We start from the raw sequence: 57,671 nt of genomic DNA on the forward strand, positions 1-57,671 counted from the left end.
GGACGCTGGCGGGAACCTGGTGACCCAGATAACGCGGATGATGCAGGTTCTGTCCGGAACGCAGCATCTGCGCGACCAGGTCACGGAAGCGGCCGACGACGTCCGGTTGTTCGCCGAGGGTCCCTTCCGGCGGAGGCAGGAACGATTCCGCCCGTGCAATCAGTTCCGGTGGAGACGCCCAGTTCAATACCGGACCGGCGGCCCGTCTCGCAGAGTCCGCAGATGATCGGTCAGCAACTGCTGCCATGCCTGCGCCAGCGCGTGAAATGTGTCGGGGCTGAACGCCTGGCGGATGCGTTCCGCAGGCGAAACGCTGGATGCTGGTTCGGTCACTGCTGCACCGGATTGATTATTCTGAAGTCGGTTTCAGCAGTATTTGAACGGCAGCCTCCCGAGACTCAAACGGTGTCCAGAAAAAATCCGTCTTCGTGTTTTCCAGAAGCATCAGTGTCTTCAGCATCTCCCGCAGATTGTCATTCAGGTTGCAAAGCGCCGCTTCACCGCCGTTCAGCCGAACCTTTTTGGCCAGGCGAATCAGAATGCCGACAAACGTGGAGCCGAAATGATCCAGCTCGCTGAAGTCGATCAGCAGGTGATCGTAGTCGGAAGAATCGATCAGCCGGTAAGCGTCGTTGTACGCGTCTCTGATGTCCGAATCCCGAAACTGCATCAGTTCCCGCGACGGAACCACAATCAGGATTCGTTCATGACGTTCAAATTGGAAAGCACGGTTTGTTGTCAACACAGTAACTTCCATCACATCGGGCGCCGGGGTGAACTGCAGCAAAGTGAAGAATCCTGATTCGGAAAAATGCACAGCTCGACCAACCCGCGGTCGACAGACCACCTGATCTGTCAGTCACAGATTGAATGCCACGGCGTTCATTTTCTCCACGACAGTCACGCCTTGTTCCCTCGCCCGCACAGCGGGAGACGCAGGTTGTTCTGCGTTTGGCAGAAAAATCGGGGACAGGGCCTGGCGCGGAACTGATCTTTTCTCAGCCACTTTGCTTATCGAGACCGACGACGGAACCCCGCCAGCCGCAGCAAATGCAAGGCGATTTCAAATCGACCGAGATCGATCGGAGCTGGATGACACGGGCGCTTCGCAGCAGAGAAATCCGCCAGGATTCCGGACAGAACCGGCCGTGCCCCGCGATCAGCGTTTGCTTTTCTTAAGCTGTTCGCTGGCCTGAGTCAGGATCCTGCGTTCGCGGGACGTCAGGCTGGCTTCGCCTTCGCGACTGATCTTGTCCAGAATCTCATCGACACGGTCCGACAGATCCGGTTCGGGCTGAGTGACGGGATTGTAGACCTTCAGGCTGGACTTTGGGCGTTTCATCCCGGCGGCTCGGCCGGAGACATTATCCCACCAGCGAGTCAGCCGCATGTTCCAGCGGAAGTAGAGATAGCCGAACAGCAGTCCGCCAAGGTGAGCGGAATTGGCGGTCATCGCTTTTCCGTTCCGTGCCTGTTCGGCGGCGTTTCGGATGGCGGCTTCGCTTCCCTGCAGAATGGTGACAACAACCGGCAGCGCGTCGAACGCCACAAAAGCGGCCAGCAGCCAGCGGACTTCGATGCCCAATACGCCGAACAGAAACAGCTTCTGCCGGGGATAATGCATCGCAAACAGCAGAAACACGGCCATTACCGCACCGGATGCTCCGATGATTGTCGCCGGCAGTCCCATCAACTGATAGAAGCACACCGAGACAATTCCGGCGAAGATCGCCGACGCCAGGTAGAAGAACAGAAACTCCTTCTCCCCGGTCAGCCGGGAAACTTCACGGCCAAGCATCCAGAGAATGTACATGTTGAACAGGATGTGCAGCACGTCCTGCCGACTGTGACAGAACGCATACGTCAACAGCCGCCAGATCTGTCCGCGGAACAAGTCGTCCGGTGTCAGCGCCAGCCAGTTGGTGACCAGTGATTCGCCGTTTCGGGTCAGAAACACCTGCAGGACAAAGACCACAACCGTCGCGACAACGATTCTGACCACCATGCTCATTTGCGTGCGTGGTTCCGGCTGCCCGTAACCGTCGTCGTAGACGCTTTCGTCGCGCAGATAGTCGCGGTTATCCAGTCCCATCAGCAGCTTCACCCGTGAAGTCGAAATCCGTTCAGAAGCCGTCGTATGCGTGTCGGCGGTCAGCGGATTGGCTTCGAATTCGCTGAACGATGCCATTGTAGACGGCGGGTGTTCGGCCGTCGACAGGTGCCGAATTCCACCGTCGCCGCCGCAGCGACAGGTTCGAACCGCAACGTGCCGCGTGAGCAGAAAAACGCTCGGCCCGCGCTTCGAACCGGGGACCTTTCGGCTACTGGACGGTGACCGGCGGCAAGCGCGGCCAGAGGAGTCTGGTCGTAGGTTTCGCCGGGCAGGTCTTCCGTCAGCCGGTTGAGTTCCTGGATCAGTTGGTCACGTTCTTCGCTGAGCTGCCTGATGCCTCGCCGAAGGTTGTCCACGTCCCACTGAATGTTGTTGCGCAGGGTTTCCTGGTCGTCAATCGCCTTCAGCAGTCCATCGGTGAATTCCGGTCGCCCTTCGATGGGAGTGGCGTCGGGATTGCCCAGCAATTCGCGCTTGCGGATATCCAGTTGAGCCCGCGCGGCGTCCAGATTGACTCGCTGCTGTTCGATGTTCGCGACGGTTTCGCGATAGAAGTCAAACACACGCGTGATGCGGCGATGCAGTTCGTCCATCGAACTTCGCGGAGCCGTGGGAATCATGGTGCGAAACCGCCAGGCTCCCTGGCTTTGCATCCACGGCTGAGGTTCTCCGGGAGTCGGTGTTCGAGTCGCGAATAGTACGGCACTGTTGGGAGCGATCTGATTCGGGTCGGCAATGTATTCGCCGACGTAGGTGTAGCCGGTTTCCGCCAGCGCGCGAAACACATGCACCACGGGAGCCACATCCTTTGCCTGTCCCGACGGGTCATTGAGGCTGCGTTTCTTCAGCCCGTTGTCGCTTCCGATACCGTTCAGCACGATTCGTCCGCCGTTGTCCAGCACGTTCACGCCGACGTTATTTCCTTCCGCTCCGGTGATCTCCCAGATGCGGTCCCAGCCGAGCTGCAGCCGGCCGAGTTCCGCGGCGGCTTCCTGCAATTCGATGCTCGCCTTATTGTGAGCGTCGATGTCGTCCCGGTTCTTCTTTTCCGCTTCGCGCAGTTTGGTCGCCCACTGGTTGTGAATCACCAGCAGCGATGGGGCCCAGCCTCCGTACGGCGACGGAATCGGTGCTACCGTTATCAGCAGCAACAGCAGCGTGAGAACCAGGCAGATTTTTCCGATAGTACTCATTCAACGTCTCCGAAAACTGACCTTATCGGGCCAGTTGTTTTCGAGCGTAAACGTGCGCAGGCGAATGCCGTCGCTGCCCGTTCAGACCATCGACGTACATCGACAGAAAACTTCCGCGGAAGTACGGCTGGCGACGATCGACACCGCATTCCACGGATCGGCCGCAAACCGGGTTCTCCAGCTTAACCATTCCGATGACTCCCCGTCACCGGCTATGTCGGTGCAGACATCGTAAAGCCGCAAAAAAACGGCCGTCAAGAAGAAAGCCGGTGGAAGGGTCACTGCCATCGGTTTCATCCGCAGAACCGGCTTCTTCGGAATTCACGGCACAACTGATATCCCGAACGCCAACGCGACGCGCAGATTCTGCCGGTCGATCGATGTCGCAGGCGGTGAACGTTTGCTTCGGGGAGATTCCGACACCGTTTTTCAGGATGTTTTCCCTGAAGACGGGGTGATTGCCGATAGAAAAATTGTCACGTGCGCTGTGGAGAAAGTGAACTAAGCTTCAAGCCTGACACCAGAATTTTCGCGGGCTGACTTCGCGTCGACGGAAGCGGCGATCAGCCTTGAGTCACGCGTCCGCCGTCCGGACGCGCGGGAGAGTTCATCCATGCGGCGAATTAGCTTTCCGGTTGTTTTCCTGCTGCTGATGTTCGCGCTGATCATGTCAGTGGCGTGGATGTCCGCCAGCACGACATTTGAATTTCCGCCGGCGATTTCGTCGCTGCTGCTGATCGCGGCACTGACCACGTTGTGCATGGACCGCTTCGTCGGCCAGCGCGAACAGCGTCATCGACTGCTGCGGGCACTCGCACGGGAAATCTACGAAAACCTGTGCGTGCTGAAAGACGTCGAAACTCTGTCGGACAGAACCGACACGAAGGTGATGATGCTGCCCCGGTTTCGCAACGCCACGCTGGCATCCGTGATCGATTCGGGAGCCTTCGATACGCCGGGTGACGCAAAGCTGTGGAAACTGCTGCACAACTGGCTGCACCGCTGCAACGAAGGCAACTGCCGGATGGCTGTGACCGAAGCCTGCGTGATCCAGAACGGCGGTTCCGTCGCGACCATGCAGGACCGGATGTCATCCCGCTCCGGACTTCGCGACACCAAAAAGGCGTGCATCGAACTCGCCAAACACATGGTGGAAAAATACGCCCGCGAATCGCAGCTCGAAGGCGGCGAAGCCATGATCGCCTCGATGGGCAGCACCCCGGACAGCGGCGCCTGAGCGGTGCCAATCGCATACGCGGCAGCGTTTACCGGCGCCGCGACTTCGATTTTCGTCGGCCCTTTTTCGCGAAGCCGGCGGCTTTGCTGCCCGGGTCGTCCGGGACGGGCTGCCCCAGTTTTTGCTTCAACTGGTGAACTCGGTCTCGCAACTGAGCCGCTCGTTCGAAATCGAGTTGTTCGGCGGCCGCCAGCATTTCGGCTTCCAGTTCGCGTATGAATTCTTCCGTCACGAACTGTTCCTCGTTGGAAATCCCGGCCGATTCGCGTTCGACTCTGCGAGCAGCGATTTCTTCTTCGATCCCTTTGCGGATTGCTTTGCGAATTGTTTCCGGCGTGATTCCGTGAGCTTCGTTGTAGGCGATCTGAATTCTGCGGCGTCGTTCCGTTTCGTCGATCGCGCGCTGCATGCTGTCCGTGACACTGTCGGCGTACAAAATGACTTCGGCGTTGACGTTGCGCGCGGAACGGCCGATTGTCTGAATCAGACTGGTTTCGCTGCGCAGAAAGCCTTCCTTGTCGGCGTCCAGAATCGCCACCAGCGAAACTTCGGGCAGGTCCAGACCTTCCCGCAGCAGGTTGACTCCCACGACGGCGTCGTGAACGCCTTCGCGCAGTTCACGCAGAATTTCGACTCGTTCAATCGCATCCAGTTCGCTGTGCAGCCATTCGCAGCGGATGCCTTCTTCCTTCATATAGCCGACCAGATCTTCGGCAAGTCGTTTCGTCAGTGTCGTGACCAGAGTTCGCTCACCGATTTCGGCCCGCTGACGAATGGCGCCCAGCAGGTGAGGCACCTGGCCGCGAGCGGGTTCGATGCGAATTGCCGGATCGACCAGACCGGTCGGACGAATGACCTGTTCGACGACTTCGCCGTGCGTCTGTTCCAGTTCCCAGTCGGCCGGAGTCGCGGACACCAGAATCAGGTCCTTTTGTTTCGCGCGCCATTCGTCGAACGTCAGCGGCCGGTTGTCCTTCGCCATCGGAATCCGAAAACCGTGCTCGACCAGGGTTGTCTTGCGCGCGTGGTCGCCGGCGTGCATCGCCCGGATCTGAGGAATCGTGACGTGCGATTCGTCGACGAACATCAGGAAGTCGTCGGGAAAGAAATCGTACAGAGTGTAGGGCGGTTCTCCCGGTTTCCGGCCTGCCAGAGCACGGCTGTAGTTTTCAATGCCCGGACAGAAACCGGTTTCCTTCATGAGTTCCATGTCGTAGCGCGTGCGAGCCGCCAGTCGCTGAGCTTCCAGCAGTTTGCCTTCCTTCCGAAACTGTTCCAGCGACGTTTCCAGCTCTTCGCGGATTTCGTCCAGGGCGTTGTCGACGCGGCTTTGCGGCAGAACGAAGTGCTTGGCCGGGTAGATGTAGATTTCCTTCAGCGACGCCGATTCCCTGCCCGACACCGGATCGATCATGCTCAGCTTCTCCACTTCGTCGCCCCACAATTCGATGCGATAGGCAAACTCTTCGTACGCCGGCCAGCATTCAATCACGTCGCCTCTCACGCGAAACTTTGCCCGGCCGGGATCGAAGTCGTTGCGGTCGTATTGAATGTCGACCAGCCGCAGCAGCAGCGCGTCGCGATCGATCTGCTGGCCGACGTGCAGCGGGATCATCATGTCCAGGTAATCCTTCGGAGAACCCAGACCGTAAATGCAACTGACGGTCGCGACCACAATCACGTCGCGGCGGCTGACCAGAGCACTCGTCGCCAGCAGCCGCAGCCGGTCGATTTCTTCATTGATCGACGCGTCTTTCTCAATGTAGATGTCGCGCTGAGGAATGTAGGCTTCGGGCTGATAGTAGTCGTAGTAGCTGACGAAGTACGTGACGGCGTTGTTCGGGAAGAATTCGCGGAACTCGGAATACAACTGAGCCGCCAGCGTCTTGTTGTGTGACAGCACCAGCGTGGGCTTCTGCACCTGCTGAATTACGTTGGCCATCGTGAACGTCTTGCCGGAACCGGTGACGCCCAGCAGTACCTGAGTGTGCTTGCCCTCGCGAATGCCGCGCACCAGCGATTCGATGGCTTTGGGCTGGTCTCCCGCCGGAGCAAACTCGCTGGCGATTTCAAACTTCTGAGACATGTTCTGACGGAAACCTGATGGTACAACACGGCTCGGCCGCTGCGTTCGTCGATGAGCGGTGAGATAACACATTCCGCGTCCTTCCGCGAACTGGCGACTTCATGCGTCTGGGAATTCTCGGCGGCACTTTCGACCCCGTCCATTTTGGCCACCTGCTGCTGGCCGAAACGTGCCGCCAGGAACTGCATCTGGATCAGGTACGCCTGATTCCCGCCGGAATGCCGCCCCACAAAACCGGTGTTCGGATCACCGATGGACATGTGCGAGCTGACATGCTGAAGCTGGCGGTTTCCGGCTATCCGGAATTTGTCGTCGACCGGCGCGAGATCAGACGATCGGGCCGTTCGTTTACCGTCGATACGCTGAAGGAACTCCGCGACGAAGCACCGGACGCCGAGCTGTTCTTCCTGATGGGAGCGGACTCACTTCGCGACGTTCCGTCCTGGCGCGAACCGGAGCGAATTGCGGAACTGGCCACGATTGTTGCCGTGAACCGTCCCGGAACCGAATCGCCGTCCGCGCCGCAGGTCGTCGCGTGGGTTGGCGCAGAACTGGCGGAACGCGTGATCGTGCTGTCCATGCCGGGCACTGACATTTCCGCAACGGACCTGAGGCAGCGAGTGGCTTCCCGCCGCGGCCTGCGATTTCTGACTCCCCGCGCCGTTGAGGTCTTCATCGAACAACACGGACTGTATCTGCCGAACGAAATCTCGCCGGACCAAATCTCGCCGGACGAAAACGTGTGCGATTTGAATCGCCCCCGTGAATAGCCCGGTCGTCCGTCCGGTCACATCGGGTACCACATCTTCGCAGAAGTTGTGCGGCGCAGCCGTCGGAAAGCGTTCTGGGACGTCGTCCCGCCAACGAACGTTGCGGTCCGAAATAGCCGTCCACAGATTTCGCAGATTCACACAGATGGCAACCATCGGGAGGGCGAGGCTCCCGCCGAGCCGCTGCAGAATCGGACGTCCTCTGGCGCAGGAACGCGGCTCGGCACGAGCCTCGCCCTCCCGGTGCAAGAACCGGCCGATGAAAGCGTTGGCCAATGACAGCGCCGCCCGAATCGCGACCGATGACGGCAACAGTCCATTCCATTCAGGAACGCATACTCGACTGACGAGGCGCGAGCCTGGTGTCTGCCGGATTCACGCCGAATGATCCAGCACGCGGGCCAGCACCGCGACGTGAACCTGTTTGGCTCCGTGCTGCTTCAACACGCGAGTCGCTTCGCTGCATGTCGCTCCGGTGGTCAGGACATCATCGACGAGCAGCACGGTCGCTCCCCGCAAATGGTTGTCATTCTGCACTCGAAACGACCCGTGCTGATTCTCGAACCGCTGCAGCACGGGGACTCGCTTCTGAGGACGCGGGTTGCGTCTTCGTCGCAGGACGTGGCGATCCGCGGGGACCCGCAGTGTTCGTCCCAATTCGTCGGCGATTGAATGAGCCGGATTGAAATGGCGAAGCAGCCGGCCCTGCCAGCTTTGCGGAATCGGCAGAATGAGATCCATCTTCAGCGTCGAGAATTCGTCACGGCGCGCGTCGGCCAGAAGTCCGGCCAGAGTTCTGACGCCGACCGTGGAAAACGACCATTTCGCGTGAAGAATCGCCTTCCTGAGTGCCGCTTCGTACATGCCCAGACACGTCACCGATCGGAAACGCAGCGTCCGGCCGCGGCAGTGCCGGCAGCCGTCGTGAGTCTTCGCGAATGCTCCAACGGCGGCGCCGCAGCGCTGACACGACCACGGAATCTCCGGGGCCAGCAAGCATCGGCAGTTGTCGCAGACGTGAAGCAACCTGCCGCGCGCCCGCGCCGGCGTGTCGATCCGCGTCGCGCAGGCCAGACAGCGCTGAGGAAAGACGACGTCCATTCCGGCGCACAGCATCGATCTTCCGGAGTCAAGAGTTTGCTTCAGCATGGTTGAGTCCCGCGGCGGAGAGGCAAACTACTCGGGCGACGCGCCGGTTTCGCGAATCCGCGACGCCATTTCGCGAACGACGTCGCCGGGAGCATCCGAGGACAGCACAGCCGACGACACCGCGACGCGACTTGCTCCCGCCGCGATGATCTGATCCAGGTTGTTCAGTGTGATTCCGCCGATGGCAAAGCACGGCACGCTCACGGATGAAACGGCCGCACGCAGGTAGTCCAGGCCGGGGAAGTCCCGGAACGATTTTGTCGATGAAGGAAAAATCGGGCCGACACCCAGATAGTCTGCACCGTCCGCAGCGGCCGCTTCGGCTTCGTCGATCCGATGAGTCGAGACGCCCACCAGTTGCGGCGTATGCAGTATGCGGCGAGCGTCTTTGGGCGCGAGTTCTTCCTGTCCGACGTGGACTCCGTCCGCATCCGAAGCCGCGGCAATGTCGATTCGATCATTAACGATCAGCAGACAGCGGGTTTCGCGAGTCGCATCGCGCAGCCAGCGGGCACGGGCCAGCAGCTCACGATCGCACAGATGTTTTTCCCGCAGTTGAATGATATCGACGCCGGCTTCCAGAATTTCGTCAGCCACCGTTCGCCACGGTCGGCGACAAAACTGCTCAGTCAGCAGAACGCAGACCCGCGAAGTCTGCAGCCGCCGGTGACGGTCCCGGGCGGTGCTGTCACGGTCCGTGCCGCCATTCGGTGAATGCATGGCCAACGACGAAGACGCGCCGGTGGCCGCTGGTCTCAGCAGCCGCTCCGCTTCGTACGCATCGTAGCGCAGTTGTTTCATCGTTTCGGCGAACGACGGACTGATCGTCTTGCCGAATTCTTCCAGGCTGCGCAGCGCTTCCTGAACTCGACGAGCATTCGCGACGACCACATCGTCGGCGCCGGTGCGGTGCCGTTCGCCGGCCGTCATGATCTGAGTCCCGACATCCGCGGCGGTGTTTCGATGACGAATGATCTCCGGCTCGTCTGCCGCGGTGACCTGCGATCGCAGTTGTTTCTCCGCGTCGACCAGGCCGTGCCGCAGTTCCTTCAGCGTGCGAGTCGCGTTGCCGCTGTTCAGGACGAAGCGAGCGTAATCTTCCAGCACGCGAAGTCCTTCCCGAGCGCGGTTGAGATTCGCATCCAGCAGCCGGAAGACGGCGGATCGATCAACCCGCGAAGTGAGACTTCCGGAATCCGCGTCGAAGTCTGCTCCGGAATCCGCCGGAAAATTGAGCTGTTCCGACACGGCGATGACTTCGCGAACCGTGGTCGAAGCGACTCCGAAATGTTTCTCCACGGCACTCTTTGTCGCACCGAGTTCCGCGAGCTGACCTGCCACCGGGTCATCGCACTGAGTCACGGCCATCAGCAGATGTTCGCTGGAAATCCCTTCGGTGTCCGGGGATTTGCGAGCGATCGCGGCGGCCCGGTCAAGCAGCGTCGAAATCAGTGCCGGATCGTTGACGACGCTGTCCGTTTCGTCCGACGCGGCGGTCGACCATTTAGCGCTGTTGATTGCCGGAAGGACTACTGATTGCTCATCAACACGTCCGGAGGTCGCGGCCAGTCGCTGTCCCAGAATTCCGGTCTGGATCGTTTCTTGGTCGATGCCAAATCCGGCCAGACAGCCCGCCGCCAGCGATTCGTCCAGAACCAGGCACAGTACCAGGTTTTCCGCCCATTCACCGACGGGCCGACCGGCGGACAGCATGCGGCACCGTCGCAGAATTCGGTCCGCGGCCGGAGTCGTCGTTTGTGGAAAAGAAGAGGGCATCGGTGACGAATTGCAGTATGTTTCAGGCGGCCGGGAACAATGGAAATCGAAGTGCTTCGCAGCGCTGCAGGACCGAACGATCGCTTCCCCGCTGCCCGTTGAATCCTGCACCGTGCCGTTTGGGGGCAACCGACGACATTTGATCTTTCACAGCGACACCTGCGGAATCATGCGCGGGTCTTTCAGACAAGAACGAAATTCGCCGGTCCACTCTTTAGCTCACAAAAAACGTCGCTTTCCGGGAATCAGCGGTCCGGAATCTCCGGGTGTGACACGACAGACGCCGCGCGTGGCGCGAGTTTGCTCGCTGTCCGACTCAGCGGGCCTGTCTTGTCGATCTTTCGGACCAGACCTAGAATCCGGCATGTTATTCGCTTCACCACTGATTTCATCCTGATCCTGTCATTGTGGCGGGTGTTTCCGGCAGGGAATCGCTGGCACTAGATTCAAAGAGGAAATCGCATGTACGAACGTTTTACCGACCGGGCACGGAAGGTCATGCAACTGGCCAACCAGGAAGCTCAGCGATTTAACCACGAATATATTGGCACGGAACACATCCTGCTGGGCCTGGTCAAAGAAGGTTCCGGCGTCGCCGCTAATGTGCTGAAGAATCTTGACGTCGATCTTCGAAAGATTCGCATTGAGGTGGAAAAGATCGTTCAGACGGGGCCGGACATGGTCACGATGGGGAAACTCCCCCAGACTCCGCGAGCGAAAAAAGTCATCGAATACGCGATGGAAGAAGCGCGGAATCTGAACCACAACTACGTCGGCACCGAACACCTGCTGCTGGGTCTGCTGCGCGAACAGGAAGGCGTCGCGGCTCAGGTGCTGATGAACCTGGGGATGAAGCTGGAAGACGTCCGCGACGAAGTTCTGAATCTGCTGGGTCACGGCATGGAAGCGGCGGAAGGTGCCGCCAGCGAACGCAGCGAAGGCGGTTCGCAAAGCCGCGGTTCGCGCAGCAAGACTCCGGCACTCGACAGTTTCGGCCGCGACCTGACGGAACTCGCGCGGCAGAAGAAGCTGGATCCCGTCATCGGTCGTGAACGGGAAATCGAGCGCGTAATCCAGATTCTGTGCCGTCGCCAGAAGAACAATCCGGTGCTGCTGGGAGAAGCGGGTGTCGGCAAAACGGCCATCGTCGAAGGCTTCGCTCAGATGGTCGTCGACGGTTCGGTTCCTGATCTGCTGGCGGATCGCCGGATCATTGTGCTGGACCTGGCGATGATGGTGGCCGGAACCAAATACCGCGGCCAGTTCGAAGAACGCATCAAAGCCGTGATGAACGAAGTTCGCCGCGCGAAGAACACGATTCTGTTTATCGACGAACTGCACACTCTGGTGGGAGCGGGCGGTGCCGAAGGCGCCATCGACGCGTCCAACGTACTGAAGCCGGCGCTCAGCCGCGGTGAACTGCAGGTCGTCGGCGCTACGACGCTGGATGAATACCGCAAGTACATCGAAAAGGACGGTGCTCTGGAACGTCGCTTCCAGACCGTCGTTGTCGATCCTCCGTCTCCGTCACAGGCCGTCGAGATTCTGAAAGGACTGCGGGAACGCTATGAGGAACATCACCGCGTTCAGATCACCGACGACGCGCTGGAAACCGCCGTCGAAATGTCTTCCCGCTACATCACCGCTCGCTGTCTGCCCGACAAGGCGATCGACGTGATCGACGAGGCGGGTGCCCGCATTCGCCTGAAGTCGATGGTCCGGCCGCCGGACCTGAAGGAAATTGAAGACGAAATCCAGCGGCTGAACCAGGCCAAGGAAGACGCCGTCGCCGAACAGCAGTTCGAAAAGGCGGCGTCGCTGCGGGACCAGTCCGACAAACTTCGCAAGAAGAAGGACCAACTGACCGATGAGTGGCGTGAAAAATCCAAGCAGACGGACGGCGTCGTCGATGCCGAAGTCGTCGCGGAAGTCGTCGCCAGAATGACGGGAATCCCGCTGACTCGCCTGTCCAGCGAAGATGCGGTGCGCCTGCTGCAGATGGAAGACGAACTGCACAAGCGAGTCATCAGCCAGCACGAAGCGATTACTCAGGTGTGCAAAGCCGTTCGCCGAAGTCGCAGCGGTCTGAAGGATCCGAAACGTCCCACCGGAGCGTTCCTGTTTTCCGGACCCACCGGCGTCGGAAAAACGCTGCTGGCAAAAACGCTGGCGGAATTCATGTTCGGCGACGACGACGCTCTGATTCAGATCGATATGTCGGAATACATGGAAAAGCACAACGTCAGCCGGCTGATCGGTGCTCCTCCCGGCTACGTCGGCTACGAAGAAGGCGGGCAACTGACGGAAAAAATCCGTCGCCGTCCCTACGCCGTTGTGCTGCTGGACGAAATCGAAAAGGCGCATCCGGACGTCTTCAACATGCTGCTGCAGATCATGGAAGAAGGCCATCTGACGGACAGTTTCGGTCGCACCGTCGACTTCAAGAACGTTGTCCTGATCATGACCACCAACGCCGGAGCCAGCAAGATGGCTCACGGTGGCAGCATGGGCCTGCACACGCTGCGGGAATCCGATGACAAGCGTTCTTACGAGGAAATGAAGACTCACCTGATGCATGAGCTGCAGAAGCAGTTCAAGCCGGAGTTCCTGGGCCGTCTGGACGAGGTTGTTGTCTTCCAGAAACTGACTCGCGAAGAATTAATGCAGATCGTCGACATTGAACTGGCCAAGGTCTACGACCGGTTGCTGGAACGCGGCCTGAAGCTGGTGCTGTCCGACGAAGCTCGCGGATTCATCATCGACAAGGGCGAAGCTGACGATGGTCTGGATTATGGTGCTCGACCGCTGCGACGCAGTGTCGAACGATTCGTCGAAGATCCGCTGTCCGAAGAACTGCTGCGAGGCTCCTTCGAAGGCAAGAATCTGATCCGCGTTAAAGTCACGGAAGTCGGCGACCAGAAGCAACTGAAGTTCGAGAGTGAATTTGTGGAAGGTTCCGCAGCCGACAAACCGGCCGAAGGCGAACTTGCCGGCGTCGGCAGCGCGGAATCCGGCAAGGAATAGAAGCCGGCCTTTGCCGGAATCTCAAAACAGGAATGCCCCGCATGGACACATGCGGGGCATTTTTGTTTGAGTCAGCAATCCCGGCCGGTGACCGGCATTGCGTGACAATCGCACCGGCGCGGCAACCGAAAGCGCGGCCGCCGGGGAGGGCGAGGCTCCTGCCGAGCCACTGCCGCGTTTGGCATGCTTCGGCACACGCAGCTCGGCGGCCCGCCCGGTTGCATTCCCCGGTCGCTCATCAGCCTTCAGCGAACCGCGCCGAACAGGTCAGTCGTGAGCAAGCCCGCAAGCCGCACGGCGCTAGCCGCGGTTGTGTTCGCTGAGAACCGCTGCCAGCGCCCTGCGGGTAGATTCTCATCTGCGCACGCCTTACTTCGATTGCAGTGGTTTCGTCGCTTTGCCGGTGCATTTCTTCCGGCGATTTCGGCGGACGATCACAAGCCGGCAGGCCACAGCCAGCGCCATTGCACCAAGAATCCAGGGTGTTGCGTGAACCGGGTTGACAACGTAATGCAGGACGCCGTCCTGAGTCGCGGCGTAACCGTGTCCGGGATGCGCGACGGCGATTGTCGGTGACAGGAACAGCAGCAGGGCAAAGATGGCAGTGTTTCGCATCGCGCGAGTCAACCTTTCAGAATCCCGAAAACATGTTGCGAACAGCACAATGTATCAGCCGCGCGCCGGAAGCAAACGTCACGGCGAAGAAATTCAGGCCGACATCCCTTCCTGCGGCACGCGGCCGGGCCACTCCGCCGGTCCCGCCGGAATGCTGCGGTCGATCAGATAGTCGGGCGAATTTTCCGGCCGCAGCGACGGATCGTTTCCGAACAGCGATCCGACGATCTTCGAATAGATCCGGAATCGCGTGATGAAGCTGGCGTTTTTCCGGAAGTCGCCGCCGACAAACGTCACGAACTTTCGCGAAAAATACCCGCCCTGCAGAGTCGTAACCAGCTTCTGCACCGACGTGTTTCTGCTGGCGATGTAGAACGCGTCGACCATCCGGTGGACGGATTTTTCGTGAGCCCGCATTTCTCGCTGGTAGGCGTCAAATGCGCTCAGCGGAACGTCCACGTCGCGCGAACAGCCGGCGATCACGTCCGCCACCATTTCCGCGGAATTCATCGCCAGATGAACGCCGGATGAGTAGCACGGGTCGATGAAGTAGGCCGCGTCCCCCACCGTGACCCAGCCTTCTCCGGCAAGTTCATCCGACGTATTGCCCATGTGCCCGGTGACCATCACATCGGAAATTCGTCTGCGGTCCGCCGACATGCCGGTGTTCAGCAGCTCGTTGTTGTCGACCAGGTGTTCCAGCAGCTCCGCCGGAGACATGCCGGATCTGCGGAACCGGTCGATCGACAGCACGACACCGATGGAATATCGCCGTTCCGGCAGCCGCAGCAGCCACGTCCAGCCGTCGTAGAACATCTGTCCCAGAAACCAGCCTTCCCGGGAATCTTCACGTCCGGGATCGGCGGCGTACTGAGCATAGATGCCCATGCGATGCGGCGCCGTGCGATGCCGCAGCCGCAGCTTTGACGGGATCAGCGATCGCAGCCCGGTGGCGTCAATAATCTGCCGGGCGGCCACTTCCTTCTCGGCGCCCTGCGGATCACGGTAACGGACTCCCGTCAGTCGATCGCCGGTGGTGACGATGTCCGTCACTTCGCAGCCGAACTTCACGTCCGCGCCGCATTCGGCCGCGCGATCGCTCAGGATTTCATCGAAGACGGACCGCTCGACCAGGTAGGAATACGGGTTCTGGTGAAAGCCCGCTTTTCCGTCGGGACGGCTGAAGTCTCCGGCGACTTCCTTTGATCCATAAAGCCACTTGCCGCCGGGCTTGCGAATGCATGTGTCGCGAATCCGATCGTGAACTCCCAGCCGGTCGAAGATGCGGACCGTCGCGGGAAGCAGAGATTCGCCGATGTGAAACCGCGGGAAATGTTCCTTCTCCAGCACCACGACGTTCAGGCCCTGCTGAGCCAGAATTGTCGCGGCTGTGCTTCCCGCCGGCCCGCCGCCAAGAATTACAACGTCATGTTGCTGCGCCATCCGTCCTCACCCTCATGGTTTCATCCGGCAGTATCGCCGCGCGTCCGGACGGATTCTGAACGATGCGTCGGCAAATCGTCAACGGACAGTCGTCGGGAAGTGTTGCGAATCGACGGTTGCGGAACGAGCGGCCGCTCGCCGGCCTGCGGCACGGTTTCGCTGAAGATTCACGTCGCGACATCCGCGCGCTGAGTTCGCACCGGCCGGGGTTCCGGATGTCGGGAACGACTCGAAAGCACTGCCGTGTCCCGAACTGTGCCGAGGCCCGGCCGAATTGTGCCGGGGCCGGCCGATTCCGCGAATTTCGAACAGCAATTTGGCTGCCGCCGGATCTTGACTATCCTTTAGATCGTGGCCTGAAAAACTTCTCTTGCCCTCATTTTCCCGGCAGCTCGATGAACCAGTCCTTGCCGTTTGAATTCCGGACGATTTGCCGGCGGCTTGCCGTCAACGCGGTGCTGGCCGTCGCTTCGCTGACTGTTTTCGGTGTCTGCGATCGTGCTGACGCTCAGGATTCGGTCGCAGATCCGGCATGGCTGACGGCCGCGCCCCCCGCGCCGGACGCAGTCGACGAAGCCGATCCGCCCGCGCTGTGGGCTCGGCACGTTGTGGCCCTGAACCCGCCGCCGGAATCGGGCTGTGTGCTGAACATCGCAGCTGACGGCGTGACATCGGTCTATTTCAACGGTCAGCGGCTGTTGAAGAACGAACGTCTGGTGTTCAGTGACCTCTCCGGTCACGCGGTTTCGTTCGACGTGACGGCGCTGCTGCGTTCTGGAAACAACGGCATCGCCGTGTCTGTTGTTCCCGCCGAAGAAAACACTCCCGCGAAGGCAGCCGTCTGGCTCACGGCACCGAACGACCGAACTCTGACCGTCACCGGAAAGGACTGGAAGGTCAGCGACCAGGCGCCGCCGGTCGGCTGGCAGCAGACGGATTTCAACGACAACCCCAACACGCGAGGTCTGGCCAGTGAATGGCACGCGGCAGTTCCAGACAACCAACTGCGTGTCTCCGGCATTGCCGCGGATCGCATCAGAGTTCGTCACTGGCAGCGGCAATCCGCCGACAGACGGCTGTCGTCGCGTCCGTTTCAATTTCAGGACGGCGATCATGTTGTCCTGCTGGGGGCCACGTTCATCGAACGAGCCCAGAGTTTTGGCCATCTGGAAGCGGTGCTGACAGCGGCGGCCGGCGACCGTCACGTGACGTTCCGAAATCTCGGGTGGAGCGCCGACACGGTCTTTTCGGAATCTCGCGGAATTTTTGATTCCCCCGAACAGGGTTACCTGCGAATGATCGAACATGTTCGCGCGGAAGAACCCAGCCTGATCGTTCTGTGCTACGGACAGAACGAAGCCATGCAGTGGGGCGCGGGCCCGGACGCGCAAGCCCGCTTTGTTGCTCAGTTCGAAAGGCTGATCGAAGACCTGTCGACAACGGGGGCGGGTTTCGTGATCGTTTCGCCGCACGCGTTTCTTCCGGCCGCGGAGCCATTGCCGGATCCTCGCCACTGGAACGACGCCTTGCGGACGTGCGCCGGCTGGCTGAAGGAAATCGCTTCACGGCGGGACGCGAAATTTGTTGATCTGATCACCGACATGCAGGCGTCTCTGCTGCGGATCGACGCCGAATTGCTGCCCGGTCGCGCGACGCCGGCAATCAGCGTCGACGATCATCCGGAACTGATTGCCGGTCGGGTTTCGCAGTGGACCGACAACGGAATGCACTTCAACGAAGCCGGCTACGAACGCATGGCTGTGCTGCTGGCGGAACGACTTTTTGAAACGCCGCCACCAGCCGCCGGGATCGCCGTCCATCCCGCCGATACGAACGTGGAAACGACTTCGGGGCAACTGCAGGACATCGGCTGGCAGCCGGCCGACGATTCCACGGTGCTGGTGCAGTTTCAGTTCCGGCGCACTCAGTTGTCACCGTGGCCGACCGTGGTACGTCTGCCCGCCGTCGGTTCGGACGCGATCGTTTCGGAGACGATCGACGCAACATTCGACGATCAGACTCAAAGCCTGGAACTCGTCGAAGTCAGCGTTCCTCAGCCGACGGCCTCACAAAGCAGGACCGTAACCTACTTCGGGGCGGATCCTCAGTACCAGGCCCTGCGGTCTCTGATCGTGAAGAAGAACGAGCTGTATTTTCATCGCTGGCGGCCGGAAAACGTGACCTATCTGTTCGGATTCCGAAAACACGAACAGGGAAACAACGCCAGCGAAATCGCCCGGTTTGATCCGCTGATCGATGCTCTGGAACAGCAGATTTTCCAGGTGCAGCAGCCGCAATGGCAGACCTTCACCGTCCGGTCGGCACGAAAGCCATAGCCGCGCGGCGCGGGCGTTGCCGTGCCGTTAGCCAAGGGCCGCAACGGTTTGCGGACGGCTGCCGTCGGGAATCCAGAACGGCTTTTCGCCGATCGCGGCGATGATCCGGCGAACGACTTCTTCGTCGGTCGGATACGGCGACTTCAGAGCCGGTTTCAGAGGCAGCGGGATTTCGTCCATGCGGTACGCCGTGCCGGGGGCGGCAATTCCCTGAGGTGCCGTCGTGAAGTGGACGCGAGCCAGCTTGCTGGTGTGGGTCACATGCGGATCCAGCACAATGGTGGGAATGCGTTTCAGGTGCTCGATCGCCGGCTGAGGCATCGTGGCTCCCGGGTCCGCGCCGATGATAAATGCTGCGTCGCAGTCACCGCGCACCAGCACGTCGACCGTCGAAAATTCTCCCGGATTGTAGCGCGGGTAACCTCGATTGAACGTGATTCCAAACGGATAGCCGGTTTGCCAGCGCATGATCACGTCGGCTCCGGTTACGTTGCCGTGACCCCGCATCGGCATCGCCACAAACTTGGTGAATGCGTTCAGTTCGGCCGCCAGAGTCAGCAGGGCCGCACTGTTCATGTGCTTGCCGCGAGTCATCGACAGGCCCATGCCGAAGAACATGCATCCGAAGCGGCACGATTTCATCCGGTGAACCAGGTCGTCCAGAGTTTCACGGTTCAGACCGGTTTCGGCGATCTGTTCGTCAGTGACTTTCTGATCCTTGACGAGTGCCCGCAGGATGGTGATGAGTTCAAAGTCTTTGCCGGGCTTCACCTGCAGAAAGATGTCGGCCGCTTTGGCGCTCTTGGTTTCGCGTATGTCCACCAGCACACACGTGCGATCCCTGCGACCCCGCGGCAGAAATTTGCTTTTCTGCATCAGCGTGTATTTGGTGAAGTGCCGCGGATGACATTCCGCCGGATTGCCGCCCCAATAGACGATGAAGTCCGCTCGCTGCTTTACTTCACCGAGCGTACAGGTCACTTTGCCACCCAACTGGGCGGCGATTTCGGTGGGACCGTGTCACAACGACGTGTGACTGTCCAGCAGTCCTCCCAGTTGATCGGCCATGGCCACGCACAGTTTCTGAGCTTCACACGTCGTGTTGCTCATGCCGTACACCAGCGGCATGTCGGCTTCGTAAAGCAGCGTGGCGGCCGTTTCGACGGCTTCGTCCAGCGTCGCCGGCCGGCCGTCAATCAAAGCGGCGGGATATTTTTCCTCGGCCGTATGGTTCAGGAACCACGCTTTTCCCAGGACGCACGCTTTCTTCGCTTCGTGAATGCGAACTTCGTCGTGGTGCAACTGGATGTCGTCACAGACACATCCGCAGAACGTGCAGGTTGCGTTGTCAATTACCTGAAGAGTCATTTCGGTACTCGTCGTTGCAGTTGTTATCGTCCGAACCGGACGAAGGGACCGTAAATGTTCAGCCCAGAGCCCGGCCGTGGCAGCTTCCCCGCACTCGCCGCGGCATAAATCGCCCGGCTTCGACTTCCGTCCACGGAGCGATGTCCGAGTTCGAGTCGCCATCGGTACTGAAGTGCGGACTGTCCGCACTACTTAGAAATTCAGCCTGATTGTGATACATGGAAAATGCTCAGATTTGAGATTTCAGATTCTGAAACACGGATGTCACTCAGCACCCAGATCCTGAATGATCCGATCATTCGGATGAATTCGATGCTCGTCCAGACCAAGGCAGTCGGCCAGTACTTTTCTCACTCCAAACGCGATTTCCGGATCTTTGACCGAGCACGCCTGGAGAAACTCCTCGTCGGAAATGTACGCATCCATGTTGCGACGTCGATCATATGCGGATTCACTCGTCATCGCATTGAAGAGGCATGTGACAATGCCAACTGCAAATGCGAAGACCACAGCTGAGAATCCGATGACAACGAGCCAGTTCATGAGATTATGAGTCCGGATGTGATCACAGTCTTAGATCTTCTCGACAGTCACTTCCCAGCCCTTGGACATCGGCATTCCCGTGCCTTCGGTATCGCCGCCCATGAGTCGACAGGTGGGAGGCCCATACGGAACGACGATCATGCCTTCCGGCACTTTTCCCGATTCGCACTGAAATTCGGCCGAACCGAATTCCGTACTGACGCGGACGCTGTCGCCCGTGTTCAGGCCCAGTTCCGCCATGTCATCGGGATGCAGTGTCAGCGTGTTGACGATCGCCTGGTATTCGTCACCGTCTTTTCCGACATTGATCTGCACGCCCTGTTGAGACGTCCGGGCGGCGTTTAACAGAAAAGTCCGGGATGACATGTTGCGGCGAGGTGGCTGGAGTTGTTCTGGAAGGAAATGATCGAATCGGCCGACGAGTTTATCGGCACGCAGGTCACGCCGCAACGCAGGTTCACCGCCTTGCGCGCGTTGGTTGTGTCGCCAATTCGTGGCTCCGTCTCGCCCAGACGGCAGCACGTGTCATTCGGCATCTGAAACGGAAACACGCAATTTTTTCGGCACGCATGGCCGGAAAGTCTGCATTATCTCGGCGAGATTCGACTGCCGCCTCGTCAGCACGGAATTGATGAGTTGTGTGGCACTGGCTGTGCCAGTGGGTTCCACAAAGCAGCCGCACTGGCACAGCCAGGAGCCCGCATCAAAGCACGCTGGGAGGGCACTGCGATGTGTCGCGCCGAACCTGGCGACGTCCGGCGCAGTCGTGTCGGCGCAGGCGCGCAGGGGCGTCGTGCGAAGATTCGCCCGGCTATCCCAGATTTCTTACGGGTCATGGCGGGTCAAAGCCTCCGTCGTTCCACGGATGACATCGGCTGATGCGTCGAATTCCCTTCCAGGAACCGATCACGAGTCCGTACTTTCGCACGGCCTCAATGAAGTACTGGCTGCAGGTCGGGTGGAACCGGCAGTTGCGGCCGACCAGCGGACTGAGAAATGTCTGATAGCCGCGAATCAGCAGGATGACGATCAGTCCGGGGACGGCTGTGATCGACTGCATCAGATTCATTTCCGCGATTCTCCGCCATCGGTCGTTTTCGCAGCGGGCGGCGGTCGGCGAGCCACTTTTCTGACAAGACGCCGCAGTGACGACTGAAAATCAGCCAGCGTTGAATCCTGCCGCTGTCGCGGGATCAGGACGATGTCCAGTCCGGCCGGAAGTTCATGTTGCAGCAGCCGGTAGGCTTCCCGCAGCAGTCGCTTCTTCCGGTTGCGGACGACCGCGTTGCCGTGTTTCTTCGACACACTGAGTCCGACTCGCGTGAGCTGCAGGCCGTTTCTCAGGGCGAACACCAGCAGATGGTCGTCTCCCGCACGCTGACCGTCATCATAGCACCGCCGGAACTGTTCCGTGCTGCGCAAACGCTGCTGCTTTGTGAAGCGAAAATTTCGGTCAGCGGGATCCACTGGCGACTTTCGATGCGGAACGCCTGGCGCACGAGGCTGCAGATTCTGCGTTGTCCGGTTCCGCCCATGCAGCCGGACGACTATCCCGGAATCCAGGTGCGGCGGAATTCGGGTGACACTTCGGAATCCAGTGCCCGCTCCAGATCGGCAATGATGTCGTCGATGTGTTCGATGCCGATTGACAGACGAACCATTTCCGGCGGAATTCCTCCGGCGATCTGCTGTTCTTCCGTCATTTGCGAATGAGTCGTCGTGGCGGGGTGAATCGCAAGGCTCTTGGCGTCTCCGACGTTTGCCAGGTGGGAAAACAGCTTCAGCGATTCGATGAACCGGCTGCCCGCCGCCGCTCCTCCCTTGATTCCGAAAACGACCATCGAACCGCCGCGCCCGCCGAGGTATTTCTGAGCCTTCGCGAAATTCGAATCGCCTTTCATTCCCGGATAACGGACCCATTCGACGGCCGGGTGGTTCTGCAGGAATTCGGCAACCGCCAGCGAATTCACACAGTGACGTTCCATGCGAAGCGGCAGAGTTTCAATGCCCTGCAGAAACATCCATGCGTTGTCGGGAGAAATGCACGCACCCAGATTTCGCAGCGGGATGACTCGCATGCGAAGAGCGTACGCGATCGGGGACAAGTCGCCCAGATCGTGAGCCCAGCGGATGCCGTGGTAGCTGCTGTCCGGCTCATTCATCAGCGGGAAGTTGTTGTTCTTCCAGGCGAACTTTCCGCTGTCGACGACGACCCCGCCGATACCCGTTCCGTGGCCGCCCATCCATTTCGTCAGCGAATGCACAACGATGTCCGCACCGTGTTCAATGGGCCGAGTCAGTGCCGGCGTGCTGAACGTGGAATCAACAATCAGCGGAAGTCCGTGATCGTGAGCAATCTTCGCGATCGCTTCGATGTCGGAAATCTCCAGCCCCGGATTGCTGACCGTTTCGCAAAACACGGCTTTGGTGCGATCGTTGATGGCCCCGGCAAAATTGTTCGGGTCGACAGGATCGACAAACCGCGGCGTGATGCCAAACTGCGGCAGGATGTCGTTGAACTGAGTGAATGAGCCTCCGTACAGATTGTTGGCCGAAACGAATTCATCGCCGGCCTTCAGGATGTTGATCAGGCTGTAGAAAACGGCGCTGGTTCCGGATGCCAGAGCCACCGCGGCCGCGCCGCCTTCCAGTTGCGCGACTCGCTGTTCCAGCACGTCATGAGTCGGATTCATCAGCCGCGTATAGATGTTGCCCAGTTCCTTCAGGCCGAACAGATTCGCGGCATGTTCGGTGCTGTTGAAGACGTAGGAACTTGTGCGGTAAATGGGAACGCCGCGCGAATTCGTCGCGGGATCAGGCTTCTGTCCGGCATGTAGACAGGCGGTTTCAAGCTTCATGGAGATGACACTTTCAGGTTCCGAAAATTGCCGGCGAAGACTGCGTGGCCCGGTTGGAAGGGCGATCGTCCCGTTCCCATGCCGCACAGCAGGCGGCGTGCAGTTCAGCAACTATCGTGCGAACGTTCAACTGATCGCAGCCGCAGTGCCGCACCAAGTGCCATCACAACGAACGACAGTATCCAGGCGTAGTAGCCGACCATGAGTTCGCGGTACACGTCCGCGACCGAGTCCTGGTTGCCATTAATCAGCAATGGGAAAACAGTCGCCAGAATTGCCGCAGCGCCGAATGTGCCGACCGTCAGCCAGCGAACCGTCGGGCGTTTCCACCACACGATCGTCCAGCCGGCAAGAAAACACAGGTTGGGCTGCAGCCCGGTGAACAGAAGGGCCGCGCCGAGGACGGAAGGTCCGGTCTTGAATACCTCGACCAGCCCGCCCGCGCATATCCATGCCGCCTCCCATCCAACTATCGCATGCGGAGCGGCGATCTCGACCTCCAGCACCGGCAGAAACATCGACGCCACGTACAGCACCAGGCCCGCAGTCAGCAGCCATTCGCCGACGCCGAAACGGCGAGCGACGGCGACTTTGGCGTTCGGCTCCGAATCGTCAGGCACTGCGGCCATCAGGGCAGACTCCACAGCCAGCGGACACACGATGTTCTGTCCATCGTAGTTCCGCAATTGTCGGTCCGACAATTGAAGAGTCCGCCGAACGCAGCGTTGTGGCAGTTCCGCGGAACAAAGGCCGCTCAGCACCAGCCGCAGTGGTTGCGACTTCAAGAGACCGGATTAACGCAGCGACTTCGCCGGGTCCCACTGAGCCAATCCGCCGGCGTCCGGGACGACATAAAGTTCCACGCGGCGATTGCGGCGTCGCGATGATTCCGACGTCGAGGCTTCCAGTGGCTGGAACTTGCTATAACCCATCGCGGCCATCCGTTCCTCCGTGACGCCCAGGTGCGAAAGCTGCACGACGACGGAATCGGCACGGTCGGTCGACAGATGCCAGTTCGTGGGATGCTTGGCGGCCGTTGCCGGGCGAACGATGTTCTGGTCGTCGGAGTGTCCGACAATCACGATTCGCAGGTTCCGGGCCGAACCGGATTGCACCGTTGACGCAAATTTCTTCAGAATCGGCATCGCTTCGGGACGCAACTCGGCGCTGCCAAGATCAAACAACACGTCTTCCGGAAATCGACTCAGTCCCGTCACGGGGTCGAATTCGAATCCCGGAACCGCGGAACCGGGGCTTCCCGTCAGCAGCGGATCACCGTTTCGCAGCAGATTGCCGTAACGGTCCTTCAGTTCGGAACGTTCCTTCAGCAGGTTATCGATCCGGGAATTGGATGTCGCAAGCTGCGATTCGGTCTGTCCAAGCTGCTGAGCCAGCATCTGACGCTCCGAATCCAGCCCCGCCATGACCTGAGCTGCCTCGGCGTTCGCGGAAATCAGTTGCTGGTTTTCGGCATACAGAGTCTGGGCGTGAAGCTGCGACGCGGCAAGCTGATCGGCGGGCACGAAGCGTTCGTGCAGGCAACCGCTGCTGCCGATCGATACCGCGAAAACCACAACCAGGTGAAGAGTCCTGACAGGGATGTTCATGACAGACTGCTTTTTGCAGGTTCGAAACGAAGGTCGGGGGAGGCAACTTATAGATCCGTCCGAAACCAACGAAAACAGCCGTTTGAACCTTTTTGAAGCGTGCCGGAGCGATTGGCAAACACCGACGCGAACGCCTCCCCGCTGTGCTGCAGTTCCTGCCGGACAGCCGATTTCCGCCAGCAGGATTGGCGTCAGCCAGCCGTCCTTCTGCTGCAAATCCTGCCGGTCGCGCCCGGACCAAACCGCGTCATTCGCTGCAGCAGCGTCGCCGTGTGACCCGTGTCCGGTGGTTCAGGACAGGGAATGACCGCCCGCACAAATTGCCGTCAACGTTTTGCAGTTTCCTGAATCCTTTAACCGCAATGCCGTTGATTTTCCCGTCGGGCGTCACGCAATGCCCTCTCGCCCGCGACGCGGGAGAGGGAACGGGAGGTTTTTCTGCGTCCTGCAGAAAAATCGGGGTGAGGGCCGACCGAGCAACACGCGCTGCACTTCCGCAAAGCACCGTATTTCATTCGGCGTTTGCTTTTGACTCAGCCGCCGCCGGTTTTGGCAGCACCTCTTCCAGCGTGTCGGCAAGGCTGAAGTTGTCGAAGGAGATCGTATCCACAGACGATCGGTGCGGGCTTCGATGGATGCCGGGCTGGCAGAAGTACACGGATTCGGGGCCCTTCGTTTTCACGTGCTTGTCCAGAACCGGCCTGCCGTCGAACCACAGCTTCACGTTGCCGGCGTCCGGATCTTCCGACCAGTGAACGTGCATTGCGACCTGATGCCACTTACCAATTTCGAAATCGTGTTCCCAGTGCAGCCCGTCGCGTCCGAGATTTCCCGTGCCGTAGCGAATCACGGTGCCGCCACCTTCCTTCGGTTCAACCCACCACGTCATCACGTTTCGCCACCGCGGCGGCGGAGCTCCTTCCCAGTAGAAGAAGTTGTCACGATCCTTTGGAGCTTCCGCCATGTACAGGAAGAACGACATGTACGTGTCCGAACCTTCCTGAACTTCGACACGCGGGCCGCCAAGCTGGACTCGCAGTTGCCGGTCGTTGAAGACGTCGTCTTCGTGGATCGTCATCCGCGCTGCGTACTTCCCCTGCTGCACGATGTCCGTGACCACCTCGACATTTCGAGAACTCGCGTTCTGGCTGGCGGTACCGGTGTCCTTCCACTGACTCAGATCACCGGTTTCAAAGTCCGCCTGAAAAATGACGTCGGCGGTTCCCGAAACGGAATGAACGGCTGTGATGGCGAACAGACCTGCGAGCAACAGGAGACGTCGTTGCGGGAAACTCATGCGCGACTCCGGATTCAGTTGTCTTTCGGCGTGTGCCGGCGGGAACGGAGGCTTCATGGCCGACAGCAGTATGGCGAAGGAAAGTTCGCGAGTAAATTCGCGCCGCTGAACCTTCCGAGCGATCGTTCGGCCGACCCGCGCGCGGCGGCGTCTTCCAGGCACTGCGTTCCAGAGCAGGAGCCCATGGAACGAGAACGGCTCGTTTGCTCCGGCCGGGTTAGTCGCGATTCGAAGTCCGCAGAGTCTGCTGCAGCAGGTTGTGAGTCATTTTTTTGACTCGCTCATCCGGGCCGTGAGGTCGGCTGAAGTGAGACCACGGGATGATGTGACCCGGCGGGCTGGCCAGTCCCTGAGCCCAGAAAATCGTTGCCGCGTTGAAGATGATATTTCCCTTCGGACCGGGAAACATTGTTGCTGTGTAATGCCCTTCGTCGGTTCCTCCGGCCCAGACGCTGCCTTCCGCCAGCACTTCCAGTCCCGCTCGATCGGGATCCGGTTCCCCGTGATGTTCCCAGCCGACGAGTCCGGGAATCCTGTCCCCCGCGCGCAGTTCAGTTCCCGCGAACAGCCAGTGGTCAGGTTTCGTGACGATCCAGTCGCCGCCGCCGTTGAAGGGAACGACGCTGCGAGCACCGATGATCCGGCGTTCGTCCGGCCCGGTGCTCTGCAGGCCCGTGAACAGCGTCGGATACTTTTCGGATTCGTCCTGCCGCAACGGTCCGTAACAGCCGGCTCTGTGAATTCTGCGGCGCGGAGCCCCGGTTTCGTTCGGCGAAAACGGCGAATCGATAAACACCGAGTTTCCGCACAGCCACAGCACGCTGACCCCGGATTCGATCGCCGTTTCCACACTGCGGTATTGGCGCTGGTCCCAGTATTCGTCGTGCCCGACGCTCACGAATGTGCGGCATCGCGTGAGAAAGTCGGCGTCAATCGTGTCGCTGTTCGAACCGTAGGTGACGTCATAGCCGTGCTTTTCCAGCCAGAAGCAAAGCGGAAATTCCCACAGCAGGAATTCTCCCGAGCCGGTCGACAGCGGATGTTCGAAAATCTGCGTGTACATCCCGTACGGACGATCGAAGGCGACGGCGACGCCTGGCGCATGGGCTCCGTCGGGGTGAGTATAAAGCGACTCGTTGTCCGGCCAGCGATTGTACGCCTGCCAGGTGTTGTCGCTGCACTGAAACAGCACGTCGGCCCGGCGATCGTCCCGGACGATGAAAATCACGTAACTTTGCCAGTACGGTTCCGACGACGATTCAGGAATTGTCGTCAGCTTGCCGAGATACACGCCGCTGAGCCAGTCCCTGGGAAATGTGATCTCGGCGCTGAGTTCCCACTGACACCGCGCAGTCGGCCGGGCAGAGGGCCGATTGGCGGCACGGGCTGAGTCTTCCCGTCAAACGGTCCCAGTTGCCGCATGAACCGACCGCCGCTGCCGCCGTAATAGCCCATGCGATACACGTCGATCGTAAACCGTCGCGCGGGTTCGGTGCTGACAAAAAACTGCAGAGTGTCAGCGGCGGCGACCGACTGTCGCGAACAGTAACCTTCGATCAGCGACGTGCGATATTTTCCCGAGTTGATGCGGACTCGCGTCAACTGCCAGTCGGTCGTGCCGGTCCGGGAGTTCTCCTCGGAAATCAGCGAACTTCGCGGCGCCGTCGGCGGTTCGTCGAAAGCGGCAGCCGAAGCGGGAAAGGTGCCGCCTGCCAGAGCCGACGCAACGGCGGACTTCAGGACATCTCTGCGGTCCACGCCGCCGTGTTCAGAACCGCGTTCGGAACGGAATGCTGTCATGGGAGTTTCCATTTCGCGTGCCGACGACGGCCGCCGCCGCGCGTCGTGGCATACACACGCAACACGGCGATGTCATCCGGGTGCGCGAACCTCGCTGGTTTCATCAAACCGTCATCGGCTGCAGCGTACGCCGGGAAAGGCCGACTTTCCACGGGCGTCGGCTAATCGACGGGCAGTCCGCGTTCCACGGCGGATGCGATGAACCTCGCCCATGACGCTGTCGATTACCGCGGTATTTATGCGCCGGACGGACGGCGAGGTACTCCTGAAAGTTCACCAGCAGGTTGACAATCACCGTGCCGACGGCCGCAAAGAAATGGGATCTGTGCGGCTGCGGTCAGGCCAGCGTGCCGTCCAGCGACGCGGGGGTTGCCGGGTCCGCGACGGCTCCCAGAGCTCCCCGTCGTCACCAGCGTGGCTGGGACCAGCGTCATCCCCGGCAGCAGGCCGTATTTGAGTTTGCTGGTTATGTCCGTGCAGGGCGGCATCCAGTGAGTATGCGTGCGTGGTCTCTTCGATCCAGCGGCCGGTTCCCATGAAGTATGGCGTCAGCAGAATGGCGTGGACCAGAGCGGCAAACGTCGTGCACGCTCCCAGTGCCGATCAGCATGTGCGTGCCGATTCGCTGCTGGACGGCGGCAGCCGCCTGCTGAGCGTCGCCGATGTTCAGGCCGCGAACAACGGCGACCAGCAAGCTTAGATTGGCCAGTACGACCAGTGTCGGGAAGATTCGCTTCACTTTGTTCGAGCGTCATTGACGTCGACTGTTTGACGGTCTGCCTGGAAACTTCTGACCCTGAGCCTCACTGCTGAGCGTCATGCGTTCCACATTTTCATCAACATGCTGTCGACGCTGACCCGTGTTGATGTCGAATTTCACGCGACCGGCGCCCGTCGAACTTTCCAGGGACACGGCGACCGGCGCGTCTTCTTTGGAAGGCTGCAGCGTGACGGAAGGTGTGAAGTCGATGATCGCAAGATTTGTGGATCCGATTCCCGGCCGACGGGCGGTCATCCTGGGGCTGAGTTCCATCGTTCCGAACGGCAGTTCCATCTTTACTGCGATGTCGTCCACGTATCTCCCGGAGACACTTCCTGGTCGGGAAGCGTGACGGCCGTCTGTTTCATCATCTGCTTCAGAGCGGTTTCGTATCGAGACTGCCGGGAACGCCGGCGGACGAATTGCGAATTGCATCCAGCAGTTCCTTCGGAATCGAGACTTCGTCAACCTTGCCGGTCGGCTTCATCGTGACGGTGAATTCCTTGCCGACGATGTTGCCGAAGGTGTCCGCCATCGCCTTCATCAAAGGATTTCCCGGCGGCGTCGGATCCTGAGTATCAAATTCCGCCGTTCCCGTTTGCGAGTTCTCCATCCGCAACTGAATGCGGTTGATGACCTGATTCATGATCACGTCACCCGACGCGGCGATTTCGGAGATGTTCCACACCATTCCCATCTTCTGGTTGATGGTGTTGGTGACGTCGGTTCCGGCGACATTGACGGACATTTCCATCTTCTGCTGAACCGTGTAATTCAGCGTTTCGCCCCGGTTCAGTTTCCAGCGCAGCAGATCCTGAGCATTCGACGACGAAGGGGATATCGCAGCCACAGACAGCGAAAGTAACAGCACGGATCGCATCAGTCTCATCAGTGTCTCCCTGAATCAGCGTTGTTCGACGGGCCGAAAATCGGCGCCAATCGAAGCCTCCTGCAGATTCGCCAACATGGCGAACCTTCCTGGCACTGTGACGCATTCTAGTGCGGAAGCCCGTTTCGACTCAAAGCCAGTCCGCGAGTGAGAATCGCTATTCTCCCGCCTTGCGGACTCCCACGGTCAGCAGCAGATTCGCCCAAAGCGCCTGATCGCCGGTTTGAATGGTCAGCACGTGATCGCGGGACGCGACCGCGTCGTAGAAATCCCAGCGTTCGATCGGCTGCAGTTCCACCGAAACGCCAGCCGTCCTCAGAATGTCACGGTATTCGTCCCACACGGGAGGATCGTGGTCCAGCCTATACGGATCGTCGTCCGGCATTCCCATCGTGTTGACCGCTTCCACCGGCACGGCCGCCAGCAGCACTTTCAGCACCTGAGCAACCGTCACGATGCCGGGAGCCAGGTTCAGACTGACAAGCTGAGCTTTCGGACCAATCGCCGACGACGCGGGATAGTTTCCGTCAGCGATCAGAATCTTCGAACTATGCCCGGCCTGAGCAACCACTTCGGAGATCTTTGGATGAATGAGTTCGGATCGAAGCATGGTGAGTTGAGGGGGCAGGGGTCGGGATTCAGGGTTTGAAATGCGGGGCCGACAATGATAGCGATGCATTCGTCGGCTTTGGCGACGTTGCTAACTTTGAAACACTGACCGAAACGTTTCCATCGTCTGGCGCGCGGCTTCGACGGAATCGGGGATTGGAAACGCTTCCGCGCTGCAATAGCCCTGGTAACCGATATCCGCCAATGCCTGAGCGACGGGAGCGAAGTCGATGTGACCGCGGCCGGCCGCCTGTCGGTTGGAATCGACGAAATGAACGTGACCGATGTGTTTTCCGCCGTCACGCAGAGCTCCGGCGATGTCGGCTTCTTCAATGTTCATGTGAAACAGGTCGGCCAGCAGCAGCACGCCGTCGGTGGCCAGCGGCTTCAGCAGCTCGACCCCTTCCGCCATCGTTGTCGCCAGGTTCGTTTCATAGCGATTCAGCGGTTCGTAGATCAGCGGAACGTCGTGCTGTTTCGCGTGTTCGCCAAGTTCATTCAGGCAGTCCCGCAGGTAACCGATCGCGGTCGCCTTGTCGGTCTTGTCATCCCATTTGCCCTGCATGGAACCGATGATTGCGGGGGCTCCAAAGCGGGCTCCGGCGTCGATGATGCCGCGAATGAAGTCACATGCCTGAGCGCGGCGAGTCTGGTCGGCGTCACAAAGGCTCAGGCCGTGAACCACCATGCCGGCTCCCGTACCGACGGCGGCCAGCTTCAGTTGATACCGTTCCAGCAATTCCTCCAGCGGCAGAGCACTGATGGCGTCGGCTGACTCAGCGAACAGTTCCACCGCGTCGAACCCGAGTTCCGCGGCTGTCCGGCAGCCTTCCGCAACGTCGCCGTGAAACACAAACGGGCCTTTGCGAGCCTGTTCGACAATGCTGATCGTGACGGCGGATCGGATCATGTTGCGTCTCCCAGCCGAATATCAACGCTGGCGGCGTGAGCGGTCAGGCCTTCCTTTTCCGCCATGCGCCGGACGTGTTCCGCATCGCCGGCCAGCGCGGATTGATCGTAGGAGATCACGGAACTGCGTTTGAGGAAGTCGGAAGACGCCAGCCCGTTGGCGAACCGGGCCGTTCCGCCGGTCGGCAGCACATGCGACGGACCGGCAATGTAGTCGCCGAGAGCAACGGGAGTGAAATGTCCCAGAAAGATGGCTCCCGCGTTTTGAATTCGTCCCAGCATGGATTCGGCGTCGTCCATCGAGATATGCAGGTGTTCCGGCGCGAGCAGATCGGTCAGTTCCGCGGCTTCGGCTTCGTCACGAGCGAGGATCAATGCTCCGTAGTCCTGCAGGCATTGCCGGGCAAGATCGCCTCGCTGCAGTGTTGCCAACTGTCTTTCCAGAGCACTTCGAACCTGCTGGATCAGTGGTTCGTGCCACGTAATCAGCACGCCGGAGCCGGGGCTGTGTTCTGCCTGGGAAATCAGATCCGCGGCGACGAAATCCGCGCGAGCCGTGCTGTCGGCCAGCACGATGACTTCGCTGGGACCGGCGATGCTGTCGATGTCTACGTCACCGAAAACATGCTGCTTTGCCAGCGCGACGAACAGATTGCCCGGCCCGACGATCTTGTCGACTCGCGGAATTCCCTCGACGCCGTAAGCCAGTGCCGCCACTGCCTGAGCACCGCCGACGCGGTAAACTTCCGTCACGCCGATTTCGCGGCACGTGGCCAGCATGTCGTTGTTGTACCCGCCGAATTCCGTCGGCGGCACCACGATGGCGATCTCCGAAACCCCGGCCGTCAGCGCCGGAACCGCTGTCATCAGGACTGTAGACGGATACGCGGCCGCGCCGCCGGGCACGCAGATCCCGACTCGCTTCATCGGCAGATGCCGCTGCCGAAGTTCCACCTTTCCGCCGTTCAGTTGACGCGTCACACGAGCGTCCGGCGGCAGCACGGCTGACTGGAATTCGGCCACGTTGTCTCGAATGCGGCGGACCGTCGCCAGAAAATCCGGCGAAACCGCCGCCGTCGCCGCCGTGAATTCGTCCGGACGGACTCGCAGCGTCTCCGGCGTCAGTTGCTTCCGGTCGAGCTTCGACGTGTATTCCAGAACAGCTTCGATTCCTCGCGAACGAACGTCTTCGCAGATGCGCTGTACGACCATGCGCGGGCTGAGTGCTTCGCCGAACAGTTCCATCGTGCGCCGGCGCCCGGCTTCCGAAACCACATCGCCGCGCGGACTGAGCTTGTCACGCAGTTCACGGAAGAGCTGTCGGGCATCGCTGCTGCGGCAATCGATGGTCTGCATGAAAAAGGTCTGACCGCTGTTCATGCGGGGATTGAAGTGGAATGCCGGTTGGCGTCAAGGTACCGGTGAGGAGTTTTCCGAAAGTCAGCGTGCTATGCTGCCGCGGGATGACGCTGCGTGGCGCAGTGTCGCACACGAGATTCCGCGAACTGAAACACCGCCGGCCGAACGCGATTATGATTGACCTTCGAAGTGATACCGTCACCCGGCCAACTCTGTCGATGCGGCGAGCGATGGCGGAAGCCGAAGTCGGCGACGACATGCTGGGCGAAGATCCCACCGTGAACCAGCTTCAGTCGATGGTCGCCGACATGCTGGGAATGGAAGCCGCCGTGTTCGCGTGTTCCGGTACTCAGTCGAACCAGATGGCGGTGCGAGTTCACTGTGTTCCCGGCGACGAGTTGCTGATTAACGAAACCGGGCACATCGGAATCTTCGAAGCCGGCGGACCAGCGGTACTCAGCGGTGTCACTGTCCGCACAATTGCCGCTCCTCACGGAAAGCTGGATGTCGCCGATCTTCAGGACAAACCGCGGTCCGCCGATCAGCACCTGTGCCGCACTCGCCTGGTCTGCCTGGAAAACACGACGAATCTGGGAGGCGGCCGGGTCTATTCGCTGGACCAGTTGCGACGCGTGTCCGAGTGGGCTCGGTCATGCGGCCTGAAGCTGCATCTTGACGGAGCCCGGTTTTTTAACGCCACCGTGGCGGGAAACTACGATCCCCGCGACGTGGCGGCCTGCTTCGACACGGTTTCGATTTGTTTCAGCAAGGGACTGGGATGCCCGATGGGATCGATCCTTGCCGGTTCCGCCGCTGATATGAAACAGGCCCGCCGTGCTCGCAAGATGTTTGGCGGAGCACTGCGGCAGGCCGGAATCGTTGCCGCCGCGGCCGTCTACGCGTTGCAGAATCACGTTGACCGGCTGCGCGACGACCACAGCAATGCCAGACTGCTGGCGTCGAAACTCAGCGACATCGCCGGCGTGCGCCTGAATCCCGACGATGTGGAAACGAACCTGGTGTTCTTCGAAGTGGACCGCGAACTCGGCACCGCCGTGCAGTTGTCAAACGCATTGAAGGAACGCGGCGTTCTGATCGGAGCGATGGGCGGCCAGCGTCTGCGCGCGGTAACTCACCTGGACGTGGCCTCCGACGACGTGCTTGTCGTGGCCGACACGATCCGCGACTGCATCGCGACCGGTTTTCACGAACAGGCTGTGGTCGGCAGCGGACCGTATTCGAAGTGAACGTGAGTCGGGCCGCTGCGGCTTCAAATGACGACGGGTTTGCCGAGCTGCCGGCGCAGGGGAACCAACTGGCCGGCGTGCATCATCGGGTGTGTGGCGATCAGCAGGAAGATCGAACCCATCGTCGGAAACATGCTGCGATATGCTTCCGGGCTGGGATCGTCGAGCTTCTCGGACGGATAAGCGTCCAGACACGCCGTGACCGCATCATGCACTTTTCCCGCCAGTTCCGTGTACTGTTCCTTCGTCAGGAAATCGGAACTGTCATCGCTGGTCGCGTTTTCCTTGGAATGCTTTTCATCAAATCCTTCCGGAAGCTCCGGCGCGGCACCGGGCTGAATGCCGTTCAGCATCCCGCATTCTGAGCTGATCAGGTGACCGAGCTGCCAGGCGACATGATTGCAGCCCGCAGCAGGCCGCTTCATCAACTCCGCGTCGGTCAGGTCACTGATGTAGGAACTCAGCACCATGTTGCTGAGCGACAGAGTTTCTTTGATTGCTGCCTTGGCATCCATTTGAATTGTCCCGAATAAAGGTTTTGAATATCAGTCACGGTGAACATCGACTCGCGGCAGACTTGGCAACGACGCGGACTTCGGCTCGCGACACGCTGGGCGAAACCGGCGTCCGGGCGAAACCGGGTTCGCATCCTGTTCGCGGGAAGCGAAATTGCCGACACTCGCACGCATGCCTTCCGCCCTCCGGTCGTGAAACCGGATTCGCCGACTCCGCGTGCGTTCCGGGCATCGTTGCCGTGATGCCGCCATTTTTCAACGCTGCCCGCCGCACAAAAATTTCCGACTTCACGTTACGCATCACAGGAGCCGCCAGATGGGACGATCACAGACGGTTTGCTTTGCATTCACCGCGTTGCTTGTATTGACCGCTGCCCGGTCGGGTTTCGGTAACGACGATTCGCCGGCTGCGGCTTCGAGCGACCCTGTCGGTACCGGTCTGCAGCGGCCGGACACGGAATTTCGAATCTTTCAGTTTCCGGCCGACCGGATTCCACGAATCGACGGAAACCCGGACGACTGGTCAATCGTACCGGATTCGTATGCCATCGGTTCTGACCAGCTTCGCGATACCGTCGGTGAGCACGAAGGTCCGCCGGATCCGAAGGACCTTGACGTGAAGGTCAAAGTCGGCTGGGTGAAGGGCCAGAACCATCTGTACTTTCTTTACGAAGCGTCGGACAACTACTGGAACTTCATTCACGACGATCTGCGCAACGACATTTTCGAAATCGTGGTGGACGGCGACCTGTCCGGCGGTCCGCTGATTCGGCAGATGCATCCGAACAAACGGCTGAAGGATCGGCTGGACACGCATTTTCGGTTTCACGGAGTCCACGCTCAGAACTATCACATCTTTACTCCCGCCGAAGGCAAGGACTGGACGATGGTCTGGGGTTCGCAGCCGTGGATCCGGGAACTTCCGTTTGCCAACGCCGCCTGCCGCTATGGATTCAAACACGGTGAAAGCGGCAAACTAGTTCTGGAATTCTTCATCACACCCTTTGATCATGCTCCGCCGGATCGGACAAAGGCAGTCCCCTCCACGCTGACCGAAGGCAATGTTGTCGGTCTGTCGTGGTCGGTGCTCGATTACGACGATGAAAACTCCGATCGATTCACCGGGTTCTGGAATCTGTCGCACAAGACGACGATGTACGGCGACGCATCCGATTTGGTCGCGTTTCGGCTGATGCCGATTGAACCCGGCCTGAGAAAGCCGATCGGCGCTGACTGGACGTTTCAGGTACTCAGCCGTAACGATCGGCAGGTGGCGTTTCGCGATCAGTCGTGGGGCGACATTACGTCGTGGCACTGGACGTTCGGGGATGGCGAAGAGTCCGACGAACAGCACCCGATTCATCATTACCACCGGGCCGGCGAGTTCGTGGTGACGTTAAAGGTGAACGGACCACAGGGCACCGCGAAACTCAGCAAGGTCTGGGACGTCACGCTTCCCTGATCCGGCTGACTCGGACGATTGAAGACGATTCAACGGCCAGGTTCCGACCGGAAGTCGGCGGCAGTACAGCCATTTCGCGAACTTCCGTGCTCGGTGTCTTTCCGTGCCGCCGTCCTGGTCTTCCGCGAAAGGGACCGGCACGCTGCGAGGTCGCCGCGTCGATTCCGCAAGCCACGGCGGTTGTTGACGACCGTAGTAGCGCTCACCGCGCGGGAGGATACATTCTGTCCCCCTGGTTGCTCGGGAAATCGTCAAAGCGTCGCAGGATGCTGGAAAAAGGCACTGTTCCATCACAATTCACCCGTCGCAATCGTCAATTTCGGGATACCATGTTGGCTGAAGCGTGAGAAAAACCCGTGTCCGGGCTGATCTCAGGGGGCAGAACAGATGACCGGCCAATTTGCTGAAGATCCGCGGCCAAAGCGGCTGCTGGTTCAGGATAAGGTGCGGCTGCTTGACGTGGAGGAAAAGCACAACCGCGTCCGGGCTCTTCTGGAGTCAGTCGGGGTGGATGCACTGTTGCTTCAGGATGCCGCCAACATTGCGTGGTTCACGGCCGGTGCGGATCTGAATCGGCTGGCATCGGACAGTTGCCATACCAGCGTGTTCATCACCGCGGAAGCCAGGTTGTTCGCCACGAATGCTGTGGATTCGGCACAGATCTTCGAACGCGAAGCCTTCGGTCTGGGATTTCAGTTGAAGCAGCGCGAGTGGTTTCAGCCGCATCGTGAGTTGATCCGTGACCTTTGCCGCGGGCGAAAAGTCGCCAGCGACGTGGCGTTTCCCGAAACGAAGTGTGTCTGCGATGAAATCCGCGAAATCCGCGTGCCGCTGACGCCCCTGGAAGTCGACCGGATGCGGCGTCTGAGTCTGGTGGCGACTCACGCGGTCGAAGCGGCGGCTCACAATCTTTGTGTCGGCACAACCGAAGCAAAGGTCGCCGGCGAAGTCGCTCACCGGCTTGTGAAGCGAACCGTCACTCCCGTCAGAATTCAGGTCTGCGCCGACGGACGCAACGACCGTTACCGGCACTGGACTTTCGGTGAAGACCGAATTGAAAAGTACGCCTCGATTTCCTGTGTCGCTCGCCGATGGGGACTGCGAGTCGGCGTGTCCCGCACGGCGTGCCTGGGCGACGTTCCGGAAGAGATCTGGGACGCCCATCAGAAGGCCGTGCTGATGCTGGCTACGGGTCTGTTCTTTTCCCGTGCGGGACGCACGCTGGATGAAGTCTGGCAGAAGGTCCGCCGCATTTACGAAAAATTCGGGCTGCCCAGCGAATGGCAGAAGGCGGATCAGGCGGAACTTGTCGGCTTCAGTCTTTGCGAACAACAACTGCTGCCTGGTTCCACCTACGAAATTCCGGCAGCCGTGGCGATGCACTGGCATCCGTCAGTCGGGCCGGCAATGACCGGCGACACGATGCTGATTGAAAAGTCGTCCGTGCGGCGATTAACGATCTCCGATTCGTGGCCCGAATTGACGGTCTTTGTCAAAGGGCACCCCGTGCCGTGTCCGGGTCTGCTGAAGGTCCGCTCCGATTCAATGCCTGTCGCCACCGACGATTCCACATCATCCGCGATCTCACCGCTGCTCGACGCATCAGGTGTCACGGAGGAATCGCTGCCGCCGATGGATTCGATCTGGGAACTTGACGCGCAGTCCGATCAGCTCGTTTTCGAAGAAGAAGATTCGCCGTACCCCGAAGAATCTGTGCTGGAGTAGCCGGCTGATCGCAGCCGACGTGGTCACGCCAGGTTCTCCGACCACCGCGCCACCGCCGCTTCACCCGCGATCCGGAAGGGCGAGGCTCCCGCCGAGCCGCTGCGGAATCGGGTTCGGGCAAAACAGGAGTCAGACCGGCGATCGGCGGGACGGTACTGCATTCCGTGAGAGGCTGCGTATAATTCGCGGCGTTGTTCGAAGAGTCAGCGGATTCCGCGTTCTCGAACTCACCGCGATCCCTCCGAAATGCAAAGTTCCGCGGCGGCATCCGATTTCCTTCCCTGAAACCAGCCTGCATGTCTGATTCTTCGTCAAACCCGCAACCGGCGCAGCCCGGAAACGGTGACCTTTCCGAAACAACGCTGGGCGAATTCAAGCTGATGCGGCGTGTCGGTTCCGGCGGCATGGCGGAAGTTTATCTTGCCGAACAGACATCGCTGGGACGACCGGTGGCGGTCAAAGTGCTGATGGCGGACGCGGTCACCGGCCGCAACAACGTGCTGCTGAAGCGATTCGAACAGGAAGCCCGCGCGGCCGGGGGCCTCAGCCATCCGAACATCGTCCAGGTGTACATGATCGGGAAGCAGGACGGCGTTCATTACATCGTGCAGGAATTTGTCCACGGCCAGAATCTCAGCCAGTGGATCAAACGCAATGGTCCGCCGGAGTTTCTGGTCGGTCTGAAATGGATGGAACAAACCGCAGCGGCTTTGAAAGCTGCCAGCGATGCGGGCATTGTTCATCGCGACATCAAGCCGGAAAACATCATGGTGACTCGATCCGGCGACGTGAAAGTCACCGACTTCGGTCTGGCTCAGCTGAATCAGCAGAACGAACAGATGAACCTGACTCAGGCCGGCACCACGATGGGGACTCCGTGGTACATGAGTCCGGAGCAGATTCAGGGCGAGAAGCTGGATCATCGCAGCGACCAGTATTCCTTCGGCATCACGCTGTATCACATGTTTGCCGGCCAGCCGCCGTTTCCCGGCCGCAATTCCGTCGGTGTCGCCGTGAAGCATCTGAAGGAAGAACCCAGGCCGCTGTCGGAGTTTCGTCGTGATCTTCCGAAGGCCCTTTGCGACACCGTCCACCGCATGATCGCCAAGAAGCCGGAAGATCGTTTTCAGACTCCCGATGAACTGATCACAGCGTTCCGAAGGCTGGAGTCGGCTCCGCTGAATACGGAGTTTTCCGATTCCGCGGGATTCATGCATGTGCTGAAGGGCTGGCTTCCGGGAATTCAGCCGCTGCTGGCGGGAATCGGTGTTGCCCTGCTGGCGGGACTGCTGGCAGGTCAGTACCTGCTGACTCCGCTGCATCTGCCCGCCGCCGAACGCGGCCGGTATCCGCAGGAAGACACGGCGGAGAAACAGTTCGCTCAGGCCATGCTGCTGCGACACAACATCAGCGCGTGGCGAGCGGTCTATGAATACTATCCGGAAAGCATTGCCGGCCAGATGGCGCGGCTGCATCTGGCAATTCAGTACGCAACCAGGGCGGTGCCCGACTATACGGCCGCCGAACATGAATTGGCCGAACTGAAAACCTGGGCGTCCGCCAAGCGGGAGGAAAATCCGGCGATTCTGGTGCTGACCGTTTTGGCCCAGGCCTTCGTCGCGCGCCTGAAGGGTGACACGGAGAAAGAAACGCGAATCATCGACCTCGATCTGCGTGAATTCACAGCCGACGAAATTCGAGACGCGCTGGACAGTGGGCCGCAATCGCTTCGCGACAGCATCACCGCCGCTATCGTTCGCGACGGACTGCAGGAATAATCGCGCCTACAGCACAAAGCGGCTCAGGTCTTCGTCCCGGCGGATGTCTTCCAGCCGCGAATCCACATAGGCGCGGTCGATTGACACCGTCCTGGCTCCGCATTCCGGTGCTTCGAAGCTGACGTCTTCCAGCAGACGTTCCATGATCGTCTGCAGTCGCCGTGTGCCGATGTTCTGAGTCGTCTGATTCACGTAGAACGCCACGTCAGCGATCGCCTGGATGCCGTCTTCGGTAAACGACAGGGCAACATTGTCGACGGCCAGCAGTTCCGTGTACTGCCGAGTCAGGGAGCCGGATGGTTCGGTCAGGATTCTGACAAAGTCGTCTCTGGTCAGATCCTGCAGTTCAACACGAATCGGAAAGCGGCCCTGTAGTTCGGGCATCAGATCGGACGGCCGCGACCGGTGGAAGGCTCCGGCCGCGATAAACATGATCTTTTCCGTGGACACGGTGCCGTAGCGAGTCTGCACGGTGGTGCCTTCGACGATTGGCAGCAGGTCCCGCTGGACTCCCTGGCGGCTGACGTCGGCGGATTTTGAGCCTTCGCCGGAACTGCAGATTTTGTCCATTTCGTCGATGAAGATCATGCCCGAAGATTCCGTCAGTTCCACGGCTTCTTCATGGATCGCATCCTTGTCCAGCAGTCCTTCGATTTCCTGTTCATGCAGAACCTCGCGAGCCTGTGCGACGGTCATCCGGCGTTCGGTGTTTTTTCTTGGGCATCATGCGTTCCAGCATGCCCTGCAGATCCATATCCATCTGTTCCATCCCCATGTTGGTAAAGACCTGCACGGGCGACGAACGCTGTTCGATGGAAAGTTCCACGGTGCGATCTTCCAGCCTGCCGTCGCGCAGCATGTCGCGAAACTTGGCGACGGTGCGTTCGTGTCGAGCGTGCTGGGATTCGGTTTCCTCGTCGCCGGATTCCCCGGACACCACCTTAATCGCCCGTTCCGCGGGAACCAGCAATTCCAGCAGCCGATCCTCGACGCGTTTTTCGGCTTCGGCTTCGACTTCCCGCCGTTTTCTGGTGCGAACCAGGCCGATCGCGGCGTCGACCAGGTCGCGAATCATGCTTTCGACGTCGCGCCCGTAGTAACCGACTTCGGTGTACTTGCTGGCTTCGACCTTGATAAACGGAGCACCGGTCAGCTTTGCCAGCCGGCGCGTGATTTCGGTCTTGCCGACTCCCGTGGGGCCGATCATCAGGATATTTCGCGGAGTCACTTCGCGCCGCATTTCTTCGGACAGATTCAGCCAGCGCCAGCGATTGCGCAGCGCGATCGCGACGGCTCGCTTGGCGGCGTTCTGGCCGACAATGTGCTGGTCAAGCTGCTCAACCACCTGAGCGGGAGTCAGTTCTGACACGGCATTTCCTCAATGATGATGTTGTTGTTCGTGTAGATATCGATGTCGGCGGCGATCTGTAGCGATTCCCGGACGATCTGTTCCGCCGAAAGGCCGGAATGCCGGACGAGTGCCCGTGCGGCGGCTGTCGCGTAGGCTCCGCCGGAACCGATTCCGACAACACCGTCGGTCGGCTGCACGACATCGCCCTGACCGGTCAGCAGCAGCGTCAGTTCGGCGTCGGCGACAATCATCATGGCTTCCAGCCGCCGCAGAGCCCGGTCCATCCGCCAGTCGCGAGCCAGTTCCGTGGCGGCTCGCGCGATGTTGCCGGGATAGTCCTTCGCCTTTTCCTCGAATCGTTCCATCAGAGCAAATGCGTCGGCGGTTGAGCCCGCGAATCCCACAATCACACGGCCGTCCAGCATTCGCCGCAGCTTCTTCGTGTCGGACTTCATGATCGTGTTGCCGTGAGTCACCTGGCCGTCGGAACCCACGACGATTGTTCCGTTGTGCCGCACCGCCAGAACCGTGGTGGCTCGCCAGCGACGATTGTTGTCTTGTGATCGCGTCATTGAATTTCAGCCGTGGATGCCGCATGGGGACGTAGAAAACGCCGAAAGTCGCGGGACGTTAGCAGGTCCGGCCCGCAGGCTCCACGATCCGTTCGCCGTCGCCACCCGGTCTCGCCCGACCGCGATGATGGTTCCGGCTGCTCCCCCGCCTGCAAAACGTCGTCGATGTCAGGCCAGCGGCCGATAAGAACATACCCTCCCGTTTCAACGGGAGGGTCGAAGTTTGATCGCCGTTCGGGCGATCAAACGAGGGGAGGGCGTCCGAGCATCGAGAGTTCCCCGTGCGCCACCCTCCCCGCGATCGAACGCCTGAACGGCATTCAATCGGCGACCCTCCCGTTTCAACGGGAGGGTGAAACAATGGCCGCTCTGCACTGGTGAAATCTTATCTGCCGATTGCCTTACATGCCCCGCCGTTCGCGGTAGTCCAGTTGACCTCGCCAGCCAAGTTTCCGGTGCAGCGTTGCGTAGTAGCTGTGGCCGGGAAAATGCACCAGCTTGAACGTCTGCTGCGCACGGCGGATCAGGATCTGTTCGTTCTCCGAAACATGGCGGTGAATCTGGCCGTCAATCACCAGCATTCCGCCATCCGGCGAGTCGGAAACCGACAAGCCATAGGTTCGGTCGGCGGAATCGACGATCGGCCGCACTGTCAGTGTGTGAGGACAAATCGGTGTGATGCAGAACGCCTGCAGGTCCTGTCGCAGAATCGGCCCGCCCGCCGACAGGTTATGCGCCGTCGACCCGACCGGAGTGCTGATGATCAGGCCGTCGCAACTGAACGTCGTAACGGGCTGGCCGTCAATTTCCAGAGCGACGTCCAGCATCTTCAGCGATTTTCCCGAAGTCATCGTCGCTTCGTTCAGACCCAGATTCCGTTCCACCGTCCCGTCGGCCAGTCTGTGTTCGCATTCGAACATCAGATGCTCAACGACGCGGTAATCGCCGGACTGCAACTGCCTCAGGTTGTCGCAGAAGTCATCAGGACTCAGGTCGGCCAGAAAACCGAGCCGTCCGACATTGACGCCGACGATGGGAATCTGGTTCGCTCCCAGTTGTCGGCATCCGCGCAGAATCGAACCGTCGCCGCCGATGACGACAGCGACATCCGCCTCGGTCGACTCGGGGACTGTCTCCGTTCGTGAATACTCGCCGATAACCTCAACGCCGGCCGTGCGGCGAGTGTGCTGCAGCAGGTCGCTCCACGTTGACAGCACTTCCGGACGATCACTGCCCGTCAGCACAATCAGTTTCAGCAAATCGGCGGGCATGTCCGCGTTGTCCAAAGGGGAAAAGGAATGACCTGGAACCGGAAGATGCTACGCAATGAACAGCCGCATTCCCAACGCGCGGTATTCAAACCGAGGCCGTCTTCTTAACCTGCCGCCATGCACCCGATTCTGTGGCCACAACAGCGAAATCCCGCGGAAGCGGCATTCGAACATGCGCCACGGCTGAAGGATGCGTGGACGTTCAGCAGCCAGCGCCTTGCATTCGTCTGTGATCTGCTGGACGAAAAAAGTCTCCCTGCCGAAGTGGCCGCCGTCGCCGCTTCCGGATCGCTGAGCCGCATGGAAGCTCACAGCCGCTCCGATCTGGATCTGCTGATTGTTGTCGACGATCGCCGCTCCGCCATCGACACACGTCGCGAACAGCAGATTGCCAGTGATGTCTGGTCGCGCCTGAAGGACTCCGGTTTCCAACTGCCCAGGACCGGCGGCATTTTTTCCAAATGCGCGCGATGGTCCGAGCTTGTGGACGAAGCGTCGCGGGGCATCGTCGACGCGGATCTGACAACCTTTGGTCAGCGGATGCAGTTGCTGGCGGACGCTCAACCGCTGGCGAGGCACGATCAGTTCGTTGAGTTGCAGGATCAGATTCTGGCCTGGTATTCGGAAAATCGCATTGCCGCGCTGTTCGGCGAAGCGGGGACGTTTCACTGGCTGTGGCAGGACGTTCAGCGGTATTGGCGAAGCCTCAGATCCCGGTCAAGCTGGCTGTACCTCGACGATCGGCCGAAGGCGATGGAGATCAACCTGAAACTTCGATCCAGCCGGCTGGTGATCGTCGCCGCGTTTCTGCGAGCGATCTCGGACGCTCATTGCAATGCCGATTCCCCGGAAATTCAGCGGCAGCATCTGGCGCACAGCCTGCGCTTGACGCCGCTGGAACGGCTGGCCGCGAATGCCGAAAGTTACACTCGCCGCAGGCTGATTTCCGCCTACGAAACGGCCTGGAGCCACATCACTGACGCACCCGCTGAGTGGCAGACGGCGACGTCGATTCCTCCGGCGATCGATCACGCACTGCGGGAACTGCGAACCGCGGTGCTCGACTGCCTGCCGTCGTCGCAAGACGACAGCGACCGCAGCGGCTGGATCTTCTGATGTCGTTCATGATTCGTCCCGGAATCCCGCTCGTTCGAGGGCTCCTGCACCTCCCTCTTCTCGTGCCAGGGCTCCAGCCCTGGAACGAGGCGAACGAGACGAGGGACCGGATGTTCGCAGTGATGGACCGGGCAGTGTCACCGACAGGGCAGTGTCACCGACAGGGCAGTGTCACCGACAGGGCAATGTCACCGGAAGCACACGCGACTCGGCAGGAGCTTCGCCCTCCCTGCCCACGGATAATCTTTTCTGCCGGTCGCCCTGGAAGCCTTCCGGACCCGTCTCGGAAACTCGACGCTACGGATTCCCGCTGCCGACAACGTTGTCGACGATCTGGTTGCCGCCGCCGCCTGACACCTGAAGCGCCGCCGCTGCGTCGTGAGAGTCGGAATCGGAAAGAATCAGGCAATCCGAAACGCGGCTTTGCGAAACGTCTTCCAGCAGCAGACCGCGCGGCGAGCAATCCAGGATCGAGCAATTCGTGACGTTGAATCGGCGGCAGTTGCGAATTTCCACCGCTGCGTTCCTGCCGGTCGCACCCTGAATCTGGTTCCCGCTGAAGGTGCAGCCGTTGCAGTTTTCGAACAGCAGAGCATTCATCGCCGTGCTTCCGTCGCCGTAGTGGTAACGCGGATTGCGTTCGAAGACGTTGTTCGCCACAACGATGTTCGCGCTGTTTGCAACCTTCAGGTTTTGCGAGTAGCCCTTCCAGCACGTGTTGCCCGTGATCGTCACGCCGCGGGCATTTGTGACTTCCACATTGACCTGCACGTCGGACAGAACGTTGTCCGCGATCGTCACGAATCCGTGCCGTGTTTCGTCGGTAAACGAAACCGGATTGCTGAGCCCGTTGAAGCGAATGTTGGCGGAATCGGACGCTTCGTGAGCATGCTGGATCGTACAGCCGACAATGGCGACTTCCGCGATCGAGCCACCCGTCGAATCCAGCCACACGTTGGCCGACGGAGCCGCATCGGGGCTGCCCATGTTGCCTTCGATGTCGCAGGTGCCGATCTGAATGTTGCGAACATCGCCGCCTTTCACGACGACTCCGCCCTGCTGGTTGTAGCTGATGTGACAGCCGACGATGTTCGACTGATGCAGACTGACGGAGTCGTAGAACACGCCGGCTCCGCGATTTTCGTAGATGTGGCATTCGGAAATGATGACGTTGCGATTGCGATTCACCAGATGAATTCCGTGCAGCGATTTGCGAATGACCGTGCGAGTCACGGTAAGCTGCATCGTGCCGTCGGCTTCGATACCGCAGGCGTCCGGATGGTTTCCGACAATTTCGATGCCGTCGACCATCGGTGTCCGCTGATTCAGCCAGACGTTATCTCGAAACGTCGTCGGACTGGCGGTGCCGTCGTGAGTCCCCACAAACCGAATTGCCGGCCCCGGCCCGTCCATGACGATCGTGGCTGTGCCGTCGCCGGAAATCGACGTCGGACCGACTTCGTCCAGATTCACGACGATCGGCTTCGTGATTCGATAACGACCCCGGGCCAGATGAATCTGCTCGCGTCCGGCGTCAATCTGCGCCTGCAGAAGGTCGGTCACGTCGGTGACGCCGTCTCCCGCCGGCCGCGGTGTTTGATCGGGTGACTGTGCCGGGAACAGCGGTTCGGCGGCGGCGTTCGGCGATTCCAACCAAATGCCGCAGACGGAAGCGACCACGATCAACAGAAAAACAATGGCAGACCAGCGGACAAACATTCGAACATCGCGGGACATGGCGCGGCCTTTCCGGATTCGTGGGACACGGTGCGTCGGCGGATTCTGACGGCGGCAGTACGATCCTGCCGGCATCATTCTGACACCGTCGCCGTCGATCGCAATCTGACGGAAGGACGCCTGTCGCGGCGGCCGGCGCGTGATCCCGGTCACTCATCCGTTTCTGCACGGTCGGACCACCATGCCTGAACCGCAGTCGTCCGCACCGAATCGGCAGTATGACCGGCGATGCCACTGCGGCAGCGTGGCTTAGTTGTTTTGTTCCGACAGCTTCATTCGCAGGAACGATTCCAGAAAGACGTCGATGTCGCCGTCAAGGACCGGTTGCGGGTTGCCGACTTTGGTGCCGGTACGAGCGTCCTTCACATATTGGTCGGGATGCAGGACGTAATTGCGAACTGTGGTGCCTCCGAAACCGATTTTCGACTTGGAACCTCGCCGCGCGGCAATCTCCGCGTCGCGTTTTTCCATTTCGATCTGATACAGCTTGGCCTGCAGCATTTTGCGGGCGGTGGCGCGATTCTGGTGCTGGCTGCGTTCGTTCTGACACTGCACTACCACGCCGGTGGGTTCGTGAGTCAGCCGGATGGCGGAATCCGTCTTGTTGACCTTCTGACCTCCCGCGCCGCCGGCGCGGTAGGTGTCTTCCCGCACTTCTTTATCCCAGTCGATTTCCACTTCGAAATTCTCGTCCAGTTCCGGGCTGATATCGACTGCGGCAAACGCCGTGTGTCGGCGGCCGGCGGAATCGAACGGACTGATCCGAATCAGCCGGTGATTGCCGGTTTCGCCCTTCAGATAACCGTAGACGTAATCGCCACTGATCAGCAGTGTGGCACTGCGAATACCGGCTTCTTCGCCTTCCGAAAGATCGATCTGTTCCACTTTCAGATCGCTGCGTTCGGCCCAGCGAATGTACATCCGCATCAGCATTTCGGCCCAGTCCGCCGAATCGGTGCCGCCTTCACCTGCCTGAACCTGAACGTAGGCGGAACACGCGTCTTCGGGTTGAGACATCGTGGCCTTGAGTTCGACGCGGTCGATTTCGGATTCCAGCCGTGCGACGGTGGCTTCCAGTTCGCGCGCGCTGGCGGCGTCTTCTTCGGCGAATTCCAGCAGCACCTGCATGTCGTCGGAAGCCGTCACCAGCGCTTTAAGCGGGCTGACGACGGCCTTGAGTCGCTGCATCTCCGCGACGGTTTGCTGAGCGGCGTCCGGATCATCCCAGAACGACGGCGCGTTCATGCGGTCGTTGATCGCGGCGAGATTCTTCTGCTTGCCGGCCAGGTCAAAGACAACCTCGCAGGTGAGCAATTCGCTGAGTCAGTTCTTCGCACTTGTCTCGCAATTCCGCTTCCATCGTTCCGCTTTCGTCCGATCTGAATTCGTTCGTTCTTCGCCACGGCGGCCACTGGCCGCGACGGCTGCCGCGGCGTCATCATTCTCCCCCGCGCAAGCCAGGGGCGGGGATTTCAACAGAGTCCGCCGGAAGTTGCAAACCCGGTTCCGAGTGCCGCTCGCCGAACAACCGGACATGCGCGTTCGGTTAACGAGACCGCGCGAGCCGGTGATTCGGCAGCACCGCGTGGCGACCGAAGTCGTGCTACGGCGTTGATCCACCTCCGAAACCTGCGAGACTTCCCGACGCTTTGTTCGCCGATTTGCGAAATCATCGTTCATGCCGTCTCCTGCCAATGCCACAGACAATCCGCTGGCCACGCCGGTTCAGTTTGTACCGACGGTTGGCCCGCAGAACGCAAAACTGCTGGCGAAGCTGGGAATCCGCACGGTTCTGGACCTGCTGTTCCACGTTCCTCACAGCGTCAACGATTTCAGCGACGTTCGGCCGGTGCCGAAGCTGGAGGCAGATGTCGAGCAGACGGTTCACGGAATTGTCGTTGACCGCGACCACCGCAAGCTGACGAAGGGACGTTCGATCGTCGGGATTCTGCTGGACTGCAACGGTCATTTTGTGCGGGGCGTCTGGTTCAATCAGCCGTGGATGCTGAAGAAGTTCAGTGACGGCGACCATCTTGTGTTCAGCGGCAAGCCGTCACGAAGGCAGGGGCGCTGGGAATTCGGCAACCCGCTGGTGCACGTACTCTCGGCCGATGACGACATCGAAAACGCCGCCGGTGTTCTGCCCCGATACGCTCTGACCGACGGCATCAAAATGGACCAGATGCGACGCATGACGAAAGCGGCAGTGGAAGCGTTCGCCGGTTTTGTGCCCGATCCGCTGCCGGAGTTTTTTCGTGAACACCATCGGCTGCCCGCGCTGCAGACCGCGCTGCACTGGCTGCATGCGCCGCCGTCAAGGAAGCAGTTTGACGCCGGCCGGCATCGAGTGCTGCTGGACGACCTGTTTGAGTTTCAACTGGGACTCGCGCTGCGCCGCCGCGTGTGGAGTCATTCGTCGAAAGCGTGGCCGGTCGATGTCAGCGCCAAGGTGGATTCCCGCATTCGACGACTGTTCGACTTTCGGTTCACCAACGGTCAGAACGCTGCTGTCAGGGAACTTGCGGCGGATCTGGCGAAGGATCAGCCGATGCATCGGTTGCTGCAGGCCGACGTCGGCGCCGGAAAGACGGCCATTGCCGTATATGCGATGCTGGCGGTTGTGGCGGCCGGTTATCAGGCCGTTCTGATGGCTCCGACAGAAGTCCTGGCGACTCAGCACTGGCAGACCTTCGAAGAACTGCTGGCTCACAGCCGAGTCAAACGGGGCTTTCTGCTGGGAGGACTGCCGGCGGCAAGGAAACGCGATTTGCTGCGGGACATCGCGTCCGGCGACTGCCAGTTGATCATCGGAACTCAGGCGGTGATTCAGGACGCAGTGAACTTCCATCGACTGGGTCTGGCCGTCATCGACGAACAGCATCGGTTCGGTGTGCGTCAGCGAGCCAGCTTCGGCGGCGGCGATATGAGTCCTCACGTGCTGGTGATGACAGCGACACCGATTCCCCGCAGCCTGTGTCTGACTCAATTCGGCGACCTGGACGTTTCGGTGATTCGCGATCTTCCGCCGGGGCGTCAGAAGGTCGTCACGTCGCGAGTCACCGCGGAACCGGATCAGCTTCGAGCGTGGGAATTCATCAGGCAGCAGATTCAGAAAGGCCGGCAGGCTTACGTGGTCTGTCCGCGAGTTGAAGGCCGCGACGACGAAGACGATGCCGCGGCGGAAACCGTCTTCGAAAATCTGCGGCGGCGCGAACTGGCGGGACTGAAGGTGGATCTGCTGCACGGACGCATGGACCGCGAGACTCGCGGACGGGTCATGGAACAGTTTCGATCGGCCGACACAGATGTTCTGGTCAGCACGACGGTCATCGAAGTGGGAGTCAACGTCCCCAATGCAACCCTGATGGTGATTCAGCAGCCGGAACGATTCGGTCTGGCTCAGTTGCATCAGCTTCGCGGCCGCATTTGTCGCGGCAGTTTTCAGGGCTATTGTTTTCTGATGTCCGCCGTTGATGCACCGGACGCTGTCGAACGGCTGACCGCGCTGGAACAGTCCTCGGATGGTTTCGCCCTGGCAGAAAAGGACGCGGACCTGCGCGGGCCGGGCGACGTGCTGGGAACGCGTCAAAGCGGATCTCTGCCTCTGCGCTGCGCTAATCCGCAGCGCGATCTGGGAATCCTGCAGGTTGCTCGACGGATGGCTCAGGAACTGGTCCGCACAGGGCAGTTTGATGAACCGGAGTTCCGCCCGCTGAAGTCGATTGTCCTGGAACGCTTCGCCGACGTGCTCGATCTGCCGCAGACGGGATGACACGGTTCAACGTGCGTCAACCGGCCGCTGCGGCGGATCCGGAATTCCCATGATTGACTGCATCGTGTCTGCCGGTGCGATATAATGCGGGCGATTTGAATTCCCATGAGACTTCTCACCATGCAACACCAAAATTCCATCGCCCGGCGCTGGTTTCTTTCCGACTGCGGAGTGGGACTGGGCGCTGCGGCATTGTCGCAATTGCTGACGTCGAGTGCTCGCGCGAATGACGTGAACGATCCTCTGGCCGTTCGCGATCCGCACTTCGAACCGAAAGCAAAGGCCGTCATCCATTTGTTCATGGCGGGTGCTCCCAGCCAGTTGGAAATGTTTGACAACAAGCCGACGCTGGCGGAACTGGAAGGCAAGCCTCTGCCCAAATCCGTCATCGGTGACCAGCGGTATGCGTTCATTCAGCCGGACGCCGCTGTGCTCGGTCCGCGTTTTTCCTTCAGTCGCCACGGAGACAGTGGCGCGGAGCTTTCCACCGCAGTGCCTCACCTGGCGAATGTGGCGGACGACATCTGTCTGATCAAATCGCTGCACACCGATCAGTTCAACCACGCTCCCGCGCAGCTGGCGCTGAATACAGGCTTCTCGCAGCCCGGTCGGCCGTGCATGGGATCGTGGGTGTTGTATGGACTGGGGTCGGAGACGAAGGATCTGCCGGCGTTTGTGGTGATGAGCACCGGTTCGGGACTCAGCGGCGGAGCGGCGTTGTATTCCAGCGGATTTCTGCCGACCGTTTTTACCGGAACGCGTTTTCGCAGCCAGGGCGACCCGATTCTGAATGTCGCCAGCCCGGCGGGAGTCAGCGACCAGGTGCAAAGCGACACCTATAATCTGATCAACAGTCTGAATCGCCGCCGCCTGGAGGCTCTGCATGACCCGGAAATCGCAACTCGGATCGCGTCGTTCGAAATGGCGGCAAGGCTGCAGACGTCGGCTCCCGAATTGATGGACCTGAAGCAGGAAACGCAGGCGACGCTGGACGCGTATGGCTGCAATCCCGACAAGCCTTCGTTCGCGCGAGCGTGCCTGCTGGCTCGCCGAATGGTCGAACGCGGTGTTCGGTTCATCAACATCTTTCACGAAGGCTGGGACGCTCACAGTGATGTCGAAGGGAATGTCAAGAACAACTGCGGCATCACCGACCAGGCATCCGCCGCACTTGTCGCGGACCTGAAGGAACGCGGCATGCTGGACAGCACGCTGGTGATCTGGGGCGGTGAGTTCGGCCGCACGCCGATGGTCGAGTCCAATCCGGCGCTGGGACGGTCGCTGGGCCGCGACCATCATCCTCAGGCATTCACCGTCTGGCTCGCCGGCGGTGGCATCAAACACGGAATGACGCTGGGTAACACGGACGAGTTCGGGTTTCATGTCACCGAATCCCCCGTTCACATCCACGATCTGCAGGCCACGGTTCTGCACTGCCTGGGACTCGATCACGAGCGGCTGACGTTCCACCTTGCCGGCCGCGATTTTCGTTTGACCGACGTTCACGGCCAGGTCGTGAAGGAAGTGCTGGCCTGAACCTGCTGTCGCCCGGCGAACATCCGGCGCTGAACCGTGTCGTGATGTGAAATTCGTAGTACTTCCGCGTTGCGCAGCCCAGCGGGTGTGCGATCCACGGCAGCGACGGCAGGTGACGCATTCAAGGGCGATTTCACAGCGAATGTCCAAACGCCGACAGAAGTCCAAAACCGGGAAGAAGCATCGCGTCGATGTGCGTCGCAACAAGCAGACTCGCGTGCGCGATCAAAACCTGACGCACGAACTGCTCAACGACGAAGTCGCGGCGGAAGATGCCGTCAGCGGTCAGCGCCTGTCCGGCAAGGGCTCTCTGACACGCCGGCGCACGCTGGTCGGGACCGAAGCTGACGGTGACCAGATTCTTCGGGCGGTCGACGACGACGACTGCCGGCCTGGCCGCGTCACCAGCTTCATCGGTCTGAACTGCCGGGTTCAATGCGATGACGATGGCCGCACATACGAATGCACCGTCCGCGGCGTGCTGAGAAGTCTGGCTCGCGACAGCCGCAACGTTGTCGTCACCGGCGATCGCGTTTTGTTTCGCCAGGAAGGCGATGACTATCAGGGTGTCATCGAACGCATCGAACCGCGCCACGGCATTCTGTCCCGCAGCAGTCAGGGTCGTGAACACATGCTGGTGACGAACATCGACCAGGTGCTGATCGTGGCGTCCGCGGCGGAACCGGATCTGAAGACAAACCTGATCGACCGCTACCTGCTGATGGCCGAACGGCATGAAATCAAAGCCGTTATCTGCATCAACAAGGCGGATCTGGTGGACGGCGTTTCGCTGCAGGGAGTCGCGGGAATGTACGGCCGGCTGGGATATCCGGTTGTGCTGAGCAGCACGGTGGACGGACGCGGGATCGATCAGCTTCGCCGCCTGCTGGCCGGCAGAGAAACCGCCGTCAGCGGCCAGAGCGGCGTGGGGAAGTCGTCGCTGCTGAATGCGGTTGATCCGACTCTGGAACTGGACACCTCCGACGTCAGCGACTGGAGCAGCAAAGGCCAACACACGACCCGGCGAGCCCGGCTGCTGCCGATCTCCGACGGTGGCTGGGTCGCGGATACTCCCGGCATCCGGCAGTTCGAACTCTGGGATATCGGCCTGGAAGAAATCGACGGCTACTACATCGAGTTCCGGTCGTTCATTCCGTACTGCCGTTTTGCGAACTGCAGTCACACACACGAAACACATTGCGGTATCAAGGACGCGGTCGAAGCCGGTCTGATTTCTCCGGTGCGCTACAACAGCTACGTCCGGCTGCGCGAAGACGACATCTTCGTCTGGAAAAACCCGGCCCGCGGAACGTAGCCGCGTGAGATCTGAAATCTGAAATCTGAAATCTGAGATCTCCTCCACAACGACACTCACGCAGCCACGGTCGCCACGCAGCCACGGTCGTGAAGAAAACGATCGACGAAAGCCTGTCGTTCGCCGCCCATCGCTTGCAACGCGACGATGAATCGGATTCCATAGGCAAGCTCAGGAAACAGGGCAGGCTTCCTTCGTCACAACACCGGCGCCGTCAGGTTGCGTGAAGCGTTTCATGCCGGCCGGTTTCCTGAGACGCCCCGAAGTCGATTTGATCCCTGACCGTTCCATCCAACTCACAATTCCGAGGGAGTAACAGCCATGAGCCGACTGACTCGACGATCCTTTGTAAAGACCACCGCAGCGGCGACAGCAGCGTTCGGGCTGGCTCCGGCGATCGGCCGGTCGGGTGTATCTCCTAACGAAACGATCGGCGTTTGTGTCGTGGGGGTTCGAGGCCGCGGCGGCAGTCACATCGGTGCGTATCTGGACGATGCTCGCACGGAAGTCCGGATCATCGTCGACGTCGACGAAGAGGTCGGCAACAAGCGCTGTGATGAGGTCGAAAAGAAGCAGGGGACGCGACCAAAGCTGGTCACCGACATGCGGCGAGCGTTCGAAGACAGCTCCGTTGACATCGTCAGCACGGCGACGCCCAACCACTGGCACGCGCTGACAGGCATCTGGGCCATGCAGGCGGGCAAGGATGCTTATGTCGAAAAACCCGTGTGCCACGATGTCCTGGAAGGAACCGCAATGATTGCCGCGGCTCGAAAATACAACCGCATGTGCCAGGTGGGAACGCAGTGCCGTTCCAGCAAAGCCGTGCAGGATGCCGTGAAGTTCATCGCGGAAGGCGGCATCGGCGAATGCAACTTCGCTCGCGGATTGTGCTACAAGCGTCGAGCATCCATCGGTGCTCTGGGCAGCTACGAGGTTCCCGCCAATGTGAACTTCGACCTGTGGAGCGGTCCGGCGCAGTTCACGGACCCGAAGCTGACTCGCCCGCAGTTCCACTATGACTGGCACTGGCAGCGGCTCTACGGCAACGGCGACCTGGGAAATCAGGGTCCGCACCAGACCGATATCGCTCGCTGGGGACTGGGCCTGGACCGTCATCCGAACGCGATCCTGACCTATGGCGGCCGGCTCGGCTATCAGGCGGAAAAGAACGATCCGGCCTTCGTGGATGCCGGCGACACCGGCAACACGGAAGTGTCGATCTACGACTACGGCAACAAATGCATCGTCTTCGAAACCCGCGGCCTGAGCGTCAATGATTCGGACGACGAAGAACTAAACAAGCTGTTCCAGAGCACCAAAGGCAACAAGATCGGCGTGGTGTTCTACGGGTCCGAAGGCTACGTCGTGCAGCGCGAGTATTCGCTGTGTACTCACTACGACAAGGACATGAACGAAGTGCAGAACTTCACCGGCGGCGGCGATCACTTCGCCAATTTCATTTCCGCCTGCCAGAGCCGAAAGATGGAAGACCTGAACGCCGATGTGCGCGAAGGACACCTGTCCGCCGCCATCAGTCATCTGGGCAACATTTCGTATTACCTGGGTGAAAACAACAAAGTCGATGCCAGCGAGATCGCTTCCGCTCTCAAGAGCATCAACAGCCTGGACGACAACGACGCGACTCTGGCCCGCACCGTCAGTCATCTGGAAAAGAACGGCGTCGATCTGAAAACCACGCCGATGTCACTGGGACCGATGCTGGCCTTTGATCCGGAAAAGGAACAGTTCACGAACAACGCTGCCGCGAACCCGTACCTGACTCGCGAATACCGCGAACCGTACGTCTGCCCGAAAGCTGACCAGGTCTGACACGTCTGGCAACGCCCGCAGCAAACGCGTCCTGCCGACGACCGCCGGATCGAACGGAAACCGGCGGGACGCGCCGGTTTCCGGTCGTCGCGCAGGCGGTCCACCGTTTGCAGTCACGTTGTATAGACCAGCAGGCGAAGCGCGGAACCATGCGTCTCATTCCGTCGATTTCCGTTCGCGATGTCTTCGTCAGCATCGTCTTGACGTATTGCGTCGCTGCGGTCGGTCGGTGTGCCTCCGGTCAGGACGACGCGCCTCTCAGGTTCAACCGCGACGTGCTGCCGATTCTGGCCGATCATTGCTTTGCGTGTCACGGCTTCGACGCCGGTCAGCGCAAAGCCGGTCTGCGACTTGATCGCCAGGCGGATGCCACCCGCACACTGGATTCCGGGACGACCGCGATTGTTCCGGGTGATTCCGCCCGCAGCGAGTTGTGGGTCCGGCTGAACACAACGGATGACGATTTGCGAATGCCGCCCGCGGAAACCGGAGTCACGGTCACGCCGGCTCAGCGCGAAATTCTGCGCCGGTGGATCGACCAGGGCGCCGAGTATGAACGCCACTGGGCTCTGATTCGCCCGCGGCAGATGGAACCGCCGCCAGTTCCTGGTTCATCACATCCCATTGATCGCTTTGTTCGCGCACGGCTGCAGGAAGAAGGCATCACGCCGTCCGAACCCGCGGACCGCGCTACGCTAGTTCGTCGCGTCACGCTCGATCTGACCGGACTTCCGCCTTCTCCATCGGAACTCGACGCATTTGTCGCGGATCCGCAGCCCGATGCCTATGCGCGTGTCGTCGAGCGATTGCTGAATTCCGAGCACTTTGGTGAACACTGGGCGCGGTGGTGGCTGGATCTGGCGCACTACGGCGACAGTGATGGCTATTTGCAGGATTTCCTGCGTCCGGTCGCGTGGCGTTATCGGCAGTGGGTCGTCGATGCCTTCAATCGCGACCTGCCCTTCGATCAGTTCACGGTGCAGCAGCTCGCAGGAGATCTGCTGCCGAATGCGACCGTCACGGAACGGATGGGGACCGGGTTTCTGCGAAATACGCTCAGCAACCGGGAAGGTGGAGCGGACCTGGAAGAATTCCGAGTGAAGCAGGTTCTCGACCGCACGATGACAGTCGGAACGACCTTTCTGGGACTGACGATCGGCTGCGCGCAGTGTCATGATCACAAGTTCGACGCCATTTCGCAGCGCGAGTACTATCAGCTCTACGCCTTCTTCAACAACGCCGACGAAGTCAACTTCGACGCACCGCTGCCTGATGAAGCCGGCCCCTACGCGGATGCGAAACCGGAATACGACCGCAAACGCGCGGAGCTGCTCGCGCCGGTCGCGGAGCCGCTGGCAAAACTGCAGGCGGACTGGGAAAAAAAACTGCTGCACACGGAAGCGAATCCCGGCGAAGACTTTGCCTGGGAACGCACTCTGGAACTGCTCGGCCTGCAATGGGGCCAGAATCTCGGAGAAGGTCAGCTCGAAGGACTGAATATCATCCGAATGCCGCCGGAACGGAGAACGCAGGACGAACAGAATCGCCTGCTGGATTATTTCCTGAATGCCGCTCCGGCGGAATACAGTGCAAAGTTTGCCGAACTGAACCTGAATGAGATTAAGGCCCAACTGCAGGCGCTGACCGCCGAACTTCCATCCGTGACACGTGCACCGGGCATGCGCACGTTTCCGTTTCAGCGCAGCACTCACGTTTTCGTGCGCGGCGACTATCGTCGACATGGGGAAGAAGTCCAGCCGGATACCCCCGCAAGTCTGCCGCCACTGAACGTGGGCCGCGGCGCTGATCGGCTGGCTCTGGCCCGCTGGCTGGTGTCTGACGACCATCCGCTGACCGCGCGTGTGGCGGTCAATCGTCTTTGGCAGGAGTTGTTCGGTCGCGGGATTGTGTCGACGTCCGGGAACTTCGGCATTCGCGGAGATCGTCCGTCCCATCCACAACTGCTCGACTGGCTCGCCGTGGAATTCATGAAGAACGGATGGAGCGTGAAATCCATTCTTCGCGAGATCGTCACGTCACAAACGTATCAACAGTCATCGACGGCACGTCCGGAGGTCGACCGCCGCGATCCTCTCAACAGCCTGCTGGCCAGACAGGTGCGACTGCGGCTTTCCGGGGAAGGCATTCGCGACTCGGCGCTGGCGGTCAGCGGGCTGCTCAGTCGAAAAGTGGGAGGGCCGAGCGTCAAACCACCTCAACCGGACAGCGTCTCGATGGACGGATACAGCAATTCGTGGGAACCCAGTACCGGCGCAGATCGTTATCGTCGCGGCCTGTATACCTTCATTCAGCGTACGTCACCGTTCGCTCAGTTCGTGACGTTCGATCTGCCGGACACCAGCCTCAGCTGTGCCCGACGTGAACGTTCCAACACGCCGCTACAGGCGCTCACACTGCTGAACGACCCTGTCTTTCTCGAAATGGCCCGCGCTCTTGCGAATCGTGTGCTCACGGAAAATCCCGGCAACGACCAGGAACGACTGACACACGCTTTCCGACTGGTCGTATGCCGTCCGCCAACGGCGCAGGAAGCCGAACGCCTGCGAAATTATCTTCAGCAGCAGCGAACGCTGTTTGCCGAACATCCGGACGCGGCGACCGAATTGCTGCAGGACGCACCGGCCGGAACGGACGCGGCATGGATCGCTCTGGCCAGCGTTCTTCTGAATCTCGACGAGTTCATCCATCGGGAGTAATGCCATGATTCACACCGGGCACTCGCGGCGCGATGTGCTGCTGAACAGTTCCCACGGTTTTGGCGCGATGGCGCTGTGGCACCTGCTGGCGGATGACGGTCTTGCGCACCTGTCCCGGCCTCAATTCGCTCCGCGCGCGAAACAGATCATTTTTCTGTTCATGATGGGTGGCCAGTCTCACCTGGATCTGTTCGATCCCAAGCCGCGTATGGCCGCGCTGCACGGACGGCCGATTCCGGAATCGCTGGTTCAGGCCAAGAAGAGTGCGACCGGCGGAGTTCTGGAAACCGTGATGGCCAGTCCGCGCCGATTCCGCCCGCATGGTGAATGCGGCATGGAGATCTCCGAACTGCTTCCACACACCGCCGGAATGGTGGACGACATCTGCCTGATTCGTTCGATGCACTGCGAACAAAGCAACCACGACCCGGCTCAGCTTCTGCTGCACTGTGGAACACCGCTGTTCGGATATCCGACCATGGGCGCCTGGGTGAACTATGGGCTCGGCAGCGCCTGCCGCGACATGCCGGGCTACATGGTTCTGACGTCGGATGACGGTCACGGTCTGGAAGGTGCCGGCAGTTCACTTTGGAACAGCGGCTTCATGCCGTCGTCGTATCGTGGTGTCACCTTTCGGAATTCCGGTGACCCGATCCTCCATCTCAGCCGCCCACCGGGAGTGACGCCTGCGACTCAACGCGCACGGCTCGATGTCCTGAGAGATCTGAACCGAATGCGGCAGCAGGCCACAGGTGATGCGGAAATCGAATCCCGTATCGCCAGCTACGAAATGGCGTTTCACATGCAGACCGCCGCGCCGGAACTGCTCGACTTCAGCGACGAGACAGCCGACACGCGCTCTCTTTACGGCGTGGACAGCGACACGACACGCCGCTTCGCCACGAACTGTCTGCTGGCACGGCGCATGGCCGAACGCGGTGTGCGTTTTGTTCACCTGATTCACAGCACCTGGGACCACCATAGTGATCTCAAAGACCGTCTGGAAAACAACTGCCGGATGACCGACCAGCCAGCCGCCGCACTGCTGCGGGATCTCAAACGGCGCGGCCTGCTGGACGAAACCCTCGTGGTGTGTGCCGGAGAATTCGGTCGTACGCCGATGGGCGAAGTTCGGCGAGGATCCACGGCAGGGCGCGAAGGCCGGGACCATCATCCGAACGCCTTCAGTGTCTGGCTGGCAGGCGGAGGCGTAAAGTCCGGCATGATCCACGGCGCCACGGACGACTTCGGATTCCATGTCACCGAAAAACCGGTCCACGTTCACGACCTGCAGGCAACAATCCTGCACCTGCTGGGCGTCAATCACGAACAGCTCACCTATCGCCACGCGGGCCGCGACTATCGACTGACCGACGTCGCAGGCAACGTCGTCCGCGACATTCTGGCGTAGTCGGCGAGGCCGAAAGCCACCACCGTTCTATGGGCGAAGCGCGCCCGACGACAGCGAGTTGTCGTCGCTGACAGCCCTTTCCGTCTCGCAGCCCGGAATAGTCCGGCTGAGGGGCAACTGAGTCAGTCTTGCCCCGCTGCGTCAGTCCCGGTGAGCCGCGCTGCAGCATTCCTGTAATAAGCAAGGTCCTGTACCAGACCGTTTCGTTCGCAGAACTGTGCCAGTGCTTTCAGTCGGTCCACTGGCTCCGTGCGCGTTGACCAGTGCAGTTTGGCCAGGCAGTCCGGACATAGGCTCAGCGGATAGCGATCACCTTCCTCCAGCGAACCGCTTCCGGACATATTGCATTCGAAAAAGATGCAGTGCTTCATGGAAAACATGTGGCCCGTTTCGTGAGTTGCCGTTTTCAGCGTCCGGCGCAGACATTCACGAAAGTGGTCTTCTCCGATTTCCGGATCGCCGAGCCGTGCCATCGACCAGACGCCGACGCGATCCGACAGCGATGCCTGGCCGAACACAAAGTTCCAGTTTTCGCCCGGCCACAGATCGCCGGTCGTTAACGCGATGAGAGC

At 60.2% G+C, this 57,671-nt stretch carries 52 protein-coding genes and 1 pseudogene (2 of these 53 running past the window's edge); 16 read left to right on the top strand and 37 right to left on the bottom strand.

Annotated features, from left to right (window positions below):
- The 6 genes from R3C19_07740 to R3C19_07765 all read right to left on the bottom strand — a co-directional run.
- Positions 1-187: the 5' portion of an aminotransferase class I/II-fold pyridoxal phosphate-dependent enzyme gene (locus tag R3C19_07740; GenBank protein MEZ6060235.1), read on the bottom strand. It extends 1,172 nt beyond the left edge of the window; only the first 187 of its 1,359 coding nucleotides appear in the window; the start codon lies at positions 185-187; its stop codon lies off the left edge, out of view.
- Positions 184-333 (bottom strand): hypothetical protein, encoded by a 150-nt coding sequence (locus R3C19_07745; protein ID MEZ6060236.1) that lies wholly within the window; start codon positions 331-333, stop codon positions 184-186. The genes R3C19_07740 and R3C19_07745 overlap by 4 nt, the downstream gene beginning before the upstream one ends.
- A gap of 16 nt (positions 334-349) precedes the next feature.
- Positions 350-742, bottom strand: coding sequence for an STAS domain-containing protein (locus tag R3C19_07750; GenBank protein ID MEZ6060237.1), 393 nt, complete (start codon positions 740-742; stop codon positions 350-352).
- Between the two features lie 417 nt (positions 743-1,159).
- Positions 1,160-2,188 carry a rhomboid family intramembrane serine protease gene (locus R3C19_07755; GenBank protein MEZ6060238.1) on the bottom strand — a complete coding sequence of 343 codons (1,029 nt, stop codon included), beginning with the start codon at positions 2,186-2,188 and terminating at the stop codon, positions 1,160-1,162.
- Positions 2,152-3,306, bottom strand: a complete 1,155-nt coding sequence (locus R3C19_07760) for a hypothetical protein (protein ID MEZ6060239.1) — start codon at positions 3,304-3,306, stop codon at positions 2,152-2,154. Before R3C19_07760 ends, R3C19_07755 begins: the two co-directional genes overlap by 37 nt.
- 22 nt (positions 3,307-3,328) lie before the next feature.
- Complete coding sequence (locus tag R3C19_07765; protein MEZ6060240.1) at positions 3,329-3,496, bottom strand: hypothetical protein; 168 nt, start codon at positions 3,494-3,496, stop codon at positions 3,329-3,331.
- Positions 3,497-3,919: 423 nt separating this feature from the next.
- On the opposite strand from R3C19_07765, the gene R3C19_07770 reads away from it, so the two are divergent.
- Positions 3,920-4,543: a hypothetical protein gene (locus R3C19_07770; GenBank protein MEZ6060241.1), complete on the top strand. Its 624-nt coding sequence runs from the start codon at positions 3,920-3,922 to the stop codon at positions 4,541-4,543.
- A 28-nt stretch (positions 4,544-4,571) separates the two neighbouring features.
- Here R3C19_07770 and uvrB read toward each other — a convergent pair whose 3' ends face one another.
- Entirely contained in the window at positions 4,572-6,629 is a 2,058-nt protein-coding gene (gene uvrB / locus R3C19_07775; protein ID MEZ6060242.1) for an excinuclease ABC subunit UvrB, read from the bottom strand.
- A 101-nt stretch (positions 6,630-6,730) separates the two neighbouring features.
- On the opposite strand from uvrB, the gene nadD reads away from it, so the two are divergent.
- Positions 6,731-7,399 (top strand): nicotinate-nucleotide adenylyltransferase, encoded by a 669-nt coding sequence (gene nadD / locus R3C19_07780; protein ID MEZ6060243.1) that lies wholly within the window; start codon positions 6,731-6,733, stop codon positions 7,397-7,399.
- A 375-nt stretch (positions 7,400-7,774) separates the two neighbouring features.
- On the opposite strand, the gene R3C19_07785 is transcribed toward nadD, so the two are convergent.
- On the bottom strand, positions 7,775-8,548 hold the full coding sequence (locus R3C19_07785; GenBank protein ID MEZ6060244.1) for a phosphoribosyltransferase family protein: 774 nt from the start codon (positions 8,546-8,548) through the stop codon (positions 7,775-7,777).
- 27 nt (positions 8,549-8,575) lie between these two features.
- Positions 8,576-10,324 (bottom strand): thiamine phosphate synthase, encoded by a 1,749-nt coding sequence (locus tag R3C19_07790; protein ID MEZ6060245.1) that lies wholly within the window; start codon positions 10,322-10,324, stop codon positions 8,576-8,578.
- Positions 10,325-10,786: 462 nt separating this feature from the next.
- Between R3C19_07790 and R3C19_07795 the strand changes: the two genes are divergently transcribed.
- A complete protein-coding gene (locus R3C19_07795) occupies positions 10,787-13,348 on the top strand; it encodes an ATP-dependent Clp protease ATP-binding subunit (GenBank protein ID MEZ6060246.1) in 2,562 nt (853 codons plus the stop codon).
- A gap of 369 nt (positions 13,349-13,717) precedes the next feature.
- On the opposite strand, the gene R3C19_07800 is transcribed toward R3C19_07795, so the two are convergent.
- Both R3C19_07800 and R3C19_07805 read right to left on the bottom strand, forming a co-directional pair.
- Complete coding sequence (locus tag R3C19_07800; protein ID MEZ6060247.1) at positions 13,718-13,963, bottom strand: hypothetical protein; 246 nt, start codon at positions 13,961-13,963, stop codon at positions 13,718-13,720.
- 93 nt (positions 13,964-14,056) lie between these two features.
- Positions 14,057-15,406, bottom strand: a complete 1,350-nt coding sequence (locus R3C19_07805) for an NAD(P)/FAD-dependent oxidoreductase (GenBank protein MEZ6060248.1) — start codon at positions 15,404-15,406, stop codon at positions 14,057-14,059.
- Positions 15,407-15,801: 395 nt separating this feature from the next.
- Here R3C19_07805 and R3C19_07810 point away from each other — a divergent pair, with 395 nt between their 5' ends.
- The gene (locus R3C19_07810) at positions 15,802-17,742 is read left to right on the top strand and encodes a GDSL-type esterase/lipase family protein (GenBank protein MEZ6060249.1); all 1,941 of its coding nucleotides are present in this window, start codon (positions 15,802-15,804) and stop codon (positions 17,740-17,742) included.
- Between the two features lie 27 nt (positions 17,743-17,769).
- Here R3C19_07810 and R3C19_07815 read toward each other — a convergent pair.
- From R3C19_07815 to R3C19_07875, 13 genes and pseudogenes are all read right to left on the bottom strand, one after another.
- Positions 17,770-18,750 (bottom strand): annotated as a pseudogene (locus R3C19_07815) (formylmethanofuran dehydrogenase subunit B).
- Positions 18,751-18,762: 12 nt separating this feature from the next.
- A complete protein-coding gene (locus R3C19_07820; protein MEZ6060250.1) occupies positions 18,763-19,110 on the bottom strand; it encodes a hypothetical protein in 348 nt (115 codons plus the stop codon).
- A gap of 58 nt (positions 19,111-19,168) precedes the next feature.
- Positions 19,169-19,330, bottom strand: a complete 162-nt coding sequence (locus R3C19_07825) for a hypothetical protein (protein MEZ6060251.1) — start codon at positions 19,328-19,330, stop codon at positions 19,169-19,171.
- Positions 19,331-19,374: 44 nt separating this feature from the next.
- Positions 19,375-19,536 (bottom strand): hypothetical protein, encoded by a 162-nt coding sequence (locus tag R3C19_07830; GenBank protein MEZ6060252.1) that lies wholly within the window; start codon positions 19,534-19,536, stop codon positions 19,375-19,377.
- Between the two features lie 147 nt (positions 19,537-19,683).
- Positions 19,684-20,019 (bottom strand): molybdopterin dinucleotide binding domain-containing protein, encoded by a 336-nt coding sequence (locus R3C19_07835; GenBank protein ID MEZ6060253.1) that lies wholly within the window; start codon positions 20,017-20,019, stop codon positions 19,684-19,686.
- A gap of 466 nt (positions 20,020-20,485) precedes the next feature.
- Positions 20,486-20,713, bottom strand: coding sequence for a membrane protein insertion efficiency factor YidD (yidD, locus tag R3C19_07840; GenBank protein ID MEZ6060254.1), 228 nt, complete (start codon positions 20,711-20,713; stop codon positions 20,486-20,488).
- Between the two features lie 5 nt (positions 20,714-20,718).
- Positions 20,719-21,120, bottom strand: coding sequence for a ribonuclease P protein component (gene rnpA / locus R3C19_07845; protein MEZ6060255.1), 402 nt, complete (start codon positions 21,118-21,120; stop codon positions 20,719-20,721).
- A gap of 80 nt (positions 21,121-21,200) precedes the next feature.
- Positions 21,201-22,511 (bottom strand): O-acetylhomoserine aminocarboxypropyltransferase/cysteine synthase family protein, encoded by a 1,311-nt coding sequence (locus R3C19_07850; GenBank protein ID MEZ6060256.1) that lies wholly within the window; start codon positions 22,509-22,511, stop codon positions 21,201-21,203.
- A 104-nt stretch (positions 22,512-22,615) separates the two neighbouring features.
- Positions 22,616-23,296: a hypothetical protein gene (locus R3C19_07855; protein ID MEZ6060257.1), complete on the bottom strand. Its 681-nt coding sequence runs from the start codon at positions 23,294-23,296 to the stop codon at positions 22,616-22,618.
- A 9-nt stretch (positions 23,297-23,305) separates the two neighbouring features.
- A complete protein-coding gene (locus R3C19_07860) occupies positions 23,306-24,118 on the bottom strand; it encodes an OmpA family protein (protein ID MEZ6060258.1) in 813 nt (270 codons plus the stop codon).
- Between the two features lie 511 nt (positions 24,119-24,629).
- Positions 24,630-25,415 carry a heparin lyase I family protein gene (locus R3C19_07865; protein MEZ6060259.1) on the bottom strand — a complete coding sequence of 262 codons (786 nt, stop codon included), beginning with the start codon at positions 25,413-25,415 and terminating at the stop codon, positions 24,630-24,632.
- 217 nt (positions 25,416-25,632) lie between these two features.
- The gene (locus R3C19_07870) at positions 25,633-26,736 is read right to left on the bottom strand and encodes a DUF6605 domain-containing protein (protein MEZ6060260.1); all 1,104 of its coding nucleotides are present in this window, start codon (positions 26,734-26,736) and stop codon (positions 25,633-25,635) included.
- Complete coding sequence (locus tag R3C19_07875; GenBank protein MEZ6060261.1) at positions 26,688-27,215, bottom strand: hypothetical protein; 528 nt, start codon at positions 27,213-27,215, stop codon at positions 26,688-26,690. Before R3C19_07875 ends, R3C19_07870 begins: the two co-directional genes overlap by 49 nt.
- Positions 27,216-27,720: 505 nt before the next feature.
- Here R3C19_07875 and R3C19_07880 point away from each other — a divergent pair.
- Positions 27,721-27,915 (top strand): hypothetical protein, encoded by a 195-nt coding sequence (locus tag R3C19_07880; protein ID MEZ6060262.1) that lies wholly within the window; start codon positions 27,721-27,723, stop codon positions 27,913-27,915.
- Positions 27,916-27,966: 51 nt separating this feature from the next.
- Here R3C19_07880 and R3C19_07885 read toward each other — a convergent pair whose 3' ends face one another.
- From R3C19_07885 to hisD, 5 genes are all read right to left on the bottom strand, one after another.
- Complete coding sequence (locus tag R3C19_07885; GenBank protein ID MEZ6060263.1) at positions 27,967-28,290, bottom strand: hypothetical protein; 324 nt, start codon at positions 28,288-28,290, stop codon at positions 27,967-27,969.
- Between the two features lie 61 nt (positions 28,291-28,351).
- On the bottom strand, positions 28,352-28,864 hold the full coding sequence (locus R3C19_07890) for a DUF6263 family protein (protein ID MEZ6060264.1): 513 nt from the start codon (positions 28,862-28,864) through the stop codon (positions 28,352-28,354).
- 157 nt (positions 28,865-29,021) lie between these two features.
- A complete protein-coding gene (locus tag R3C19_07895; protein MEZ6060265.1) occupies positions 29,022-29,474 on the bottom strand; it encodes an RbsD/FucU family protein in 453 nt (150 codons plus the stop codon).
- 90 nt (positions 29,475-29,564) lie between these two features.
- Positions 29,565-30,383, bottom strand: coding sequence for a sugar phosphate isomerase/epimerase family protein (locus R3C19_07900; GenBank protein MEZ6060266.1), 819 nt, complete (start codon positions 30,381-30,383; stop codon positions 29,565-29,567).
- Positions 30,380-31,738, bottom strand: a complete 1,359-nt coding sequence (hisD, locus tag R3C19_07905) for a histidinol dehydrogenase (GenBank protein MEZ6060267.1) — start codon at positions 31,736-31,738, stop codon at positions 30,380-30,382. Before hisD ends, R3C19_07900 begins: the two co-directional genes overlap by 4 nt.
- 176 nt (positions 31,739-31,914) lie before the next feature.
- On the opposite strand from hisD, the gene ltaE reads away from it, so the two are divergent.
- Entirely contained in the window at positions 31,915-32,988 is a 1,074-nt protein-coding gene (gene ltaE / locus R3C19_07910) for a low-specificity L-threonine aldolase (GenBank protein MEZ6060268.1), read from the top strand.
- A gap of 23 nt (positions 32,989-33,011) precedes the next feature.
- Here the strand turns inward: ltaE and R3C19_07915 are convergent, their stop codons facing one another.
- Positions 33,012-33,503: a DinB family protein gene (locus R3C19_07915; protein ID MEZ6060269.1), complete on the bottom strand. Its 492-nt coding sequence runs from the start codon at positions 33,501-33,503 to the stop codon at positions 33,012-33,014.
- 316 nt (positions 33,504-33,819) lie between these two features.
- Between R3C19_07915 and R3C19_07920 the strand changes: the two genes are divergently transcribed.
- The 3 genes from R3C19_07920 (at position 33,820) to R3C19_07930 (ending at position 38,468) form a co-directional block, all read left to right on the top strand.
- A complete protein-coding gene (locus R3C19_07920; protein ID MEZ6060270.1) occupies positions 33,820-34,965 on the top strand; it encodes a PKD domain-containing protein in 1,146 nt (381 codons plus the stop codon).
- Between the two features lie 387 nt (positions 34,966-35,352).
- The gene (locus R3C19_07925) at positions 35,353-36,690 is read left to right on the top strand and encodes a M24 family metallopeptidase (protein ID MEZ6060271.1); all 1,338 of its coding nucleotides are present in this window, start codon (positions 35,353-35,355) and stop codon (positions 36,688-36,690) included.
- A gap of 296 nt (positions 36,691-36,986) precedes the next feature.
- A complete protein-coding gene (locus R3C19_07930) occupies positions 36,987-38,468 on the top strand; it encodes a serine/threonine-protein kinase (protein MEZ6060272.1) in 1,482 nt (493 codons plus the stop codon).
- Positions 38,469-38,474: 6 nt separating this feature from the next.
- On the opposite strand, the gene R3C19_07935 is transcribed toward R3C19_07930, so the two are convergent.
- The 4 genes from R3C19_07935 to R3C19_07950 form a co-directional block, all read right to left on the bottom strand.
- Positions 38,475-39,164, bottom strand: coding sequence for an AAA family ATPase (locus R3C19_07935; GenBank protein MEZ6060273.1), 690 nt, complete (start codon positions 39,162-39,164; stop codon positions 38,475-38,477).
- The gene (locus R3C19_07940) at positions 39,130-39,837 is read right to left on the bottom strand and encodes an AAA family ATPase (GenBank protein MEZ6060274.1); all 708 of its coding nucleotides are present in this window, start codon (positions 39,835-39,837) and stop codon (positions 39,130-39,132) included. The genes R3C19_07935 and R3C19_07940 overlap by 35 nt, the downstream gene beginning before the upstream one ends.
- Positions 39,825-40,391, bottom strand: coding sequence for an ATP-dependent protease subunit HslV (hslV, locus tag R3C19_07945; protein MEZ6060275.1), 567 nt, complete (start codon positions 40,389-40,391; stop codon positions 39,825-39,827). The genes R3C19_07940 and hslV overlap by 13 nt, the downstream gene beginning before the upstream one ends.
- Positions 40,392-40,792: 401 nt before the next feature.
- Positions 40,793-41,662 carry an NAD(+)/NADH kinase gene (locus R3C19_07950; protein ID MEZ6060276.1) on the bottom strand — a complete coding sequence of 290 codons (870 nt, stop codon included), beginning with the start codon at positions 41,660-41,662 and terminating at the stop codon, positions 40,793-40,795.
- A gap of 117 nt (positions 41,663-41,779) precedes the next feature.
- Here R3C19_07950 and R3C19_07955 point away from each other — a divergent pair, with 117 nt between their 5' ends.
- Positions 41,780-42,778, top strand: a complete 999-nt coding sequence (locus tag R3C19_07955) for a nucleotidyltransferase domain-containing protein (GenBank protein MEZ6060277.1) — start codon at positions 41,780-41,782, stop codon at positions 42,776-42,778.
- 297 nt (positions 42,779-43,075) lie between these two features.
- Here the strand turns inward: R3C19_07955 and R3C19_07960 are convergent, their stop codons facing one another.
- Together R3C19_07960 and prfB are read right to left on the bottom strand one after the other, a co-directional pair.
- Entirely contained in the window at positions 43,076-44,515 is a 1,440-nt protein-coding gene (locus R3C19_07960) for a right-handed parallel beta-helix repeat-containing protein (GenBank protein MEZ6060278.1), read from the bottom strand.
- Between the two features lie 249 nt (positions 44,516-44,764).
- Positions 44,765-45,875, bottom strand: a protein-coding gene (prfB, locus tag R3C19_07965; protein ID MEZ6060279.1) for a peptide chain release factor 2 whose coding sequence is annotated in 2 segments (ribosomal slippage) — positions 44,765-45,805 and positions 45,807-45,875 — 1,110 coding nt in all. Because the reading frame shifts where the segments join, the coding sequence is not laid out codon by codon here.
- A 318-nt stretch (positions 45,876-46,193) separates the two neighbouring features.
- Between prfB and recG the strand changes: the two genes are divergently transcribed.
- The 6 genes from recG to R3C19_07995 all read left to right on the top strand — a co-directional run bounded on the left by recG (position 46,194) and on the right by R3C19_07995 (position 57,099).
- Positions 46,194-48,287, top strand: coding sequence for an ATP-dependent DNA helicase RecG (recG, locus tag R3C19_07970; GenBank protein MEZ6060280.1), 2,094 nt, complete (start codon positions 46,194-46,196; stop codon positions 48,285-48,287).
- 120 nt (positions 48,288-48,407) lie between these two features.
- Positions 48,408-49,823, top strand: coding sequence for a DUF1501 domain-containing protein (locus tag R3C19_07975; protein ID MEZ6060281.1), 1,416 nt, complete (start codon positions 48,408-48,410; stop codon positions 49,821-49,823).
- Between the two features lie 142 nt (positions 49,824-49,965).
- Complete coding sequence (rsgA, locus tag R3C19_07980) at positions 49,966-51,138, top strand: ribosome small subunit-dependent GTPase A (protein ID MEZ6060282.1); 1,173 nt, start codon at positions 49,966-49,968, stop codon at positions 51,136-51,138.
- Between the two features lie 321 nt (positions 51,139-51,459).
- On the top strand, positions 51,460-52,971 hold the full coding sequence (locus R3C19_07985) for a Gfo/Idh/MocA family oxidoreductase (protein MEZ6060283.1): 1,512 nt from the start codon (positions 51,460-51,462) through the stop codon (positions 52,969-52,971).
- A 149-nt stretch (positions 52,972-53,120) separates the two neighbouring features.
- Positions 53,121-55,688: a PSD1 and planctomycete cytochrome C domain-containing protein gene (locus tag R3C19_07990; protein MEZ6060284.1), complete on the top strand. Its 2,568-nt coding sequence runs from the start codon at positions 53,121-53,123 to the stop codon at positions 55,686-55,688.
- Positions 55,689-55,692: 4 nt separating this feature from the next.
- Positions 55,693-57,099, top strand: coding sequence for a DUF1501 domain-containing protein (locus R3C19_07995; protein ID MEZ6060285.1), 1,407 nt, complete (start codon positions 55,693-55,695; stop codon positions 57,097-57,099).
- A 122-nt stretch (positions 57,100-57,221) separates the two neighbouring features.
- Here R3C19_07995 and R3C19_08000 read toward each other — a convergent pair whose 3' ends face one another.
- Positions 57,222-57,671, bottom strand: partial view of an archaemetzincin gene (locus R3C19_08000; protein MEZ6060286.1) — the final stretch only. The gene runs 522 nt beyond the window's last position; the window shows 450 of its 972 coding nt (coding positions 523-972); its start codon lies beyond the right edge, outside the window; the stop codon is at positions 57,222-57,224.

The sequence above is a fragment of the Planctomycetaceae bacterium genome, assembly GCA_041398785.1.
In the GTDB taxonomy this organism is placed as follows: domain Bacteria; phylum Planctomycetota; class Planctomycetia; order Planctomycetales; family Planctomycetaceae; genus JAWKUA01.

What these genes read in the sequence shown, in the direction of transcription:
- R3C19_07810 (MEZ6060249.1), top strand. Translation starts at nt 15,802, where the DNA reads ATGAACCAGTCCTTGCCGTTTGAATTCCGGACGATTTGCCGGCGGCTT.
- nadD (MEZ6060243.1), top strand. Translation starts at nt 6,731, where the DNA reads ATGCGTCTGGGAATTCTCGGCGGCACTTTCGACCCCGTCCATTTTGGC.
- R3C19_07895 (MEZ6060265.1), bottom strand. Translation starts at nt 29,474, where the DNA reads ATGCTTCGATCCGAACTCATTCATCCAAAGATCTCCGAAGTGGTTGCT.
- R3C19_07875 (MEZ6060261.1), bottom strand. Translation starts at nt 27,215, where the DNA reads ATGACAGCATTCCGTTCCGAACGCGGTTCTGAACACGGCGGCGTGGAC.
- R3C19_07790 (MEZ6060245.1), bottom strand. Translation starts at nt 10,324, where the DNA reads ATGCCCTCTTCTTTTCCACAAACGACGACTCCGGCCGCGGACCGAATT.
- R3C19_07830 (MEZ6060252.1), bottom strand. Translation starts at nt 19,536, where the DNA reads ATGGATGCGTACATTTCCGACGAGGAGTTTCTCCAGGCGTGCTCGGTC.
- R3C19_07990 (MEZ6060284.1), top strand. Translation starts at nt 53,121, where the DNA reads ATGCGTCTCATTCCGTCGATTTCCGTTCGCGATGTCTTCGTCAGCATC.
- hslV (MEZ6060275.1), bottom strand. Translation starts at nt 40,391, where the DNA reads ATGACGCGATCACAAGACAACAATCGTCGCTGGCGAGCCACCACGGTT.
- R3C19_07770 (MEZ6060241.1), top strand. Translation starts at nt 3,920, where the DNA reads ATGCGGCGAATTAGCTTTCCGGTTGTTTTCCTGCTGCTGATGTTCGCG.
- R3C19_07835 (MEZ6060253.1), bottom strand. Translation starts at nt 20,019, where the DNA reads ATGTCATCCCGGACTTTTCTGTTAAACGCCGCCCGGACGTCTCAACAG.
- R3C19_07975 (MEZ6060281.1), top strand. Translation starts at nt 48,408, where the DNA reads ATGCAACACCAAAATTCCATCGCCCGGCGCTGGTTTCTTTCCGACTGC.
- ltaE (MEZ6060268.1), top strand. Translation starts at nt 31,915, where the DNA reads ATGATTGACCTTCGAAGTGATACCGTCACCCGGCCAACTCTGTCGATG.
- R3C19_07915 (MEZ6060269.1), bottom strand. Translation starts at nt 33,503, where the DNA reads ATGGATGCCAAGGCAGCAATCAAAGAAACTCTGTCGCTCAGCAACATG.
- yidD (MEZ6060254.1), bottom strand. Translation starts at nt 20,713, where the DNA reads ATGCAGTCGATCACAGCCGTCCCCGGACTGATCGTCATCCTGCTGATT.
- R3C19_07950 (MEZ6060276.1), bottom strand. Translation starts at nt 41,662, where the DNA reads ATGCCCGCCGATTTGCTGAAACTGATTGTGCTGACGGGCAGTGATCGT.
- R3C19_07755 (MEZ6060238.1), bottom strand. Translation starts at nt 2,188, where the DNA reads ATGGCATCGTTCAGCGAATTCGAAGCCAATCCGCTGACCGCCGACACG.
- R3C19_07985 (MEZ6060283.1), top strand. Translation starts at nt 51,460, where the DNA reads ATGAGCCGACTGACTCGACGATCCTTTGTAAAGACCACCGCAGCGGCG.
- R3C19_07960 (MEZ6060278.1), bottom strand. Translation starts at nt 44,515, where the DNA reads ATGTCCCGCGATGTTCGAATGTTTGTCCGCTGGTCTGCCATTGTTTTT.
- R3C19_07795 (MEZ6060246.1), top strand. Translation starts at nt 10,787, where the DNA reads ATGTACGAACGTTTTACCGACCGGGCACGGAAGGTCATGCAACTGGCC.
- R3C19_07865 (MEZ6060259.1), bottom strand. Translation starts at nt 25,415, where the DNA reads ATGAGTTTCCCGCAACGACGTCTCCTGTTGCTCGCAGGTCTGTTCGCC.
- R3C19_07890 (MEZ6060264.1), bottom strand. Translation starts at nt 28,864, where the DNA reads ATGAGACTGATGCGATCCGTGCTGTTACTTTCGCTGTCTGTGGCTGCG.
- rsgA (MEZ6060282.1), top strand. Translation starts at nt 49,966, where the DNA reads ATGTCCAAACGCCGACAGAAGTCCAAAACCGGGAAGAAGCATCGCGTC.
- R3C19_07820 (MEZ6060250.1), bottom strand. Translation starts at nt 19,110, where the DNA reads ATGACTCTTCAGGTAATTGACAACGCAACCTGCACGTTCTGCGGATGT.
- R3C19_07995 (MEZ6060285.1), top strand. Translation starts at nt 55,693, where the DNA reads ATGATTCACACCGGGCACTCGCGGCGCGATGTGCTGCTGAACAGTTCC.
- R3C19_07805 (MEZ6060248.1), bottom strand. Translation starts at nt 15,406, where the DNA reads ATGGCGCAGCAACATGACGTTGTAATTCTTGGCGGCGGGCCGGCGGGA.
- R3C19_07850 (MEZ6060256.1), bottom strand. Translation starts at nt 22,511, where the DNA reads ATGAAGCTTGAAACCGCCTGTCTACATGCCGGACAGAAGCCTGATCCC.
- recG (MEZ6060280.1), top strand. Translation starts at nt 46,194, where the DNA reads ATGCCGTCTCCTGCCAATGCCACAGACAATCCGCTGGCCACGCCGGTT.
- R3C19_07955 (MEZ6060277.1), top strand. Translation starts at nt 41,780, where the DNA reads ATGCACCCGATTCTGTGGCCACAACAGCGAAATCCCGCGGAAGCGGCA.
- R3C19_07825 (MEZ6060251.1), bottom strand. Translation starts at nt 19,330, where the DNA reads ATGTATCACAATCAGGCTGAATTTCTAAGTAGTGCGGACAGTCCGCAC.
- R3C19_07765 (MEZ6060240.1), bottom strand. Translation starts at nt 3,496, where the DNA reads ATGGTTAAGCTGGAGAACCCGGTTTGCGGCCGATCCGTGGAATGCGGT.
- R3C19_07760 (MEZ6060239.1), bottom strand. Translation starts at nt 3,306, where the DNA reads ATGAGTACTATCGGAAAAATCTGCCTGGTTCTCACGCTGCTGTTGCTG.
- R3C19_07900 (MEZ6060266.1), bottom strand. Translation starts at nt 30,383, where the DNA reads ATGATCCGATCCGCCGTCACGATCAGCATTGTCGAACAGGCTCGCAAA.
- R3C19_07920 (MEZ6060270.1), top strand. Translation starts at nt 33,820, where the DNA reads ATGGGACGATCACAGACGGTTTGCTTTGCATTCACCGCGTTGCTTGTA.
- uvrB (MEZ6060242.1), bottom strand. Translation starts at nt 6,629, where the DNA reads ATGTCTCAGAAGTTTGAAATCGCCAGCGAGTTTGCTCCGGCGGGAGAC.
- R3C19_07935 (MEZ6060273.1), bottom strand. Translation starts at nt 39,164, where the DNA reads ATGACCGTCGCACAGGCTCGCGAGGTTCTGCATGAACAGGAAATCGAA.
- R3C19_07930 (MEZ6060272.1), top strand. Translation starts at nt 36,987, where the DNA reads ATGTCTGATTCTTCGTCAAACCCGCAACCGGCGCAGCCCGGAAACGGT.
- R3C19_07800 (MEZ6060247.1), bottom strand. Translation starts at nt 13,963, where the DNA reads ATGCGAAACACTGCCATCTTTGCCCTGCTGCTGTTCCTGTCACCGACA.
- R3C19_07925 (MEZ6060271.1), top strand. Translation starts at nt 35,353, where the DNA reads ATGACCGGCCAATTTGCTGAAGATCCGCGGCCAAAGCGGCTGCTGGTT.
- hisD (MEZ6060267.1), bottom strand. Translation starts at nt 31,738, where the DNA reads ATGCAGACCATCGATTGCCGCAGCAGCGATGCCCGACAGCTCTTCCGT.
- R3C19_07785 (MEZ6060244.1), bottom strand. Translation starts at nt 8,548, where the DNA reads ATGCTGAAGCAAACTCTTGACTCCGGAAGATCGATGCTGTGCGCCGGA.
- R3C19_07860 (MEZ6060258.1), bottom strand. Translation starts at nt 24,118, where the DNA reads ATGAACATCCCTGTCAGGACTCTTCACCTGGTTGTGGTTTTCGCGGTA.